The following is a 43,760-nucleotide window of genomic DNA, read 5'->3' on the forward strand; positions in this document are numbered from 1 at the left end:
GCGTCGATACAACCACTCCAGCGGCTGCAGAAGTTTCAGGGCCGGATGACCCCGATACCAGGCGGCAAGCAGGCGATCGGACATGGCCATCAGGGTGCGGGCGGCGCCGCCTCGATTGTGGTCATGCGCAAGTGACTGAAGCCAAGCTTGCCGGCGGCGTCCATGGCGGTGATCACCGCCTGATGCTGGGTTTTGCCGTCGGCGCTGATGGACAGCGGCCGGCTGGTATCGCCGCCTGACTCTTTCTGCAACGCTTCCATCAGGGTCGCCAGGTCGCTTTTCGGCAAGACCTGGTTATTCACCGAAAACACGCCTTCGGCACTGATGGCGATGTCCAGCTGCCGGGTCTGGTCTTCAGCCGGCGAGCCGCTGACCGCTTCCGGCAGGTCGACGCGCAATTGGGTTTCACGGGTAAAGGTCGTGGTCACCACGAAAAACAGCAGCAGGACAAACACCACGTCGATCAACGACACGAGGTTGATGTCCACCGTTTCCCGTGGTTTGCGGCGGAATTTCACGCTTTGCTCCCGGCCAGATCCACATCACGGTCGCCCTGCACCACCTCGACCAGTTTGATGGCTTCCTGCTCCATGCCCACGACGAGCTCATCGATACGCCGTTGCAGGAAACGATGGAAGAACACCGATGGGATACCTACGATCAGCCCCGACGCCGTAGTGATCAATGCCTTGGAAATACCGCCGGCCAACACACCCGGATTGGTCGCCATGCCCGTGCCCATGAACGAACTGAAGATATCGATCATGCCCAGCACAGTGCCCAGCAGGCCCAGCAGCGGCGCCATGGCGGCAATGGTACCGAGGGCGTTGATGTAGCGTTCCAGCTCGTGGACAACCCGGGCGGCGGCTTCTTCAATGCACTCTTTCATGATCTCGCGGCCATGCTTGGAGTTCGCCAGACCTGCCGCCAGGATCTCGCCCAACGGCGAATTGGCGCGCAGTTCCTTGAGTTTTTCCTTATTGAGCTGCTTGTCCTTGATCCAGACCCAGACCTGCCCGAGCAAGTGCTCCGGGGTGACGCGACTGGCACGCAGGGTCCAAAGGCGCTCAGCGACAATCGCCATTGCCGCGATGGAACTCAGGATGATCGGTATCATCATCCAACCGCCGGATTTAACCAATTCCCACACAGTGACAGTCCCCTCGAAAAAGTGCGCCACTCTAACATAGGGGGTCGGCGCACCGAAGACCGTGATGTCGCATTCGGTCGGGCGTTCATGACACCCGGTTATTTTGCCAGGGGTGGTGGATCGCGCCAGAAGCGCCGTTCCAGACGCATTGAGCGCGGCGCCTCGAAACGCCCGAGCTGGAGATGAACGGCACCTTGATCCGCACTGTCGTAGATCGCCATGCCGTACTTTTGATAGCGTGCCAGGACGGTCGGGTGTGGATGGCCGAACGAATTGCCCTGGCCACGTGAGATCAGCACCGCTTTGGGCCGCAACCGGTCGAGCAGCGCCATGGAGGACGAACTGCGGCTGCCATGGTGCGGCGATTGCAGCCAGTCGGTGGGTATGGCCAACGGACTCTCGAGCAACGCTCGCTCGGCGGCCATGTCGATGTCTCCGGTCAGCAGCATTCGCTCACCGCTGGCTTCAATCTGCAGCACGCAGGATTTGGGATTACTTTCACGGGCGTGCGCCCATTGCCACAGTTCAAAGTTCACGCCGTCCCAGGTCCATCGCCGACCGCTCTCGCAGCCCGCCGCTTGCCATTCATTCGGCAATTCTGCGGGTTCACCACCGAGTACGTGCTTCACCGGTAGCCCCTGGGCGACCGCCCGCGCACCGCCGGCATGATCGGCATGGGCGTGACTTATCAGCATCAGGTCAATACCGTCCACGCCCAGCTTGCGTAACGTTGGCAAGACCACGCGCTCGCCAAGATCGTTATCACCGAATCGGGGACCCGCGTCATACAGCAGCGTGTGGTGGCGAGTGCGCACCAGGATCGCCAGACCTTGGCCGACGTCCAGTTGCCAGATGTCGGCAACGCCTTCCGGTATTTCTGAACGCGGCGGAAAAATCAGCAACAGCAGCAGCGGCCAGCCCAGCGGGCGTAACGGTACGCCTCGCGGCAGCAACAAGAGAAAGGCTCCCAAGGCACCCAGCCCCCAGACCCACAGCGGGATCGCCGTGGGCACCCATGCCGGAACCTGACCAGCCATCCACGCCAGGCCCGTGAACAACCCATCGATCAAGCCGCCGGCGAGCCATAACAGGCCCTCACCCACATACGGCACCGGCAATAACAGCGTCCCGAGCAAAGCAGGTGGCAACACCAGCAGGCTGATCCAAGGCACGGCCAGCAAGTTGACCAGCGGTCCACTGAGACTGATCGGCAACCCCAGCACCAGTAAAAGCGGGCCCAGGCCGATGGCGATCAACCATTGCGCGCGCGTCCAGGTTTGCCACCATCGCCACGGCCCCAAACGACCGCTGAAAGTGAGAATCAACACCGCGACCGCCGCAAAGGACAACCAGAATCCCGGTTGCAAACTTGCCAGCGGATCCAGCAATAACACGCCATTGAGCGCAAGCAACAGCGGCCACCAGGCACCGAGATGACGAAAACGCAGGCGCCATAACAACACCAGACCGATCATCAGACAGGCACGCCGCACCGGCACCTCGAACCCGGCCAACAACCCATATCCGAGGGCTGCAGCGAATGCCAGACCACAGGCCCAGGGCAACCACGGCAGGCGGTTCGGACACAGGCCATAGCGGGCGAGTCCGGCAATCAACAGATACACCACCCCCGCCAGCAGACCGATGTGCTGCCCGGAAATCACCAATAGATGCACGGTGCCGGTGTCTTGCAACACCTGCCAGTCCTGACGGCTGAGTCCGCTACCATCCCCCAGCACCAACGCCGTCAGAACGCCCGTCCGGCCCTGGGCATCCACGGCCTGCAACCGCTGCCGGATGCCGTCGCGCCAAGCCCAACGTGCCTCGCTCAATAGCTCCCCGTCCTTGACCGTCCCGGTCGCACCGATTCGTTGCGCCAACAGCCAGGCGTCGTAATCAAAGGCATGTGGATTCAGCAGCCCTGCGGGACGTTTCAACTTGACCGCCACTCGCCAGCGCTCGCCGCTCTTCACTGGCGGTCCGCCATACCAGGCCAGGCGCATGAGTGGCGGCACGGTGCCGTGGCGCGACCGCGCGTCGGCCAATTCGAAACGCACCACTGCCTCGGTATGCTGCGGCAACCCCACCACCCGCCCTTCGACCCAGCGCGTTTCGCCATCGAGGCGTGAGGGCAATCGATCATCCAGCGCCCATTGGGCCTGCAGGCAGGCCCAACTCAAACCGAACAGGAAAAACGCCACTGGATAAGTCCTGAACGGCAGCAGCATCAAACCGATAACCGGCAACAACGTGCATAACCAGACCGGCGGCAATGCCGGTAAAAAACGCAAGGTCAGCAGACCCAACGCCAGCGCCATCATCCCTGTGCGCATAAGCTCGTCCTAGAGAGTCCAGCCCCTAGGCATAGTCGGCCCATCGCACCGCCGTCGTTATTAATTGTCACAAACTCTGAATGGGCACCTCATAGAATCCAGACATACTTGCCGCCTTAACCGACCGAGAAGCCTTATGCCCCGGCGCTTATTCAAACGCTACATGCCAGACCCGACCAGCATCAGGGAACACAAATCCTTACGCTTTCTCGGCACCCTGCTGCATGACCCGAACCTCTGGCACCTCAATCGCCACTCCGTGGCCCGGGCGATGGCGGTTGGCCTGTTCGCGGCATTCCTGCCGATCCCGTTGCAGATGCTGGTGGCCGCCATACTCGCGATCATGGTGCGCGGCAATATGCCGATTGCCGTCAGCCTGGTCTGGCTGACCAACCCGATCACCATGCCTGCCGTGTTCTACTGCACTTACCAGGCCGGCGCCTGGTTGATGGACGTTCCTGCCCGCCAGCTGCCGGATGCGTTGACCTGGGAATGGATCAGCGGCGAGTTATCGACCTTGTGGCAGCCGTTTTTGCTGGGTTCGGTGGTGACGGGACTGACCCTCGGGGCGCTCGCCTATTGCGTGGTGATGATGTATTGGCGCTGGTGGGTGGCGCGGCAATGGAAACGGCGCAAGAAAAGTCGAATGTGAGAAAGCAAAACGGCCTCCCGAGTGGAGGCCGTTTTTTATGGCATCTGGATCGACAGCTTATTGGCTTGGCGCCACTCAGGTACGCATCCCGCGGCCGCTGACCAGCAATCGCGCGCAACCGATATACAGCACGACGGTCGCCACCAGCATGAAGGTAATCGCAATGCTGATGCGGATATCCGACACGCCGAGGATGCCGTAGCGGAACGCATTGACCATGTGCAGCACCGGGTTGGCCAGGGACACGGTCTGCCAGAACGGCGGCAGCAACGAGATCGAGTAGAACACCCCGCCCAGGTACGTCAGTGGTGTCAGCACGAAGGTCGGAATGATCGAAATGTCATCGAAGTTGCGCGCAAACACGGCGTTGATGAAGCCCAGCAGCGAAAAGATCGTCGCCGTCAGCACCACCACCAGAATGGTCACCCCCAGGTGATGTACCTGCAAATCAGTGAAGAACAGCGACAGCAGCGTCACGATGACGCCAACCATCAGCCCGCGCAGTACACCGCCCAGGGTAAAGCCAATCAGAATGGTGTGGGGCGAGACCGGCGACACCATCAATTCTTCAATGGAACGCTGGAACTTGCTGCCAAAAAAACTCGACACCACGTTGCCGTAGGAGTTGGTGATCACCGACATCATGATCAGCCCCGGCACGATGTACTCCATGTAGGTGAAACCACCCATGTCGCCGATCTGCCGGCCGATCAGGTTACCGAAGATCACGAAGTACAGAACCATGGTGATCGCCGGCGGCAGCAGGGTCTGCGGCCAGATCCGGGTAAAACGCCGGACCTCACGGTAGACGATGGTGTTCAGGGCAACGAGGTTGGGCTGCAGCTCGGAACTCATACCGCCACCTTCGACAGATTTTTCTCCACCAGGGACACGAACAACTCCTCGAGGCGATTGGTTTTGTTACGCAGGCTCAGCACTTCGATGTTTTGCTGTGCGAGTTGAGTGAACAACGCAGTGATGCCCATGCTCTTGTCGACCTGGACCTCCAGGGTGTGGTCGTCGAGCAACCGTGACGGATAGCCGATCAGCTGCGGTGGCACGCTCAGACTGTTCTTCAAATCCAGCAGAAAGGTTTCGACGTGCAATTGGCCGAGCAACTGCTTCATGCTGGTGTTTTCGACGATGGTGCCGTGGTCGATGATGCCAATGTTGCGGCACAACTGCTCAGCCTCTTCCAGATAGTGCGTGGTGAGGATGATGGTGATGCCTTTTTTGTTCAGCTCGGTGAGAAAGGTCCACATCGAGCGACGCAGTTCGATGTCCACGCCGGCGGTCGGTTCGTCGAGGATCAACAGGCGTGGCTCGTGGACCAGCGCCCGGGCAATCATCAGTCGGCGCTTCATGCCGCCGGACAGTGAACGCGACGGCACATCGCGCTTGTCCCACAGACCGAGCTGGGTCAGATACTGCTCGGCGCGTTCCTTGGCAATTTTCGCCGGAATGCCGTAGTAACCGGCCTGGGTCACGACGATGTCGAAGGTCTTTTCAAACTGGTTGAAGTTGAACTCCTGGGGCACGACGCCGATGGAGCGCTTGAGCCCCGCCGGGTCCTTGTCCAGGTCGTGACCGAAAATATTCACCGTGCCGCTGGTCTTGTTCACCAGGGTCGAGAGAATGCCGATGGTCGTGGATTTGCCGGCGCCATTGGGGCCGAGCAAGGCGAAAAAGTCACCTTCGGCGACATCCAGATCGATACCACTCAAGGCCTGGAAACCGTTGCCGTAGGTTTTGGTTAGCTGCCGGATGGACAGAGCGGAACTCATATCGGATTTACGCACCAAGAAGGGAAGAGAGGAATAAATAGGGGCGGGCGGCGGACAACTCAACCACGACGCACCGGCACAATGGTGCTTGTCGCCGCCACACAAGTACAGTCAAGTGTGTCGATAGTGAGTATTAAGTCAACGCGGTCATCACCGCCCGTTGATAAGCCGGACGCTGTTTCAGCCGTGCGTACCAAGCCTCCAGATGCGGCATGGGCGCACGCTCGATCGGCATTTCGAACCAGGCATAAATGAAACTGCCCAAGGGAATGTCGCCCATGCCGATCTCATCGCCGGACAGGTAAGGCCGGGGTGCCAGTGCCTGATCGGCCATCGTCAGCAGTGCTTCGCACTCCTTGATTGCCGCCTTGATGGCGGACCAGTCCTGCTGGTCTGCCGGGGTGCGCAAGACGCCCCAGAACACCGTGCGGAACGGACCGGCAAAACTGGAAGTGGTCCAGTCCATCCACTTGTCGGCCGTTGCGCGGGCTTGCAGGTCGGCCGGATACCAGGCGCTGCCCGCGGCGTGACGGGCCATCAGGTAACGGACGATGGCATTGGATTCCCACAACACGAAGCCATCATCTTCAATCACCGGGACCCGCCCATTGGGGTTCATCGCGCGGTACTCCGGGGTGTCGACGACACCAAAGGCACCGCCGGCATCGATGGCTTCATAGGCCAGGCCCAGCTCTTCGGCGGCCCACAATGGCTTTCTGACATTCGATGAATTTTTCCGTCCCCAGATCTTCAGCATGACCGCCTCTCAATGGATGAATGCGCAGGCAGCATACGCCGGTTCAGGCACGACTCAAATCGCTCTGCATGTCCCCCAGCAGCGCTGGCAGCTGCTCGCCGAACAAGTGCGGATAACACTTTTCAAGGTGCGCGAAGAAAAACGTTTCGGGCACGTCGGCGAACTGGCCGTGATCAATCAGATACTCCATCAATTTCTCGCCATCGCGATTGAATGGATGGAAAACACTGTCGTTGATTCCGTCGAATTCCAGCGGCGCGACCTTGAACAGCTCACACAGCCCCTGATTGAAGGCCGGGGTGGCTTTGACCCAGCGACCGTTAAGGTAAAGCTCGGTGTAGCCATGCATGGCAAACACGTCGCTCTTGAGCAATTCGAGCAGACGCGGCGTCGATAAATGATTGCGTACGTCCGCCAGACCGATGCGCGCAGGAATCGCGCAGTGCCGCGCACACCCGGCCAACAGCGTGGCTTTGGGCACGCAATAACTCTCACCGGTAGCCAGTGCATGACTGCCGCGCAAGGTCTGTGGATCACGACTGAACGTGTAAGGGTTGTAGCGAACGGCTTCACGGACGGCGTAATAGAGGTTGATCGCCTGCTCGAGTGGGTCGCGACTGTTGCCACGATGTTTTTCGGCGAACTCCACCACCGAGGGATGGTCACTATCGATGAAGCGGCCGGGACTCAGATACTCGTGCATGAGGGCAATCTCCAGGGGAAGCCCCGAGTCTAGCGAGCGATCAAGCACAAAGATAACGACGTTTCGGCCAAACATGGACGCTATGTCGCACGTTCAATGAACGATTTTTCACGACCTGTCGTTCATCAGGCCTACAAAATCATCCATGGTTTCCCCACGTTTTCAATCACAACGCTGTGCCCCCCCTGTTTTGCGGATGCCGTCTAAGCTCTGAGGGTTGGCTCGCCCTGGTTTCACGGAGGATTAAATATGCTGCTGTTGTGGATACTGGTTCTGATTGTCGGGATAGCTTATCTGGCCCACCGTCGCATTTCGCCGCTGCCTGCACTGGGCATCGTGGCCGTCTACCTGGTGGCAATGGGCGCTTTGAGCCGTGCACCAGGCTGGCTGCTGCTGATTTTCTGGGGGTTGCTCGCGGTCGTGGCGGCCCCCTTGTTGCTACCCGAGCTGCGTCGCAAATCCTTCAGTGCGCCGCTGTTCAAATGGTTCCAGAAAACCCTGCCGCCCATGTCTCAAACCGAGCGTGAAGCCATCGAGGCCGGTACGGTGTGGTGGGACGGCGAATTGTTCAGCGGCCGCCCGGACTGGAACAAACTGCTGGCCTATCCCAAAGCGCAGTTGAGCGAAGAAGAACAGGCCTTTATTGACGGCCCGACCAATGAACTGTGTGCCATGGTCAGTGATTGGGAGCTCGGTCAGACCCTGGATCTGCCGGCCGAAGCCTGGGCCTTCATCAAGGAAAACGGCTTCTTCGCCCTGATCATTCCCAAGGAATTTGGCGGCAAGGGATTCTCGGCCCATGCCCACTCCCAAGTGGCGATGAAACTGGCCTCCCACAGCGGCGACCTCGCTTCCACCGTGATGGTCCCCAACTCCCTCGGTCCGGCCGAACTGTTGCTGCATTACGGCACCGACGAACAACGCAATCATTACTTGCCACGCCTGGCGCGCGGCGAAGAAATCCCCTGTTTTGCCCTGACCGGTCCCCTGGCCGGCTCCGACGCGGGCGGTATGCCCGATACCGGGGTGATCTGCAAAGGCGAATGGGAAGGCAAGGAAACCCTCGGCCTGCGCCTGAATTGGGAAAAGCGCTATATCACACTGGGCCCGGTGGCCACCCTGCTCGGCCTGGCGTTCAAGGCCTACGACCCGGACCATTTACTGGGTGACAAGGAAGACCTGGGCATCAGCCTGGCGCTGATACCGACGGATACCGCCGGCGTGGAAATCGGTCGCCGTCACCTGCCGCTTGGCGCCGCGTTCATGAATGGCCCGAACTCCGGCAAGGATGTATTCGTGCCGCTGGAATACCTCATCGGTGGCCAGGAAATGCTCGGCAAGGGCTGGATGATGCTGATGAATTGCCTGTCGGTCGGGCGCTCGATCTCCCTGCCAGCGGTCGGTACCGGTATGGCCAAGTTCACCAGCCTTGTGACCGGCCAATACGCGCGGATTCGCGAGCAGTTCAACGTTCCGATTGCCGCCTTCGAAGGCATTCAGGAAGCCATGGGACGCATCGCTGGCAATGCCTGGATGATGGACGCGGCGCGAATGCTGACGACCAATGCAGTGGATTTGGGCGAAAAACCGTCCGTGCTGTCGGCCATTCTCAAATATCACCTCACCGAACGCGGTCGCGAGTGCATCACCCACGCCATGGATGTTCATGGCGGCAAGGCAATCATCATGGGGCCAAGGAATTATCTCGGTCGGATCTGGAATGGCGCGCCGATTGGCATCACCGTGGAAGGGGCGAACATTCTCTCGCGCAACCTGATGATCTTCGGCCAGGGCGCGATTCGCTGCCATCCGTTCGTCCTCAAGGAAATGGCGCTCGCCAGCCGCGAAGACAAGGATCAGGCACTGATCGAATTCGACGGCCTGCTGCTCAAGCATATCGGTTTTGCCGTGAGCAACGCTGCCAGCACCCTGGTGCTGAACCTCGGTTTCGGGCATCTGGAACACATGCCCGGCGACAAGCTCAGCCAGGGTTATTTCCGCGCGCTCAACCGACAGGCCGCTGCGTTCGCGCTGCTGGCCGACCTCAGCATGATGTTGCTGGGCGGTGAACTGAAACGCCGCGAACGCCTCTCGGCACGACTGGGTGACGTGCTCAGCAACCTGTACCTGGCCAGTGCCGCGCTCAAGCGTTACAGCGACCTCGACTCACCGGAGCACATGACGCCGCTGTTGACCTGGGCCATGGAGGAAAGCCTGGGCCAGGCCGAACGGGCCATGGATCAATTGCTGAATAACTTCCCGAACAAGGTGCTGGGCTGCCTGCTGCGGGTAATCGTGTTCCCGTTCGGCCGCCGCCACAAAGGACCATCGGACAAACTCGGTGCCGAAGTGGCAGCGGTGATCGGCCGTGCCAAAGGCGATCCGACCCTGGAAGAGTTGCTCCTGGGTTGCTACCGCCCGCAATCGGCCGACGACCCGGTCGGCGTATTGCAGCACGCCAGCGATCTGTTGAGCGCGGCGCAACCTCTTCAAAAGAAACTGCACACGGCGCTCAAGAGCGGCCAGGTCAAACCGGTCGCCGGGGAACACATCATCGATACGGCACTCGAGGCTGGCGTGTTGCAACCCATGGAGGCTCATACCCTGCGTGAAGCCGAAGCGGCGCGACGCAAGGTGATTGATGTCGATGATTTCGACAAGGACGAGCTGGCGCTGGCCGCAGGGAAGGTCCGCTGATCCAGCAACCCCTCTCTACCAAGTGAAAAAAGGGCGCAGGGGCTTTATACTCCCGCGCCCGTTTTGCTCTTGAGGACTTATCTCGTGTCCAACATCGTTGCCGATCATCTCGTTTTGCTCGACCACTTGCGCAGCATCCTGGTCGCCGTAGGTGAGGCCGACCAGGTTCCCGAAGAAAGCCATGCCTTGTTCCTGGAGCGCTTCGACGAATTGCGTGCGTTGCTGCCGGTCGACCCGATCGAAAGCCAATACCTGGGCCAGGACATTCTGTGTCAGGTGATCACCCGCTACCCGCAAATCGCCCACCTGGTCCCGCGCGACTTGCTGTGGTACTTCGCCGGCGATTGCCTGCATTACATGCCCGACGATGAAATCGACCTGTACCAGGCCCTGGAAGAACGTCGTTTCGAAGCCGAGCAGAACGACGAACCTTTCGACTGGAACCAGGAAAAACAGCTGCTGGCATTGTCGAATGAAGGCAGCAAGCACTGATCCGCGATCAGCCATACAAAGGCCCGCCTGTTCAACCATGCGGGCCTTTTTAATGCGTTAAAACAAGCCCTCACTCTCAGGCAATTCATACTCCGAAACCGCCGTAGTCAGCTTGCCCGGCTTACCGGGTTTGCCCAACGTCGGCTCTTTCTCCATGCACTCCACCAGGTAATCGATCAACACCCGTAGCTTGGGAGGCAGGTAGCGAGTGGGCGAATGCAGCAACCAGGCGCCGCCGTGGTAGGACGCCAGGAAGGTCCAGTCCGGCAGCACCTGCACCATCAACCCCTTCTCCAAGGCACGGCGCGCCGTAAAGTACGGCAGGCTGCCAATACCGATGTGCTGCAAAACGGCGCCAAAACGGACACCCGTGTGGTTGGCGGCGTATCGCCCGCGCACACCCACGGTGACTGATTTGCTGCCTTTCTTGAACTTCCAGCGCGCATCGCTCGGGGTTTCACCCAGGTAGATGCAGCTGTGGTTGAGCAAATCATGGGGATGAGTCGGCGTTCCGTGTTCAGCCAGATACTGCGGCGTCGCACAAAGCAAATGGTCAATCGTCAGTAACTGCCGCCCCACCAGGCCCGCAGGGGGCCGATCAGTGATGCGAATCGCCAGGTCGACGTGATCGTCGATCAAATCCACCTGACGATCCTCAAGCAACAACTCAACATCCACTTTGGGATAGCGGCGCAGAAACTCCGGTATATGCGGGTGAATCACGATACGGCCCACCGCTTTCGGCACACTGAGACGCACCACGCCCTCAGGCTCATCCGTAAACTGACCACTGATTTCCATCACCGAACGAGCGGCATTGACCATCTCCCGGCAACGCTTGAACACCTCTTCGCCACCGTCACTCAAACGCAATTTGCGCGTGGTGCGTTGTAGCAAGCGAGTGGCCAGCGCCTTCTCCAGGCGCGAAATGCTACGGCTCACCGCCGAAGGTGAAGTGCCCAATTGCCGGGCTGCCTCGGAGAAGCTGCCGGTCTCGACGACCTTGACGAAAATCGCCATTTCACCGAGCAACGGCAGCGGAAGATTTATGCTCAAAACGCAACAGTCCTTTGATATTTGAACGGATTATCACGTAATTCGAGGCTTCATATAATAAAAAGTGGAAACATTTATACGAGCATTGAATATGACGCTTCGCCTTTTTTTCCATAGGGATGACCTCAAGGCCAATGTGGAAGTCCTGGAATGCACGCCCCACGAGAACGAATTCGCCGTGGTGCTGCGCGCAACGCTGTTTCACCCTCAGGGTGGCGGGCAGCCCTGCGACACCGGATGGATAGGCGAAAGCCAGGTACTGCGCGTGGTTCAGGATCCCGACCGGATCATTCACTTTGTCGACCAACCGATTACACCTGGCATGGCTCCGATCCAGGTGGACGAGCAACGTCGTCAGTTCAATACGCGTATGCATACCGCCGGCCACCTGATCGGCCACTTTGTTCAGGCCATGGGCTGGATGCCGACCAAGGCCCATCATTGGCCAGGCGAAGGACGTGTGCAGTTCAAACCCGCAGAGTCGGCAAAAGACGTTGATGCCCCCATGGTTCAGCACGGCATCGAACAATGGATCGCCCGCGATCTGCAGCGTCTGACATCGCTACGCGAAGGCGCCCGGGAGATCGGTTTCGGTGAACTGCCCGCCTATGGCTGCGGCGGCACCCACGTACGCAGCCTGAAGGATCTGGGCACAGTCACAATCGCATCCCTTTCACAGAAGAAAGGGATTCTGTCGGTTCACTACCACGTGGACTGACGCCGGGGCGCCTGTATTCGCAGGCCTCGTTGATTCTCTGATAGATGGACCTAAGACATGATGCTTGACGTCGAGCGTCTCGATGAGGCGTGCATAAAAAAACTGGCCAACGAAGAAGTCCTCGCCATCCGCGTCAAAGGCTGGATACCCCGGCCGCTGGCCATCCAGATCGGTGAAAAGATTCTCGCACCAGGCTTTGAAGGCTATATCAACGCACCGAGCATCGGACGCATCGGCATGGCGTTCTATGAAGCGGAAAACCGGCCGCGGTTGATCGAGGATTACTTTGAGCGGGCAACCCGCAACATCGCAGAGTTACGCAACCGTTGCGCGCCCTATGCCTGCCCGGTCGACACGCTGCGTTGCATGCTCGATGAATCATGGCCGGCCGGCGCACACCTGGAAAGCCTCTACGGCCGCAAGATGTACGTTGGCCTGTCGCGGGTGGTGAAACCAGACGTGTGCTTTCTGGCCCACCACGACATTTTCGCCAAGGACGCCCCCGACAGCTTTCAGGCCAGAAGCCTGGCAGCGCAGTTCGCCTGCAACATTTACCTGAGCATGCCCACCGCGGGTGGCGCGCTGCAGATATGGAACCACGATGTTTCCCCGGAACGGTTCGACGAAATGCGCGGCGACAGCTATGGCATCGACCCAGCTCTTCTAGGCACGCCAACCCTGGAAATTCGCCCCGAGCCCGGGGATTTCATCATGTTCAACTCTCGACGCATGCATTCAGTAACACCGGGCGTGGCGGATCCGCGTTTGAGCCTTTCATTCTTTGTCGGCTACCGCGGCAATGCTTCCCCCCTGACCTTTTGGAGTTGAAATGTATTCGAACTACCTGAGCGAGTTTCTGGCGCTGGCGATGATCCACTTTCTGGCGGTGGTCGCTCCCGGCCCTGACTTCGCCGTGACGATTCGCCAGAGTGTGCGTTTCGGCCGGATGATCGGGATTTGCACGGCATTGGGGATCGGCGCGGGAATTTCAGTACACGTGCTGTACACCTTGTTGGGCGTCGGAGCACTGATGCACACCACTCCCTGGCTGTTGACGGTGGCCAAGGTCGTGGGCGGCGCCTACATTCTGTACCTCGGTGTCAGCCTGTTGCGCAGCAAACCGAAAACCGTGGCGGAGGGCAATAACGACGCCAACGAACCGTTCGTCGAGCAAACGATGCTGAAAGCCTTCACCACCGGTTTTCTGACCAACGCCTCAAACCCCAAAGCCACTCTGTTTTTCCTGGCGATTTTTACCACCCTCATCAGCGCCACGACCCCACTGAAGATTCAGGCGCTGTACGGAGTCTGGATGTGTTTCGTAAACGCATTGTGGTTTGTCATCGTTGCACTGTTCTTTTCCAGTGCGCGGGTGCGATTGTTGTTCATGCGCATGGGACACTGGTTTGAACGCACCATGGGGGTGGTCCTGATCCTGTTTGCCGGCAGGCTGATTCTGTCGATGTAAATCCCGACCACGCAAAAGGCCCGCTCAGTCAGACTGGCGGGCCTTTTTTCTATATCGCAGATAAATCATGCACAAACGAAAACGCCGCTCAATGAGCGGCGTTTTCGTTAAATATGGAGCGGGAAACGAGACTCGAACTCGCGACCCCGACCTTGGCAAGGTCGTGCTCTACCAACTGAGCTATTCCCGCAAATGGCGTCCCCTAGGGGACTCGAACCCCTGTTACCGCCGTGAAAGGGCGGTGTCCTAGGCCACTAGACGAAGGGGACACGCTACCCGGAACACATGGTGTGTGTTTCGGTGCCCAGATCCGCATCCGAAGACTTGGTTCTGGTTTCACTCAGCCCTGCCCGAAAGCAACGCTGTTTAAAAATGGAGCGGGAAACGAGACTCGAACTCGCGACCCCGACCTTGGCAAGGTCGTGCTCTACCAACTGAGCTATTCCCGCATTGGCGTCCCCTAGGGGACTCGAACCCCTGTTACCGCCGTGAAAGGGCGGTGTCCTAGGCCACTAGACGAAGGGGACACGCTACAACATTCACTCCCTGCTTCGTTTCGCTGTGTGCTTTACGCTGCAAGTGGCGCGCATTCTATGGATGGATTGGAAGGTCGTCAACCCCCTGATATAAATTTATTTAAATCAATGACTTCGCCCTGCTTTTCGGCACCAATCCGGATTTTCCGCCGCCCGGTGTTTGGCGCCTATATTCTGACACTCGCCAAGACGTTATAGTCCATGGCATGAATGATGGCAATTTGCTCAGGAGGTGCCAGTATTCATATAAGCAGGGTCTGACCGATACAGGTTGAGCCACGCCGATCCAACTCGTCGAGCGGCCCTAGGCGCTTAAATGCCAAGCCACTAAACTCGGACGCGAACCCTATAAAGAGGTCTTACCGGTGACACCACTCATGATCACCCTGTTCGTCGTAGCAGGGATCGCACTATTGATCGCCATTGGCTACATCAACCATGTGGTGGAAAACAACAAGGTGGAAAGGGCCCGTACCAAGATTGAACTCAATGATCGCCTGCGTCGTTGCGGCGAGATTACCGAGACCTTCCCTGGCCAGTTTATGACTCCGGCGCTCAAGCTGCTGTTGACTCGCCTGGAAATGAACGTCTGCCAGCGTCTGCTGAGTCTGGAAAAAACCAGTTCCAATCTCAAGGTGCGGATTGCCGAACTGGAAGTACTGATGGCCTTGGGCGAAGGGATACCAGTCAACAACCCGCCGGCACCGATCCTGACCGAAGCCAAGGCCAAGGACGTGCGTTTCCTGCTCGAAGCCCTGCACGGCCAGATCACCCGCGCGGCGCAGGATGGCTTCCTGCCGCCCACTGAGGCCAAGCGCTGGATCCGCGAGGTGCGCCATATTCTGGTGTTGCTGCACATTGAATTCTTCAACAACCTCGGCCAGCACTCCCTGCAACAGAACCAGCCTGGCCAGGCGCGCCTGGCATTCGAACGCGGCGTGCAATACCTGCGCAAACAGCAGGAGCCACAGGTCTATGCCGAACAATTGGAATACCTGGAAAAACTCCTGGCCCGCGCCAACGACCAGGTCATGGACCGCATCGCGCCGGTAGAAGGCGAAGTGAACCAATTGACCGAAGGCCTCAAAGACGTCGAGGCAGATGCGGACTGGAAGAAAAAAGTGATTTACGACTGATCACCAAGCAAACGCAAAAAAGCCACCGTGAAAGGTGGCTTTTTTTTGGTTCATGTTCCGGGGAGCAGGGATGACGCATTACCTGCAGGAGCCCCTCAGAGCCTGAAATGCCCCACCATCCCCTTAAGCTCAACCCCCAACTGCGCCAGCTCGATACTGGACGCCGCATTCCCCTGCATCGCCAACGAAGACTGATCCGCACTGGCACGAATACTCGTGACACTGCGGTTGATCTCCTCGGCCACGGAACTCTGCTCCTCGGCAGCGGCGGCGATCTGCTGGTTCATCTGCTGAATCAAGGACACCGCCGAGGCAATGCTGCCGAGCGCACTCTCGGTCTGCAGCGCATCGCTCACCGCCAGCTTCACCAGCTCGCCACTGCTCTGAATCTGTTGCACCGATGCCTGTGCTGCCGTACGCAAAGCGCTGACCAGCCGTTCTATCTCTTCGGTCGATTGTTGGGTGCGCTTGGCCAGAGCCCGCACTTCATCAGCCACCACCGCAAACCCCCTGCCCTGCTCCCCGGCCCGCGCCGCCTCGATGGCAGCGTTGAGCGCCAGCAGGTTGGTCTGCTCAGCCACACTCTTGATGACACTGAGCACAGTGCCGATGTTCTGGATTTCCGCACTCAGGCTTTCGATGCTGGAACTGGCCGAGGTGGCCGAGTCCGCCAATTGCTCGATCCGCGCCATGCTCTGGCGCACCACCTGTTGCCCACTTTCAACCTTGCCGTCGGCCGTTTGCGCGGCTTGCGCAGCCTCTTCCGCGTTGCGTGCAACGTCGTGCACGGTAGCGGTCATCTGATTCATGGCCGTGGCGACCTGCTCGGTTTCTTCCTTTTGGCTGCTGACTTCGAGGTTGGTCTGCTCAGTCACGGCGGACAGCGATTGCGCTGACGTTGCCAGTTGCTCGATCCCGGCCTGCAAGCCGCTGACGATATGGCTCAGCCCTGCCCCCATCTGCTGCATGGCCTGCATCAATTGACCAATCTCGTCGCGGCGAGTCACCTCGACCGTGGCGCTCAAATCCCCCGAGGCGATCTGCTGCGCCACACGGATCACACTGCGCAGCGGGCCCACGATCAAGCGGGTAATCACCCAGGCCGCCACCAGCCCGACCAGCAACGCCAGTGCCGAGGAACCGATGATCAACAGCGAGTTCTTTTTCAGTTCGGCCTGCATCGACTGATCTTCGGCCGCATAGGCCTGGTCCACTCGCGCCACCACTTGGTCAGCCCGTTGATGCAGCTGCTGGTAGACGGTCTTTTCCTGCTCCAGCAGTCCGGTGTACTCAGCGAGCTTGTCACTGAAACTGGCGATGTGACCGGTCACTTCATTGAGCACGGTACGGTAGCCTTCATCCTTGACCGTGGTTTTAAGCTGCTCGGCCTGGGTCAGTGCTTGACTGGCCTGTTCGATCTTGCCCTGCCCCGCGCTGTCGTCACCCTTGCGGCTCTGGTCCAGACGCACACGGGCTTCATTCATGGCTTGCAGCATCAAGCGCGACACCTGGCTGACTTGACTGGCTTGTTCGATGAACTGCGCGCCGTCCTTGCCTTCGGAGTCCTTCAAGGTATAGGCGCCGTCATCGGCGAGACCGGACTGCAGCACATCAAGATTGTTGGCCACGCTGGACACCGACCAACTGGCCATTTCCAGCGCCAGGTCCTTGGCCTGACTGAGCGAAACGAACTCGTCGAAAGCCTTGCGGTAAGCCCCCAGGGACTGCTCGACGTCCGTCATGACCGGCACATTGGCCGCCGACTGCGCCTTGAGCTGGGTAGCCAGGGCGATCAGCCCATCGACCCCTTCGTGCAAGGCATCGGCGGTTTTCGGATTACCGCGCAAGGCGTATTCCTGCTCCAGCAGTCGCACCTTCAACAAACCGCTGTTGAGCAATGACATCTGCTTGAGCCCGTCGAAACGATGACTGATGGTTTGCAGGGACCAGACGCCGATACCCGCAACCAGGGCGGTCAACAACAGCACCAGCACAAACCCGATACCCAGTTTTTTTGCCATCCCGAGGTTGGCAAAACGTCCTTGCACGGCCGAAATCATTGCACTTAGTCCCCTGCCAGAATCAATAGACGCAGATTCGCAACGGGCCTGTAGCAACACAAGTCTCTGGCGTCGGAATAATGGCAAAAAGCTACGCCCACGTCGTTTTCAGAACGCTTGAGGTCGATCCGGAGCGGTGGACTGAAAAAAAGCCCTGGCTTGCGGATCACAGGCAAAGGCCACATTGATGCGTTGCCAGTCATTGGCCGCACCGCTTGGGCTGAAGGCCGTCTTCGATGACAGCAAGACACCAAAGCGCTGCGCCTGGGTCCGCACATGAGCGTAGTCGGACATCCGTGATCGCGCCCAGATGAACAGGCCACCGACGGGCTTGCCGAACACCTCCCAGTCAGCGTCTTCGAGCAACTGTAACGCCGCCAGCCTGTGACCGTTCAAGCGCTGGCGCTGGCGTTGCACCAACTTACGGTATGCGCCGTTGGCCAACAGACAGGCCAGCACCGATTCACCAAACAGCGACGTTCCCATGCTGCTGATCATCTTGACCTGCGCCAGTCGCGCAATCGCCTCGACACCCGCCACCACAAAGCCGACCCGCAGAGAACTGCTGAGGGTCTTGGAGTAACTGCCAACATAGAGCACACCGTCATCCAGCGCAGCCAGCCTAACACCGGGGCCACAGTGCAGGTCCGCATAGACATCATCCTCGATGACCAGCACGCCATGCTTGTTCGCCAACCGCAGCACTTGCAGCGCCACTTTTGGCGCCAGGCTGCTGCCCGTCGGGTTGTGGCAGAAACTATTGATGAACACTCCACGCGGCTGATGCTTGAGCAACAGCGTCTCCAGCGCTGTGACGTCCGGACCACAGGGGGTTCGCGGCACTTCGAGCAAGTTCACCCCGTGCAGCCTGAGCAGATCGAACAGCAAGGGATAACCGGGACTTTCCACCACTGCACAATCGCCCGGCTTGAAGAAGGTTCGCACGATCAGGTCCAAGCCCTGACTCGCACCCGTGGTGGTCAGGATTCGACTGTCGTCCACCTTGATATCCAGTTTGTTCAGGCGCTTGAGGATCTGTTGGCGCAGGAAGGGCAAGCCCAGCGGCGTGCTGTAGTTGAACAACCCGGCCATGTCGGTACGACTGACCTCGCGGATTGCGTAACTCAGGTCGTCCGTCTCGCGCCAGCTTTCGGGCAGTCCACCGCAACCCAGTTTCAACTCGCCCAACAACGAGCCTTGATTGATTTGTGTCCCTTCTAACCACGATGTGCCCTGTTGCCCCTGACCGGCCGAGTGCGCAGCGGCGACGAAAAAAACGCTGCCATGACGCGACACCAGTACACCTTGCGCCACCAGACGTTCGCAGGCCTCAACGACACTTGATTGACTGAGCAGATTGATTCGCGCGATTTGCCGCACCGAAGGCAAACGTACGCCCGGCGGCACACCGTTACAACGAAGCCAGCAGGTCAGTGCATCGACAATTTGCTGCACAATCGGCACCAAAGCCTGTCGATCGATTCTCAACTCCATGAGCAAGCAAACTCCTGTTCGTTTTGCAGGAGCAGTTAATCACAGGAGCGCGCGATGGAATGTGCGACAACGCCGCCAAAATCCTCGGTTCTAACGATTTGAAACATATCGCCCGGCCTTTGGCGGAACCTGAGGCCAATGAAAAACCGGTGGGCAAACTCGCTCGCAATCAGGGTGCGCCAGGCAACACAAATGTCGACTGACACTTCCTGGTCGCGAGCAGGCTCGCTTCCACCGGTTTGGAGTGGTGTGTTGAAAAAAATCCGGCCTTAAAAAGCCGTGACACCGCCATCCACGGCCAACGAGTGCCCGGTGGTGAACGCCGCGCCGTCGCTGCACAGGTACAACACCGCACTGGCGATTTCCTCGACCTTGCCAATGCGACCGACCGGGTGCATGGCATTGGCGAACTCGCCTTTCTTTGGATCGGCCTCATAAGCGCGGCGGAACATGTCGGTGTCGATCACCGCCGGGCACACCGCGTTGACCCGGATCTTTTTCTTTGCGTACTCGATGGCCGCCGATTTGGTCAGACCGATTACCGCGTGCTTCGAAGCCGCGTAGATGCTCATCTTCGGCGCCGCTCCGAGGCCAGCCACCGACGCCGTGTTGACGATCGCACCGCCACCCTGGGCCAGCAGCAACGGCAACTGGTATTTCATGCACAGCCAGACGCCTTTGACATTGACGCCCATGATCGCGTCGAACTCGTCGATCGTGCCTTCAGCCAGTTTGCCCTTCTCGATCTCGATACCGGCATTGTTGAAGGCATAGTCGAGACGGCTGTAGGTATTCACTACCTCATCCATCAGGTTTTTCACATCGCTTTCCACGGTGACGTTGCAGCGCACGAACGTCGCTTCGCCGCCCGCCGTACGAATCAGCGCCACCGTGCCCTCGCCCCCCGCCGTGTCCATATCGGCCACCACCACCTTCAAGCCTTCGGCGGCGAATGCCTGGGCGGTCGCGCGGCCGATACCATTGGCCGCGCCCGTGACGACGGCGACCTTGCCGGAAAAGGTCATGCTCATTGTTATGTCCTCGAAGAGAGATGTGCGGGAGATCGTGTTTGCCCAGTCTAGCCATAGCGGTCCCGGGCACGGCAGCACTATCAAGAGGCCAGTTGCCAGCCCATGAGTGGCAGTGATGGAACTGCCGTACCAACTATCACTGCACTGGATCGGCCTGCATTCGCCGCATCAGCCGAACTTGCGGCAATGCACTTGAGGGGCTATCAACAAGGCTTCATTCATCTTGAGTGCCTGTCATGACTACCCAGACCAATCGCCAGTTCCTGCTCGCCAAACGCCCCGTAGGCCCGGCAACCCGCGAGACGTTCACCTATCAGGAAGTACCGGTCGGCGAGCCGGCTGCGGGTCAGATCCTGGTCAAAAACGAATACCTGTCCCTCGACCCGGCCATGCGTGGCTGGATGAACGAAGGCAAGTCCTACATCCCGCCGGTGGGCCTGGGTGAAGTCATGCGCGCCTTGGGTGTAGGCAAGGTCGTTGCCTCGAACAATCCCGGGTTTGCGGTCGGGGACTACGTCAACGGTGCCCTGGGTGTGCAGGATTACTTCCTCGGCGAACCGCGCGGTTTCTACAAGGTCGATCCGAAACTGGCACCGCTGCCGCGCTACTTGTCCGCCCTGGGCATGACCGGCATGACCGCTTACTTCGCCCTGCTCGACGTCGGCGCCCCGAAGGCCGGTGACACCGTGGTGTTGTCAGGCGCGGCCGGCGCGGTGGGCAGCATTGCCGGGCAAATCGCCAAGATCAAAGGTTGTCGGGTGGTCGGCATCGCCGGCGGTGCGGATAAATGCCAGTTCCTGATCGATGAACTGGGATTCGACGGCGCCATCGACTACAAGAATGAAGACGTCATCGCCGGGCTCAAACGCGAATGCCCGAAAGGCGTCGACGTGTATTTCGATAACGTCGGCGGCGACATTCTCGACGCGGTGCTGAGCCGCTTGAACCTCAAGGCGCGCGTGGTGATCTGCGGTGCCATCAGCCAGTACAACAACAAGGAAGCGGTCAAAGGCCCGGCGAACTACCTGTCGCTGCTGGTCAATCGCGCGCGCATGGAAGGCTTTGTGGTGATGGACTACGCCGCACAGTTCGCCGCCGCCGGACAGGAAATGGCCGGCTGGATGGCCAAGGGGCAGCTCAAGAGCAAGGAAGACATCGTCGAAGGACTGGAAACGTTCCCGGAGACGCTGATGAAGTTGTTCAGCGGGGAGAATTTCGGGAAATTGGTGTTGAAGGTTTAACCCAGCGCTTGAAATGACCTCAAAACAACGGTGGGAGCGAGCAGGCTCGCTCCCACCGCTTCAGCGATATTTAGGCGAGTTCGGCCACCACCGAAGCCAACGCCTTCGCCGGATCAGCCGCCTGGCTGATCGGACGGCCGATCACCAGGTAGTCGGAACCGGCGTCCAGTGCCTGGCGCGGGGTCAGGATGCGGCGCTGATCGTCCTGGGAACTGCCCGCCGGACGAATGCCCGGTGTCACCAGCTTCAACGACGGATGTGCCGACTTCAGGGCCTGGGCTTCCAGCGCCGAGCACACCAGACCGTCCATCCCGGCTTTTTCCGCCAGCGCGGCCAGGCGCAGGACCTGCTCCTGCGGCTCGATATCCAGGCCGATACCCGCCAGGTCCTCACGCTCCATGCTGGTCAACACGGTCACGCCGATCAACAGCGGTTGCGGGCCAGTGCGCTTGTCCAGCACTTCACGGCAGGCCGCCATCATGCGCAGGCCACCGGAGCAATGCACGTTGACCATCCACACGCCCATCTCCGCAGCGGCCTTGACGGCCATGGCGGTGGTGTTGGGAATATCATGGAATTTGAGGTCCAGGAACACGTCGAAACCCTTGTCGCGCAGGGTGCCGACGATTTCCGATGCGCAGCTGGTGAACAGTTCTTTACCGACTTTGACCCGGCACAGTTTCGGGTCCAACTGATCGGCCAGCTTCAGTGCGGCGTCACGGGTAGGGAAATCCAGGGCGACGATGATAGGAGTCTGGCAGGCGGACATGAGTGGGCTCTCAGGCAAGTCGAAATCGTCGCGCATTGTAGCGGAAGCAGCGCCACTGCGGGACCCGATGATCGGTAAATCGTCGAGAACGCTCACGCAATCCTAGCCGCTGGCCAGATTGTGTCGAGCCCGGTACATACACGACACGTCCACAACACCCTTGCCCGCTACCCTCGGCAGCCGCAACACGTCCTTACAGCACTTCCCGCCCCCGGGCCGGACGCCTATGCTGGAGCCACAACCTCGCCGCCTATCTTTGTGGTTGGCAGCCTACCTGGCAGATAATCGCACGCATGCACAGCACCCAAGCCCCCTTGAACGACGATCAAAAAGCGCCCGGCGACGACAAACGCTGGAGCATTCGCGCCCTGATCGTCGACGATGACGTCCCGATCCGCGAACTGATGATCGACTACCTGGCCCGGTTCAACATCCATGCCAGCGGCGTCACCGATGGCGCCGCCATGCGCCTGGCGATGCAAGCGGAACATTTTGATGTGGTGGTGCTCGACCTGATGCTGCCCGGCGAAGACGGTCTGTCGCTGTGCCGCTGGCTACGTGCCGAGTCAGACATCCCGATTCTGATGCTCACCGCCCGCTGCGAACCCACCGACCGGATCATCGGCCTGGAACTGGGTGCCGACGACTACATGGCCAAACCGTTCGAACCCCGGGAACTGGTGGCGCGCATCCAGACCATCCTGCGCCGGGTACGTGACGACCGCACCGAACAACGGGCCAATATCCGTTTCGACAACTGGCGCTTGAACAGCGTGCTGCGCCAGTTGATCGCGGCCGATGGCTTGGTCGTTCCGCTGTCCAACGCCGAGTTCCGCCTGTTGTGGGTGTTCATCGAACGCCCGCGCCGGGTCCTGAGCCGTGAACAGCTGCTGGACGCCGCTCGCGGCCGTTCGATCGAAGCCTTCGATCGCAGCATTGACCTGCTGGTGTCGCGACTGCGGCAAAAACTGGGCGACGATCCCAAAGCGCCGCAACTGATCAAGACCGTGCGCGGCGAGGGTTATCTGTTCGACGCCAGAGACATCGGCTGATGCGCGGGCGCTTCGATACGCTGTTCGGCCGCCTGTTCGGCGTGCTGTTGGTGGCGATCATCCTGGCGCACCTGCTGGCTTTTGCCTGGTTTCACTACTACAGTCCGCCGCCGCCCCCACCTCCGCCGGCCTTTTCCGAAGATTTCGGCGGACAACGTCCGGCACCAGACCCGCGTTTCGAAAAACGGCCACCGCGGCCGTGGTTCGGCGGGCCGTTGGTGCCGCTGACCTTTCAGTTGATCTCGCTGATCGTTGCCGCCTGGTATGGCGCCAAATTGTTGAGCCGCCCCATCCAGCGCCTCAGTGACGCGGCCGAACGCTTGAGCGAGAACCTCGACAGCCCGCCACTGGAAGAGTCCGGCCCCCTGGAAGCGCGCCAGGCGGCACAGACCTTCAACAAGATGCAGCGGCGCATCATTGAGCAAATGAAACAGCGCTCGCGCATGCTCGGCGCGGTATCCCACGACCTGCGCACCCCGCTGTCACGGCTCAAGCTGCGACTGGAACAGATCGACGACGATAAGTTGCAAGGCCAGATGCGTCAGGACCTGGACGACATGATCAGCATGCTCGACGCCACCCTCACCTACCTGCATGAACAACGCACCAGCGAAGCACCGCAATGGATGGACGTGCAGGCGCTTATTGAATCCATGAGCGAAAACGCCCAGGACCAGGGCGCCGACGTCCAGGCCAGCGGTCATTGCGCGCCGCTGCAGGTGCAGCCGATGGCCTTGCGCTCATGCCTCAACAACCTGATGGACAACGCCCTGCGTTACGCCGGGCAAGCGCTGATCAGCCTCGAGGACCACCGTGAACAGTTGATCGTCCGGGTCATCGACCATGGGCCGGGAATCGCGGCGGAGAAACGCGAAGCGGTGTTCGAACCGTTCTTTCGCCTGGAAGGTTCGCGCAATCGCAATTCCGGCGGCGTGGGCCTGGGCATGACCATCGCCCGCGAGGCCGCGGAACGGATGGGAGGGCAGCTTAGCCTGGAGGAGACCCCGGGCGGCGGCCTGACCGCGGTCATTCGCCTGCCGCGTACTTGAAGATTCGAGCTGCTCCCACTGGGTTCAGTGATCCACCTTCAGAGTTCAGTGTTGGCCTGATGCTTGTGCATGTGTACTGACCGCTACAAACCCCACATACCCACGACAACTTGCCCCTTGAGTCTGCATAAACCGGTACACCCACCGGTTTTCCATTTCAGGGAGTGAGTCCAATGATTGGTAGCGTCAGCAATTACACGAGATATACCGGTACCAGCAGTACCACCACCAGCAACGCCCGTTCGCAACAGTTCCAGAAAGAACTGCTCGCCAAACTCGACACCAACACTGATGGCTCGGTGGGTCAGGATGAGCTCAAGAGTGCGCTGTCGCAGAAAAGCAATGACGGCCTGCTGGTCAGCCTGAGCAAGAATTTTTCCAATCTGGACAGCGACAACAGTGGCAGTCTGAGCAGCGAAGAGATGGCCGCCATGGCCCCTCCACCACCACCGGATAAGTCGACGGATCAGGCGCCGAACACAGAACTGGCCGATGCCGTGATCAGTGCCCTGGATGCCGACGGCAACGGCACCATTAGTAGCGACGAACTGAGCAACGGCCTGACCAGCGCGGGCAGCAGCGCCGACAGCAGCCAGATTTTCTCGGCCCTGGACAAGAATCAGGACGGCACCGTCAGCAAGGACGAATTGGCTGCCAGCCTGACTCCACAGCCGCCACAGCAAGCGTCCAGTGATGAACTGTTCAGCAGCCTCGACGCCGACAGCGATGGCAGCGTCAGCGGCAGCGAACTCACCAGTGCATTACAGGCCGGTCATTCATCGACCAGCAGTGACACCAGCGCCGCCTTGCTCAAGGCGTTGGACAGCGACAGCAGTGGCGGCGTCAGCCGCGATGAGCTCAAGGCCGCCCTGCAAGCCGGCCGCGAGCAAACCAGCGACAGCACCACGGCTCAATCGACCACCAGCGAGGCGCTGAACAAAATGATTGCCAACCTGAGCAAGCAGTATTCGCTCGACAAGGTGGCGAGCGTGGGCAAATACCTGAACGTCGCGACCTGAAGTTCTATCCGAAACAAAAGTGGGAGCTATCGCCGCCAGGCTAGCTCCCACAGGTTTTCGGCTGGGCCGCTAACTCAGCGCTTGCGCAGAATCACGCTACCGATCGAGTAACCGGCGCCGAACGAGCTGAGCACCGCCAGTGAACCGGCGGGCAGATCGTCCTGGTTCTTGTGGAATGCAATCACGGAACCTGCGGAGCTGGTGTTGGCGTACGTGTCGAGAATCACCGGCGCTTCCTGTTCGGTCGCATCACGACCGAGCAATTTCTTGACGATCAAGTGGTTCATGCTCAGGTTGGCCTGGTGCAGCCAGAAGCGCTTCACGTCGCTGACGTTCAGCTTGTTCTCTTCCAGGTGAGCCGCAACCAGTTCGGCCACCATCGGGCAAACGTCGCGGAATACCTTGCGGCCTTCCTGGACGAACAGTTTGTCCCTGGCACCGATACCCTCTTCCGCAGCGCGGTTGAGGAAGCCGAAGTTATTGCGGATGTTGTTGGAGAACTTGGTCAGCAGCTTGGTGCTGACAATGTCGAACTGGTAGGGAGACGTGGCCAGATCGGCACGTTCGATGATCACGGCGGTCGCGGCATCGCCGAAAATGAAGTGACTGTCGCGGTCGCGGAAATTGAGGTGGCCGGTGCAGACTTCAGGGTTGACCATCAGGATCGCCCGGGCCTGGCCCACCTGGATGCTGTTGGCGGCGGTCTGGATGCCGAACGTGGCGGAAGAACAGGCCACATTCATGTCGAAACCGAAGCCCTGGATGCCCAGCGCTTCCTGAACTTCGATGGCAATCGCGGGATAAGCGCGCTGCAGGTTGGAGCAGGCGACGATCACGCCGTCGATGTCCGCCGCTGTTTTACCCGCGCGTTGCAACGCTTGTTCAGCGGCGCCGATGGCCATCTGGCACAGCACCGACCATTCGTCGTTCGACCGCTCCGGCAGGCGTGGTGCCATGCGCTGCGGATCAAGGATGCCCTCCTTGTCCATGACATAGCGGCTCTTGATGCCTGAGGCTTTTTCGATAAACGCGGCACTGGACTCGGTCAATGCTTCGACTTCACCACGCGCGATGGCGTCAGCGTTGTCGGCATTGAATTGCGCCACATAGGTATTGAAAGACTGCACCAGCTCTTCGTTGGAGATGCTGTTAGCCGGTGTGTACAGGCCGGTGCCGCTGATGACGACGTTATGCATGGTCGTGTCTCTATCTGTTCAGGCAGAAAGTATTGGCACCGTCGTACCAACACACAAAGGGATTGTTCCAGTCACAGGAAGCAAACCTGGCATCGCTTTATTCCGTACCGCCTGAACCTTAAAGGCTCAAAACAGCGGGGCCGGCGTTTATAGGCGCGAAGTTTGCCATAAACCTTGGGTTTTGGCCCCTTTTTGCTGGATCAGGAACCACTGACACAACACTTGACCCGTGGGAGCGGGCTTGCCCGCGAAGACGGCGGCACAGGCAACATCATCGCCACTGACAAGCCGCTCCCACAGGTATTCGACTCTATGGCTCGACCTGGCTCCACTGCTTGCTCAAGCGTTTGTCGGAAATCGGCACCTTGGTTCCCAATTGCTGGGCAAACAGCGAAACCCGGTATTCCTCCAGCCACCAGCGATACAGCTCCAGTTGCGGATCGCGCTTGCCTTCCTGGGCGTGCTTGTTGGCGCGGGTCTGGTATTGCGTCCACAGGCCGGACAATTCGCCGCTCCAGACCCGATCCCGCTGCACCTGAGCGCCGATTTTCTCGAAACGTTGCTCGACCGCTTTCAGATATCGCGGCAACTCCTTGAGCCATTGCATCGGCGTTTCCCGGACAAACCCCGGATACACCAGATGGCTGAGCTGCTGCTTGATGTCGTTGAGGGCTACGGCTTGCGCCAGGTCGATCTTGCCCTTGAAGCGCTTTTGCAGACCATGCCAGAGCTTGAGGATTTCCAGGGTCAGCCTGGCCAGACGCTCGGCATGCTCGGTCCAGGCCCCACGCTTGCGCTCGGCCAATGATGCGAGCGCAGCGCCATCCCGGGGTAACGGGTCTTCACCTTCGAGGACGCAGCTGTCGAGACTGGCCAGCAGGATGTCTTCCACCAGGCTGTCGACACGCCCCATGTCGCGGTACATCAACCCCAGTTCGGTCAGCCCCGGCAACTTGCCGCGAAGGAACTTCGCCGGTTCCGCCAGTTGCTGCATCAACAAACGCTGCAAGGCCCGGCGATGCTGGAACTCGGCTTCGGCCGGCGTCGAGAAGCGCCCTTCCTTGACCGTGCCCGCCTCTTCCACCAATGCCGGATACACCGTCATCGACAGCCCGGCGATCTTCTGCTGGGTTTTCTCCGCGACTGCGGCAAACACCTTCGGCTCGACCGGTTGTTGGCTTTTCGCCGATTGCGGGACGGCCAACGCGGCCTGGCTGGCTTCGGCGAAACGCGCGGTGAGCTCGGCCAGATCACGGCCTTCACCGAGGAACTTGCCCTGGGCGTCGACGATTTCCAGGTTCATGCGCAAATGGCTTTCGACCTGCTGCGCCGCCTCGGCCCAGGCTTCATCACTGACCCGGGCACCGGTCATGCGCAGCAGCTCGCGGCCCAACGCCTGGGGCAAGGAGCCCTCGGCGAAGGTCATGCGCTGCAAGGCTGCCTTGATGAAGTCCGGCACCGGCACGAAATTCTTGCGCAACGCCTTGGGCAGGTTACGCACCAGGGCAATGCATTTGGCTTCGATCACACCCGGCACCAGCCACTCCAGGCGCTCCGGTGGCAGCATCGGCAACAGCGGCGCCGGCACACGCAGGGTCACGCCGTCGCGCGGATGGTTCGGCTCGAAGTGATAACTCAGCGCCAGTTCCAGATCACCGATGTGCAGGGTGTCCGGGTAGTGCTGGGCAGTGACTTCACTGGCTTCGCGGGCCAGCACGTCCTCTTCGCGCATGATCAGCAACTGCGGGTTTTTCTGGCTGTTGATGCGGTACCAGCTGTCGAAGGTGGCGGTCTGATGGATCTCCGCCGGCAGTCGCGCGTCATAGAACGCGAACAGGGTTTCTTCATCGGCGAGGATATCGCGACGGCGGGCCTTGGCTTCCAGTTCGTCGAGCTGTTCCAGCAGTTCCTTGTTCGCGCTCAGGCACTTGGCCTTGGACTGAATCTCGCCGCGCACCAGCGCTTCACGGATAAACAGCTCGCGGGACACCACCGGGTCGACCGGGCCGTAATGCACCGGCCGGCGACCGACCACGATCAGCCCGAACAGGGTGATCTGTTCGAACGCCACGACCTGGCCGCGCTTTTTCTCCCAATGGGGTTCGAAGTGGTTTTTCTTGATCAGGTGCCCGGCCAGCGGCTCGATCCAGTCGGCATCGATCTTGGCCACCATGCGCGCGTAGAGCTTGGTGGTTTCCACCAGCTCAGCGGCCATCAGCCATTGCGGGCGCTTCTTGCCGATACCCGACGACGGATGAATCCAGAAACGCCGCTGACGGGCGCCCAGGTAGTCACCGTCTTCGGTTTTCTGGCCGATCTGGCTGAGCAGGCCGACCAGCACGGCCTTGTGCAGTTTCGGATAGTCCGCCGGCTCTTTGTTGAGGCTCAACTGCATGTCGCGGCAGATCAGACTCAACTGGCGATGGGAATCCCGCCATTCGCGCAGACGCAGGTAATTCAGGAAATTCTTGCGACACCAGTTACGCAGCGGGCTGGCGGTCAGTGCCTGGCGCTGCTCTTCGAAACCACGCCACAGATTGACCAGCCCGGCGAAGTCCGAGTCCGCGTCTTTCCATTGCGTGTGGGCCTGATCCGCCGCTTGCTGGCGCTCCGGTGGACGTTCGCGCGGGTCCTGGATCGACATGGCGCTGGCGACGATCAGCACTTCCTGCAAACTGCCGAGCTTGGCCGCTTCAAGCAACATGCGGCCCATGCGCGGGTCCACCGGCAGCCGCGCCAGTTGCCGTCCAAGCGGGGTCAGCTGGCTGTTGCGGTCCACCGCCGAGAGTTCTTGCAGCAGGTTGTAGCCGTCGCTGATGGCCTTGCCATCCGGCGGTTCGATAAACGGAAACGCGGTGACCTCGCCGAGGCGCAGGTGCAGCATCTGCAAAATGACCGCCGCGAGGTTGGTCCGCAGGATCTCCGGATCGGTAAATTCCGGACGCCCGAGAAAATCTTCTTCGCTGTACAGGCGCACGCAGATACCCGGCTCGACCCGTCCGCAACGGCCCTTGCGCTGGTTGGCGCTGGCCTGGGAAATGGCTTCTATGGGCAGGCGCTGGACCTTGGCGCGATAGCTGTAGCGGCTGATGCGCGCGGTGCCGCTGTCGATCACGTAGCGAATGCCAGGCACCGTCAGCGAGGTTTCCGCAACGTTGGTGGCCAGGACCACGCGACGGCCAGGGTGCGACTGGAAAATCCGCTGCTGCTCGGCCGGTGACAGGCGTGCGTACAGCGGCAGAATCTCGGTGTGCTTGAGCTGGGCCTTGCGCAGCATGTCGGCGGCATCGCGAATTTCGCGCTCACCGGGCAAAAACACCAGCACGTCGCCAGGACTGCGGCGTTCACTGCGTTCGAAGGCGGCGATTTCATCGAGGGTGGCGAGGATCGCCTGATCCACGGTCAAGTCATCCTCGACGCGGTTGCCCTCTTCGTCTTGCTCCAGGGTCAGCGGGCGGTACCAGGTGTCCACCGGGAAGGTACGGCCAGACACCTCGACAATCGGCGCATCGTCGAAGTGTTTGGAGAAGCGCTCCAGGTCGATGGTCGCCGAAGTGATGATGACTTTCAGATCCGGGCGACGCGGCAGCAGGGTTTTCAGGTAACCGAGCAGGAAGTCGATGTTGAGACTGCGTTCGTGGGCTTCGTCGACGATGATCGTGTCGTAGCGTTCCAGATAACGGTCGTTCTGGGTTTCCGCCAGCAGGATGCCGTCGGTCATCAGTTTGATCAGGGTATTGGAATCGCTCTGATCCTCGAACCGCACCTGATAACCGACCAGCGCCCCCAATGGCGTGCCCAATTCCTCGGCGACGCGGCTGGCCACACTGCGCGCTGCGATTCGGCGCGGTTGGGTATGGCCGATCAAGCCATGCTGGCCACGACCGATTTCCAGGCAGATCTTCGGCAGCTGGGTGGTTTTACCCGAGCCGGTTTCGCCGGCAATGATCAGCACCTGATGCTTGAGCAATGCCTCCTTGATTTCGTCACGCTTGGCGGCGATCGGCAGGCTGTCGTCGTAACGAATCACCGGCAGGCTGGCCTTGCGCGCCAGCACCTGATCACAGGACGCCTGCATGCGGGTCACCCACTGGGCCAGCCTGGCCTCGTCGGGTTTCTTGCGCAGCTCAAGCAACTGCCGCCGCAGCCGGTGGCGGTCGGCGAGCATGGCGTGATCGAGGTTTTTCAGCAATTTGTCGATGGAGGGCGATTCGTCGGTCATCAGGTACGCAATTCAGTCGTCTAGTGGCGCAGGGCGGGGATTGTCGCAGATTTTACGACCGCTGCGCGGCCGATCGCGAGCAAGCTCGCTCCCACTGTAGATCGCAGCGAGCACACAAATGGCGGCACCACGATCAAATGTGCGAGCTTGCTCGCGATAGCGTTGGACCCGACAACGCGCTTACAGATCAGTCATTCGTTATCCAGGCCTTTGCGCCGATACGGAAACACATCGATCACTTTGCCGGCGCGAATCGCCTCTTGCAGGCTTTTCCAGTAATCGGCGTTGTACAACTCACCATGCAGTTGATTGAACAGCTTGCGCTGCCCTGAATCGGCAAACAAAAACGGCGGGAACTCTTCAGGGAATACGTCCAGCGGCCCGATCGAATACCACGGCTCGGAAGCCATTTCATCCTCAGGGGTACGCGGTGCCGGGATATGGCGGAAGTTGGCCTCGGTGAGGAAACAGATCTCGTCGTAGTCGTAAAACACCACGCGACCGTGACGGGTGACACCGAAGTTTTTCAGCAGCATGTCGCCGGGAAAGATGTTGGCCGCCGCCAGTTGCTTGATCGCCAGGCCGTAGTCGTCCAGCGCCTCGCGTACTTGCGCCTCGTTAGCGTTTTCCAGATACAGATTCAGCGGGGTCATGCGCCGTTCGGTCCAGCAGTGACGGATCAGCACCGTGTCACCTTCCACCGACACCGTGGACGGCGCGACCTCCAGCAGTTCTTCCAGGCACGCCGGCTCGAACTTGCTCAGGGGGAAACGGAAGTCGGCGAACTCCTGGGTATCGGCCATGCGCCCGACGCGGTCGACGCTTTTCACCAGCCGGTACTTCTCGATCACCGTGGCACGGTCGACGTTTTTCGACGGCGAGAAACGGTCCTTGATGATCTTGAACACCGTGTTGAAGCCCGGCAGGGTGAACACGCTCATGACCATGCCGCGCACGCCCGGGGCCATGATGAACTGGTCGTCGGTATTGGCCAGGTGGTTGATCAGCGCCCGATAGAACTCGGACTTGCCGTGCTTGTAAAAACCGATCGAGGTGTACAGCTCGGCAATGTGCTTGCCCGGCAGGATGCGTTTGAGGAAGCCGATGAACTCTGCCGGCACGGGAACATCGACCATGAAGTACGAACGGGTGAACGAGAAGATGATCGACACGTCCGCCTCGTCGGTGATCAGCGCATCGATCTGGATACCATGGCCCTCGCGATGCAGCAGCGGAATCGCCAGTGGCCATTGTTCATCGGCGGTGTAGATGCGTCCCACCAGGTACGCGCCTTTGTTGCGGTACAGCACCGAGGAAAACAGTTCGACGCTCAGTTCCGGGTCCTTGCACACCCAGTCCGGCAGGTTCTCGCGCAACTGCGCTTCAAGGCGGCGCAGGTCGCCGGGCAAATCGGCGTATTCCTCGCTGAAGCGATAGTCGGCAAAGATGCTTGCCAGCATGCCCGACAACTGGCCATGGGGTTTATAGGTACGGGTTTGCGCGGCGCGGGCCCGGCGCAGGCTCGGCCGGGTGGTGTGGATGAACATGCAGCCGTCGCTGATCAGGTCATGGCTGAACAGCCCGCAGAAAATCGAGTTGTACCAGGTCTCGGACAGCTCATCGTCGAAACGCAGGTCGATCAGGCTGATGTAGGCGCTTTTCACCAGCGGCCAGGAGCTCACGTCCAGCGTGTCGGTATCAAACGCCGTGCGCAGGCGCTCTACGGTTTCGCTGACTTTGTCTTCGTACAGATTGATCCGCGCCGCCGAGGCCGACTGCGTCTCCTGCCACTGAGCCTGCTCGAAACGGGCCCGGGCGCCATCGGTGATCTGGCGAAAATGCTCGCGGTAATCGTCAAAGCCATCGAGGATCATTCGGGCGATGTCGGCGGCTGGCCATTGCTGCGGCATGGTGAGACCTCTGCGGGAATTCGGGAAGCCAGAGCTTAGCCACTGAAGCGGGTACAGGAGAAGCGTAATTTCGGCCGACACTTGGACAATTGGTTGGGTCAGCAATGTTTTTTCGTTTTTTTTAACTCGACCGTTTAGTCAGGAAAAAATCGCCTCACACCTCAATGGCCTAATGAATCGACTCATCCGCAACCCTCGCACCGAGCGGCTTGTCGATCCAATCAAGCCATCAGCTCATCCACCCCAACCTCTGCTCTTCATCGCCCTCCTCTCTGCGCTAGGCCTGAAACGGCACGAAGGTCGGCCTTACCAAAATAGTGGCACTTTGATATATACGCCACCTTCACCCGCCTAAAAACAAGATCTTCGGTCAACGAGGACTACCTCTCCTAATACACCAAAGGAATAATTTCATGCCGTTAAGGAATCTTCGCATTGGTTTGCGTGCAAGTTTGAGTTTCGCCGTTCTGGCCAGCCTTCTGGTACTGGTCGGACTGTTCGGCATCGGTCAGATGGCGACCCTTCGTGAAAGCGCGAGGGTTCTTGAAGAAGTGTGGATGCCGAGCAGCGAGAGCATCCACGACAGCGCGGCCAACATTGCAACCATCCGCCTGGAATCGTTGCGGATGAGGACCAGCAACCTCAGCCAGGTCAAGGAAACAAGCAGGGGGATCATCAGCGCTCAACGCCAGGAATTGCTCCAGCGCCTCAACGATTACGCAGCCCTGCTGTCCAGCGATCAGGAACGGAGCATGCTCGACAGCCTGAAGACAACTGTCGCCAAGTACCTGTCACTCGTCGACCAGATTATTGTCCACATCGACGCCGGCCATGACAGCCAGGCATACGATCACCTCAACGTCGAAATGAACGCGCTGGGTAGCCTTTTGGATAAAACCCTGGAGTCGATGATCAGTCTCAATCAGCAAGGTGCCGATGCCGCGGCCACAGCCGCCACGTCGTTGTACCAGCGCGCACAATGGATCGTCAGCACGATCATCGTCATCGCATTGATTGCCACCCTGTTGCTGGCCTGGGCATTGACCCGCAGCATCACCACGCCGATCAATCAGGCATTGAACGTCGCGCGCCGGATAGCCTCGGGCGACCTCACTGGCAAGATCGCCAGCGACGGCAAGGACGAAGCTGCGCAGTTGCTTGATGCCCTGGCCGACATGCAGGGCAACCTGCGCTCGACCATCCACGGCATCGGTGAATCGGCCCGACAACTGGCTTCTGCGGCCGAGGAAATGAGTTCGGTAATGGAGCAAAGTACCCGCAGCCTGCAACAGCAGAATGACCAGATCGAAATGGCTGCCACCGCCGTCACCCAGATGAGCACGGCGGTGGATGAAGTCGCTGCCAATGCCGTGTCCAGCGCTGAAGCCTCGCAAGCGTCGAACGAGGACAGCAAGCACGGGCACGTTCAGGTCAGCGAAACCATCACCTCGATTCAGGGCCTTGTCAGCGAAGTGATCAGCGCATCGGAACAGGCCCAGGGCCTGGCCGATCAGGCGCAGGACATCAGCAAGGTACTGGAAGTGATCCGCGGCATCGCCGGGCAGACCAACCTGCTGGCACTCAACGCCGCCATCGAAGCGGCGCGGGCCGGTGAAGCCGGACGCGGGTTCGCCGTGGTGGCCGACGAGGTGCGTTCGCTGGCGCAACGCACGCAGAACTCCACCGAAGAAATCGAGCTGATGATCACCAACATCCAGCAAGGCACCGGGACCACGGTCGGTGCTTTGCAAAGCAGCGCCGAACATGCGAACCAGACCTTGCGTCGGGCCAACAGCGCCGGCAATGCGCTGGAGAAAATCACTGCGTCGATTTCGCAGATCAACGAGCGCAACCTGGTGATTGCCAGCGCGGCCGAACAGCAGGCGCTGGTGGCCCGGGAAGTCGATCATAACCTGGTGAACATCCGCGATCTTTCGACCCAGACCGCCGCTGGCGCCACCCAGACCTCGGCCGCCAGTCATGAATTGTCGCGACTGGCCGTCGACCTTAACGGCCTGGTGACACGCTTTGTAATTTGATGCCGGTTTTTCGGTTGCCACCGGCAAGGCGCTCGGCAACACTCTCGTCCCGATCAAGAAGGAGTGTGCCGTGAGCCCTGCCGATATCGTTCGTTTACTGTCGCTGGCGGCCATCTGGGGTGCGAGCTTTCTGTTCATGCGCATCATTGCCCCGGTGATTGGCAGCCTTCCTACCGCTTTTTTCCGCGTATCGATAGCCGCCGCCGGACTGCTGGTGATTCTCGGCCTGATGCGCATCAGCTGGGACTTCAAAGGCAAGCTCAAGACCGTGATGCTGCTCGGCGTGATCAACTCCGGGATTCCGGCGACGCTCTATTCGGTGGCGGCACAGGTGCTACCGGCCGGCTATTCGTCGATTTTCAATGCCACCACACCGTTGATGGGCGTGTTGATCGGCGGTCTGTTCTTCAGTGAAAAACTCACCGCTGCCAAGCTCGGCGGGGTTTTTCTCGGACTGCTTGGCGTGGGCGTGCTGACCCGCGCCGGCCCGGTGGCGTTCGACCTGCAATTGCTGATGGGCGCCCTCGCCTGCCTGCTCGCCACCACTTGCTACGGCTTTGCGGGGTTTCTGGCCCGCCGCTGGCTCGATCACGCCGGTGGTCTCGACAGCCGTTTGTCGGCACTGGGCAGCATGCTCGGCGCGACGTTGTTCCTGCTGCCCCTGTTCGGCTACAGCGTGATCAGCCAGCCGCCGGCGAGCTGGGGCGGCTGGAGTGTCTGGCTGTCCTTGCTGGGGTTGGGGCTGGGCTGCACGGCGCTTGCCTACATCATTTACTTCCGTCTGCTGAGCTCGATTGGCCCGGTGAAATCGATGACCACGACCTTCCTGATCCCGCTGTTCGGCGTGTTGTGGGGTGCGCTGTTTCTCGATGAACCGCTGTCGATGGCGCACATCTATGGCGGGGTGTTGATTGCGGCGGCGTTGTGGTTGGTGTTGAAACCGACGGTGGTGAAGGCAGCCCAGGTGACCGCCCGATAAACCGCTGGCGTTTTCAAGGACGTCTTCGCTGGCGAGCCAGCGGATTGCCCGCCAGTGACGGGATGGGCTGTTTTTGATCGGCTCACCGCGACCCTGGATATTCGCCATCACGCCAACTCCCGCTCGGCCATCTCGGCTTCGCGTTCGGCGATGGCGGCTTCCAGTTCCGGGGAGCGTTTGGCCCACTGCTCGGGAGGCAGGGGTTTTGACCATTCGATGATCTCGGGGTAGAGCAGGTCTGGCGGCGGGTACAGTTTTTTCCTTTGCAGGTAGGTGGCGAGTGGAGCATTGAAGATAAATACGCCGAATACTCCTTCCCACAGCACTGTTAAAAACCAGCCGCGTTCTTTGGCTTTATCGTTCAGGTAATCGATGTAGTAACGCAGGTTGGCGCCGGAGTTAAGCGCTGCAGCCTCCGGTGCGGCTTCCGGACCAACCTCCATGTAGCTACGCATACACTCCCACAACGCCATCGCTGTGGTCCCGCCGCCGCAGTTGAAGCCCAGTGAAAAATGCTTGTTGTCCTCCCTGGCCTGCGGGTCAGGGTTTTCGAAGCCAATGATCAACAAACCCATGGTGGCTCGACCAGCCTGACTGACCGACGACTGCTGGGTGGCGGCGGCGGTCACGGTTTCCCACGGGACGATCCAGTATTCGCCATCGTCGCGCGGGACGCAGACTTCTCGACGTTGGCGGTTAAAACGCACGGGGAGAGGGACTTCGCGGAAGAGGCCTTGGATCAACAAAAAAATCGGGATGACCATGATGCAGGCCCCCAACACCAGCGCATCTGGATCCTCGAAGAAATAGGCCAACCCCAGGAACAGCATCACCATCGGCCACATCACCATCACCGCAGAGCCGATGCTGTAGCTACCAACATCCAGAAATACGTCATTTTTGCGCCAGATAACGTTGAGCACATCGGAGGGTTTTTGACCCGTAGGGATAGGCAATGGCGCCAGATAGTCATTGCGCGAAAGCAGCCGTTTTTTCGTGGTACCTGCCGGGGGCGTGCTCATCGTTTGCCCTTGGGTTGCAGGTACATCGCACCGGGATGGTCCTCGCCGAGCGGGTAATTCGGCACCCGATCCAGTTCAGGCGTCGGGTCCGCCCACAGTGCGGTCACGCCCGTTGAGTCATTCAGGGTGAAGGCCAGCCCCCGCCCGCCGCCGATGAAGTGTTGGGCACCGAGCATCGCGATCAATGGCGTGCGATAACGCACACGCAGGCCTCGGGTATGCGCCATCACGCCAACTCCCGCTCCGCCTGCGCGGCCAGTTCGGCTTCGCGTTCGGCGATGGCGGCTTCCAGTTCAGGGGAGCGTTTGGCCCATTGCTCGGGTGGCAGGGGTTTTGACCATTCGATGGTCTCGGGGTAGAGCAGGTCTGGCGGCGGGTACAGCTTTTTCCTTTGCAGGTAGGTGGCGAGTGGAGCATTGAAGATAAATATGCCAAACACTCCTTCCCACAGCACTGTTAAAAACCAGCCGCGTTCTTTGGCTTTATCGTTCAGGTAATCGATGTAGTAACGCAGGTTGGCGCCGGAGTTAAGCGCTGCAGCCTCCGGTGCGGCTTCCGGACCAACCTCCATGTAGCTACGCATACACTCCCACAACGCCATCGCTGTGGTCCCGCCGCCGCAGTTGAAGCCCAGTGAAAAATGCTTGTTGTCCTCCCTGGCCTGCGGGTCCGGGTTTTCGAAACCAATGATCAATAAACCCATCGTGGCTCGACCGGCCTGACTGACCGACGACTGCTCGGTGGCAGCGGCGGTCACGGTTTCCCATGGGACGATCCAGTATTCGCCATCGTCGCGCGGGACGCAGACTTCTCGGCGTTGGCGGTTGAAGCGCACGGGTAGAGGGACTTCGCGGAAGAGGCCTTGGATCAACAAAAAAATCGGGATGACCATGATGCAGGCCCCCAACACCAGCGCATCTGGATCCTCGAAGAAATAGGCCAACCCCAGGAACAGCATCACCATCGGCCACATCACCATCACCGCAGAGCCGATGCTGTAGCTGCCAATGTCCAAAAACACCTCGTTCTTGCGCCAGACGATGTTGAGCACGTCCTGCGGTTTTTCTCCGGTAGGTAGGGGGAGCGGCGCCAGATAGTCATTGCGCGAAAACAGCCGTTTCTTCGTGGTGCCTGCCGGGGGGGAGCTCATCGTTTGCCCTTGGGTTGCAGGTACATCGCACCGGGATGGCCCTCGCCGAGCGGGTAGTTCGGCACCCGATCCAGTTCAGGCGTCGGGTCCGCCCACAGTGCGGTCACGCCCGTTGAGTCATTCAGGGTAAAGGCCAGCCCTCGCTCGCCGCCGATGAAGTGTTGGGCACCGAGCATCGCGGTCAATGGCGTGCGATAACGCACACGCAGGCCTCGGGTATGCGCCATCACGCCAACTCCCGCTCCGCCTGCGCGGCCAGTTCGGCTTCGCGTTCGGCGATGGCGGCTTCCAGTTCCGGGGAGCGTTTGGCCCATTGCTCGGGAGGCAAGGGTTTTGACCATTCGATGATGTCGGGATAGGGCAGGTCGGGCGGATAAGAAAGTTTCAAGTTCTGAAGTTTCTCCGCCAAGTAAGTGCCCAAAATCGTGATGCAGAAAACGCCCCAAAAAACGCCTAGCAGATTGCCCTTGCGCAAGTCGGTGATGATCGAACCAATTTGTGTTTCTTCGTAGGGAGCGATGCCGACACGACTTTCAGGAACCGCCTGCGGCCCGATCTCCATATAACTGCGAACGCACTCCCACAACGCCATCGCCGTGGTGCCGCCGCCGCAGTTGAAGCCCAGTGAAAAATGCTTGTTGTCCTCCCTGGCCTGCGGGTCCGGGTTTTCGAAACCAATGATCAATAAACCCATCGTGGCTCGACCGGCCTGACTGACCGACGAATGCTGGGTGGCGGCGGCGGTCACGGTTTCCCACGGGACGATCCAGTATTCGCCATCGTCGCGTGGGACGCAGACTTCTCGGCGTTGGCGGTTGAAGCGCACGGGGAGAGGGACTTCGCGGAAGAGGCCTTGGATTATAAAAATGGCTGGGATACCAGTGATCACCCCTCCCCCGATAAGAGTAAAGGTGCTCAGTTCAGGTGAAATATTTCTGAGTCCATAAGCCAGAGATAAAAACAACATCACCCCCGGCCACAACACCATCACCGCAGAGCCAATGCTGTAGCTACCAACATCCAGAAATACGTCATTTTTGCGCCAGATGACATTGAGCACATCGGAAGGTTTTCTACCTGTGGGGATGGGCAATGGCGCCAGGTAGTCATTGCGCGAAAACAGCCGTTTTTTCGTGCTGCCTGCCGGGGGCGTGCTCATCGTTTGTCCTTGGGTTGCAGGTAAATCGCACCGGGATGGCCCTCGCCGAGCGGGTAGTTCGGCACCCGATCCAGTTCAGGCGTCGGGTCCGCCCATAGGGCTGTCACGCACGTTGAGTGATTCAGGGTAAAGGCCAGCCCTCGCTCGCCGCCGATGAAGTGTTGGGCGCCGAGCATGGCGGTCAATGGCGTGCGATAGCGCACACGCAGGCCTCGGGTATGCGCCATCACGCCAACTCCCGCTCCGCCTGCGCGGCCAGTTCGGCTTCGCGTTCGGCGATGGCGGCTTCCAGTTCCGGGGAGCGTTTGGCCCATTGCTCGGGAGGCAAGGGTTTTGACCATTCGGTGATGTCGGGATAGGGCAAGTCGGGGGGAGGATTCAGTTTCCAGCGTTCAAGCACGTCGATCAGCAGCGTGTTGAAAATGAAGATCCCGCAGAAACCTTCCCACAAGAGGGTTAAAGGCCAGCCTCGCAATTTTGCGGCTTTTACAAGATCGTCCAGATAGGTCGCCCATATCCCTTTAGACCAGTCGAAACGTGCCGTCTGATCCTCGACAGCCTCCGGCCCGATCTCCATGTAACTGCGCATGCACTCCCACAACGCCATCGCCGTGGTCCCGCCGCCGCAGTTGAAACCCAGTGAAAAATGCTTGTTGTCTTCCCGAGCCTGCGGGTCAGGGTTTTCGAAACCAATGATCAACAAACCCATGTTCGCTCGACCAGCCTGACTGACCGACGACTGCTGGGTGGCGGCGGCGGTCACGGTTTCCCATGGGACGATCCAGTATTCGCCATCGTCGCGCGGGACGCAGACTTCTCGGCGCTGGCGGTTGAAGCGTACGGGGAGCGGGACTTCGCGGAAGAGGCCGTGGATCAAGATCAGTACCGGAATGCCCAAAACAATCGCCCCCAGGATCAAAACATCCTGGCTGAAATCAGAGTCGAGATTTCTCGTGAAGAAAGACATGGCTAAAAACAGCATCACCGAAGGCCACATCACCATCACCGCAGAGCCGATGTTGTAGCTACCAACATCCAAAAAAACGTCGTTTTTGCGCCAGATGACATTGAGCACATCGGAAGGTTTTCTACCTGTGGGAATGGGCAACGGCGCCAGATAGTCATTGCGCGAAAGCAGCCGTTTTTTCGTGGTGCCTGCCGGTGGCGTACTCATCGTTTGTCCTTGGGTTGCAGGTACATCGCGCCGGGATGGTCCTCGCCGAGCGGGTAATTCGGCACCCGATCCAGTTCAGGCGTCGGGTCCGCCCACAGTGCGGTCACGCCCGTTGAGTCATTCAGGGTGAAGGCCAGCCCCCGCTCGCCGCCGATGAAGTGTTGGGCGCCGAGCATGGCGGTCAATGGCGTGCGATAACGCACACGCAGGCCTCGGGTATGCGCCATCACGCCAACTCCCGCTCCGCCTGCGCGGCCAGTTCCGCCTCGCGTTCGGCGATGGCGGCTTCCAGTTCCGGGGAGCGTTTGGCCCATTGCTCGGGAGGCAGGGGTTTTGACCATTCGGTGATGTCGGGATAGGGCAGGTCGGGCGGATAAGAAAGTTTCAAGTTCTGAAGTTTCTCCGCCAAGTAAGTGCCCAAAATCGTGATGCAGAAAACGCCCCAAAAAACGCCTAACAGATTGCCCTTGCGCAAGTCGGTTATGATCGAACCAATTTGTGTTTCTTCATAAGGAGCGATGCCGACACGACTTACAGGAACCGCTTGCGGACCGACCTCCATATAACTGCGAACGCACTCCCACAACGCCATCGCCGTGGTGCCGCCGCCGCAGTTGAAGCCCAGTGAAAAATGCTTGTTGTCCTCCCTAGCCTGCGGGTCCGGGTTTTCGAAGCCAATGATCAACAAACCCATGGTGGCGCGACCGGCCTGACTGACCGACGATTGCTGGGTGGCGGCGGCGGTCACGGTTTCCCACGGGACAATCCAGTATTCGCCATCGTCGCGCGGGACGCAGACTTCTCGGCGTTGGCGGTTGAAGCGCACGGGGAGAGGGACTTCGCGGAAGAGGCCTTGGATCAAGATCAGCACAGGAATACCCAAAATAACCGCCCCCAGGATCAAAATACCTTGGCTTAAATCAGGGTCGAGATTTCGAGTGAAGAAAGATATGGCTAAAAACACCATCAGCGTGGGCCACATCACCATCACCGCTGAACCGATGCTGTAATTGCCAATATCAATAAACACCCCGTTCTTGCGCCAGATGATGTTGAGTACGTCCTGCGGTTTTTCTCCGGTGGGTATAGGCAACGGCGCCAGGTAGTCATTGCGCGAAAGCAGCCGTTTTTTCGTGGTGCCTGCCGGTGGCGTGCTCATCGTTTGCCCTTGGGTTGCAGGTACATCGCGCCGGGGTGGTCCTCGCCGAGCGGGTAGTTCGGCACCCGATCCAGTTCAGGCGTCGGGTCCGCCCACAGTGCGGTCACGCCCGTTGAGTCATTCAGGGTAAAGGCCAGCCCCCGCTCGCCGCCGATGAAGTGTTGGGCGCCGAGCATGGCGGTCAATGGCGTGCGATAACGCACACGCAGGGAAACCGTGGCAGGTTGGGAGCTCAAGACATTGCTCAGTGTGTTGAACGGGCCGCTGAGGCGCAGGCCCTGTCCTTCCTTGTACGGTATCCACTGGCAGGCGCTGCTGGCCAGCCAGTGCGGTGTCAGGTCGCGCCAGGGACGCAGTGGCTTGAAATGATCGCGCCGGCCGGTTTTGATCTGTTCACGGTAGTTCAGGCTGTCCACCGGGTCACCGACCATGCTCAGTTCCAGGTAGACACTGTCGGGTTCGGCACCTGGCAAGTCGAGGGTCAGGTGATTGATGGAACTGTAATACTCGAGACGGGAAGGGCCATTACCATGGTTGGACTTCAAGTTGCTTTCCATGCTGACCCGAGGCGCATACAGGATGAAGTAGAGCCGGTCGAGCTCATCCTGCTGGGCCTTGGGCGGGATTGGCTGCAGATCGTTGGCCCGCGCCTTTGACCAGCAGCAGTTGTTCAGGAAGTTTTGCAGCGGGGTTTTCTGCAGGATACTGGTGATCAGGTGCAATACGCCCAGTATGAGAATCAGCCAGTTCAGCGGTCCCATGAACAGCGTGTAACGCAAGATGGCGACATCGACTGCAATTGACCCTGCCAGGGCACGAGCGGTGTAACCAACCCCTAACAGCGCCTGGGTGCCGAAGGTCGCTATTTGTCCACCGACCACGGTTTGGCGCATCTCCAGCCACGGATCGACTCGGTTTTGGGCGCTCTCTATTTGTATTTGTAAGGATTTGAACTCTGTGAATGCCGCAACGGCTGACAATCCACCAATCACCCCACCAAACAGAGTCAGAGTCGGGGCCATTGTCTGTCCCTTCCCAATTTCTTTAACCCTCATCCCCTTCCGCACCTGATTATCAACCACCGCCACCAACGCCGCCCCCGCATACAACGTCGCCGAAACCGTGTCACGAACCCGCCGGCTATCCATCCCCTCCAACACCCCGACCTGACTCAAATAGTTATTCGCATTGACCACGTTCAACAACAACGCCGCCAACGGCACCACCCCACCACTGTTGGCCACCACCGGCGATTGGATGATCCGCCCCACCTGCCCGGCGCCAATGGCCTTGCCGGTTGCCCTGGCCCATTGGCCCAGCGCTTCGGCCTGTTGGCCCAACAGCTTCGCCACTGGCCGGCCCGCCTCGGTGACAAACTGCACGCGCGTGTCGTTGCCCAGGCGCGCGGCGACAAAGATGCCCATCCAGGAACGGCCGAGGCCGTTGTCACCCTTGAGCAGCAACAGCGCCGCCGCCAACCGGTTGACCAGCACGCTCCATTGGCTGCCGACGTCCCGCGCCATGTTGGCGATGTCGCGCAGGGTCGGTTCGCTCAACGGCGCCAGCGCCTGATGGGTCGCGCTGAGGTTGTCGGAGGCCAGGGCGGCCGTCAGCTCGCTCAGGCGCGAAGCACTGTTAACGGCCGCATCGATGGAGGGTGTCCAGGCGTTGAACAGTTGCTTCAGGGCGCCGCCGTCAGGGGCGCGGATGTAGTCGGCGTATTGTTCGGCCCCCTGGGCGCGGATGCACTGGGCGGTCAGGCAGCCGGTGGCCAGTTCGGTCAGCCAGCGGCGCGTCTCCAGGTCGTCGTAATCCACGAACCAGGTGCCGCTGTGTGAGCGCTTGAGGTACAGGCCCCGGTCGGCAAACAGCGCGGTGTGACGTTGCTCCAGATGTTGGTAGTGCCCTGCGGCGGTCTGGGTGAACCAGATGTTCATCGCCTCGAGGTCGATGTATTTGCCGACCTTGGCACTGAAGAGATGGTTATTGAGGTTGGCGTGCTTTTCGGCGCGGTATTCGCGGACGACGAATTCTGCTTCGGTGTACAGGTCCTCCGGAATAAAGGCCCGCACCGGGGCGACGATGGCGGCGATACGTGCGTCGCGCTCGGCGGCCTGGGCCTGGGTGGGCTGCCCGCCGTATCGACGGGCCTGGGTTTCCGCCTTGAGCTCTTCGTCCAGCCGATGCTGGGTGTCGAGCATGACCTGGCCCTGGGCCGGCGTGAGGTTGATCTCATGCGCCTTGTAGCGGTAGCTGATGGACCCGGCCAGTTCGGCGCCGTCCTCGCTGATCAGGCTGCGCACGAACCCGCCGATGCTCAGGCGCAGATTGTTCTCGCCCAGCCATTTTTCGTGATTCGCCTCCAGCCATTCCTGTTCGTGATTGATGTCACGCAGCACACCCAGGTCGTCGTCGAGACAGGCGAAAACGGCGAACAGCCCCTCGGTTTGTGCATTGGCGCCGTCCAGCCAGTCCAGAGTGCCCTGCCCCTCCCACGGCTCGGCGCTCCACTGGCCCGGCGGCTGGTCGCTGACGTCGGGGTGCAGGGCCAGG

39 protein-coding genes, 4 tRNA genes and 1 pseudogene (1 of these 44 running past the window's edge) are annotated in these 43,760 nt (G+C 59.9%); 13 read left to right on the plus strand and 31 right to left on the minus strand.

What is annotated here, in order from left to right:
• The 4 genes from lpxK to AC1Q6D_RS15815 form a co-directional block, all read right to left on the minus strand.
• Positions 1–90 carry the 5' end (the start) of a tetraacyldisaccharide 4'-kinase gene (gene lpxK / locus AC1Q6D_RS15800; protein WP_103406455.1) on the minus strand. It extends 921 nt beyond the left edge of the window, so the window shows 90 of its 1,011 coding nt (coding positions 1–90); the start codon lies at positions 88–90; its stop codon lies beyond the left edge, outside the window.
• The gene (locus AC1Q6D_RS15805) at positions 90–518 is read right to left on the minus strand and encodes an ExbD/TolR family protein (protein WP_047526947.1); all 429 of its coding nucleotides are present in this window, start codon (positions 516–518) and stop codon (positions 90–92) included. Before AC1Q6D_RS15805 ends, lpxK begins: the two co-directional genes overlap by 1 nt.
• Positions 515–1,150 (minus strand): MotA/TolQ/ExbB proton channel family protein, encoded by a 636-nt coding sequence (locus tag AC1Q6D_RS15810; protein ID WP_047526945.1) that lies wholly within the window; start codon positions 1,148–1,150, stop codon positions 515–517. The genes AC1Q6D_RS15805 and AC1Q6D_RS15810 overlap by 4 nt, the downstream gene beginning before the upstream one ends.
• 98 nt (positions 1,151–1,248) lie before the next feature.
• Complete coding sequence (locus AC1Q6D_RS15815; RefSeq protein WP_103406456.1) at positions 1,249–3,483, minus strand: DNA internalization-related competence protein ComEC/Rec2; 2,235 nt, start codon at positions 3,481–3,483, stop codon at positions 1,249–1,251.
• A gap of 136 nt (positions 3,484–3,619) precedes the next feature.
• On the opposite strand from AC1Q6D_RS15815, the gene AC1Q6D_RS15820 reads away from it, so the two are divergent.
• Complete coding sequence (locus tag AC1Q6D_RS15820) at positions 3,620–4,135, plus strand: DUF2062 domain-containing protein (protein WP_103406457.1); 516 nt, start codon at positions 3,620–3,622, stop codon at positions 4,133–4,135.
• 75 nt (positions 4,136–4,210) lie between these two features.
• On the opposite strand, the gene AC1Q6D_RS15825 is transcribed toward AC1Q6D_RS15820, so the two are convergent.
• The 4 genes from AC1Q6D_RS15825 to AC1Q6D_RS15840 all read right to left on the minus strand — a co-directional run bounded on the left by AC1Q6D_RS15825 (position 4,211) and on the right by AC1Q6D_RS15840 (position 7,379).
• A complete protein-coding gene (locus AC1Q6D_RS15825) occupies positions 4,211–4,990 on the minus strand; it encodes an ABC transporter permease (protein WP_103406458.1) in 780 nt (259 codons plus the stop codon).
• Positions 4,987–5,919 (minus strand): ABC transporter ATP-binding protein, encoded by a 933-nt coding sequence (locus AC1Q6D_RS15830; protein ID WP_103406459.1) that lies wholly within the window; start codon positions 5,917–5,919, stop codon positions 4,987–4,989. The genes AC1Q6D_RS15825 and AC1Q6D_RS15830 overlap by 4 nt, the downstream gene beginning before the upstream one ends.
• A gap of 133 nt (positions 5,920–6,052) precedes the next feature.
• Positions 6,053–6,676, minus strand: a complete 624-nt coding sequence (locus AC1Q6D_RS15835) for a glutathione S-transferase family protein (RefSeq protein WP_103406460.1) — start codon at positions 6,674–6,676, stop codon at positions 6,053–6,055.
• Positions 6,677–6,719: 43 nt separating this feature from the next.
• The gene (locus AC1Q6D_RS15840) at positions 6,720–7,379 is read right to left on the minus strand and encodes a transglutaminase-like domain-containing protein (protein ID WP_103406461.1); all 660 of its coding nucleotides are present in this window, start codon (positions 7,377–7,379) and stop codon (positions 6,720–6,722) included.
• 249 nt (positions 7,380–7,628) lie between these two features.
• On the opposite strand from AC1Q6D_RS15840, the gene AC1Q6D_RS15845 reads away from it, so the two are divergent.
• Entirely contained in the window at positions 7,629–10,076 is a 2,448-nt protein-coding gene (locus AC1Q6D_RS15845; protein WP_103406462.1) for an acyl-CoA dehydrogenase, read from the plus strand.
• Between the two features lie 84 nt (positions 10,077–10,160).
• Positions 10,161–10,568: a PA2817 family protein gene (locus tag AC1Q6D_RS15850; protein WP_103406463.1), complete on the plus strand. Its 408-nt coding sequence runs from the start codon at positions 10,161–10,163 to the stop codon at positions 10,566–10,568.
• 57 nt (positions 10,569–10,625) lie between these two features.
• Here the strand turns inward: AC1Q6D_RS15850 and AC1Q6D_RS15855 are convergent, their stop codons facing one another.
• Positions 10,626–11,624, minus strand: coding sequence for a LysR family transcriptional regulator (locus AC1Q6D_RS15855; protein WP_103406464.1), 999 nt, complete (start codon positions 11,622–11,624; stop codon positions 10,626–10,628).
• 91 nt (positions 11,625–11,715) lie between these two features.
• Here AC1Q6D_RS15855 and AC1Q6D_RS15860 point away from each other — a divergent pair, with 91 nt between their 5' ends.
• Genes AC1Q6D_RS15860 through AC1Q6D_RS15870 form a run of 3 tightly spaced genes read left to right on the plus strand, consistent with a single transcriptional unit; the run spans position 11,716 to position 13,810 of the window.
• A complete protein-coding gene (locus AC1Q6D_RS15860) occupies positions 11,716–12,342 on the plus strand; it encodes an alanyl-tRNA editing protein (RefSeq protein ID WP_103406465.1) in 627 nt (208 codons plus the stop codon).
• Positions 12,343–12,399: 57 nt separating this feature from the next.
• Positions 12,400–13,170 carry a 2OG-Fe(II) oxygenase gene (locus AC1Q6D_RS15865; RefSeq protein WP_103406466.1) on the plus strand — a complete coding sequence of 257 codons (771 nt, stop codon included), beginning with the start codon at positions 12,400–12,402 and terminating at the stop codon, positions 13,168–13,170.
• Position 13,171: 1 nt separating this feature from the next.
• The gene (locus AC1Q6D_RS15870; RefSeq protein WP_090467743.1) at positions 13,172–13,810 is read left to right on the plus strand and encodes a LysE family translocator; all 639 of its coding nucleotides are present in this window, start codon (positions 13,172–13,174) and stop codon (positions 13,808–13,810) included.
• A gap of 114 nt (positions 13,811–13,924) precedes the next feature.
• Here the strand turns inward: AC1Q6D_RS15870 and AC1Q6D_RS15875 are convergent.
• The 4 genes from AC1Q6D_RS15875 to AC1Q6D_RS15890 all read right to left on the minus strand — a co-directional run bounded on the left by AC1Q6D_RS15875 (position 13,925) and on the right by AC1Q6D_RS15890 (position 14,337).
• Positions 13,925–14,000, minus strand: a tRNA-Gly gene (locus AC1Q6D_RS15875).
• Positions 14,001–14,003: 3 nt separating this feature from the next.
• Positions 14,004–14,079 (minus strand) — tRNA-Glu (locus AC1Q6D_RS15880).
• 104 nt (positions 14,080–14,183) lie between these two features.
• A tRNA-Gly gene (locus AC1Q6D_RS15885) sits at positions 14,184–14,259 on the minus strand.
• A 2-nt stretch (positions 14,260–14,261) separates the two neighbouring features.
• A tRNA-Glu gene (locus tag AC1Q6D_RS15890) sits at positions 14,262–14,337 on the minus strand.
• A gap of 386 nt (positions 14,338–14,723) precedes the next feature.
• Here AC1Q6D_RS15890 and AC1Q6D_RS15895 point away from each other — a divergent pair.
• On the plus strand, positions 14,724–15,482 hold the full coding sequence (locus tag AC1Q6D_RS15895) for a hypothetical protein (RefSeq protein WP_178083176.1): 759 nt from the start codon (positions 14,724–14,726) through the stop codon (positions 15,480–15,482).
• Positions 15,483–15,577: 95 nt separating this feature from the next.
• Here the strand turns inward: AC1Q6D_RS15895 and AC1Q6D_RS15900 are convergent, their stop codons facing one another.
• The 4 genes and pseudogenes from AC1Q6D_RS15900 to AC1Q6D_RS15915 form a co-directional block, all read right to left on the minus strand.
• Positions 15,578–16,459 (minus strand): methyl-accepting chemotaxis protein, encoded by an 882-nt coding sequence (locus tag AC1Q6D_RS15900; protein WP_371919946.1) that lies wholly within the window; start codon positions 16,457–16,459, stop codon positions 15,578–15,580.
• Positions 16,439–17,542, minus strand: a pseudogene (locus tag AC1Q6D_RS15905) (HAMP domain-containing protein); the annotation flags it as partial. The pseudogene AC1Q6D_RS15905 and the gene AC1Q6D_RS15900, both read right to left, overlap by 21 nt.
• A 108-nt stretch (positions 17,543–17,650) precedes the next feature.
• A complete protein-coding gene (locus AC1Q6D_RS15910) occupies positions 17,651–19,036 on the minus strand; it encodes an aminotransferase-like domain-containing protein (RefSeq protein ID WP_103406870.1) in 1,386 nt (461 codons plus the stop codon).
• A 269-nt stretch (positions 19,037–19,305) separates the two neighbouring features.
• Positions 19,306–20,067 (minus strand): SDR family oxidoreductase, encoded by a 762-nt coding sequence (locus tag AC1Q6D_RS15915; protein WP_103406871.1) that lies wholly within the window; start codon positions 20,065–20,067, stop codon positions 19,306–19,308.
• Positions 20,068–20,303: 236 nt separating this feature from the next.
• Here AC1Q6D_RS15915 and AC1Q6D_RS15920 point away from each other — a divergent pair, with 236 nt between their 5' ends.
• Positions 20,304–21,308 carry an NADP-dependent oxidoreductase gene (locus AC1Q6D_RS15920; RefSeq protein ID WP_103406872.1) on the plus strand — a complete coding sequence of 335 codons (1,005 nt, stop codon included), beginning with the start codon at positions 20,304–20,306 and terminating at the stop codon, positions 21,306–21,308.
• A gap of 70 nt (positions 21,309–21,378) precedes the next feature.
• On the opposite strand, the gene pyrF is transcribed toward AC1Q6D_RS15920, so the two are convergent.
• Positions 21,379–22,077, minus strand: coding sequence for an orotidine-5'-phosphate decarboxylase (pyrF, locus tag AC1Q6D_RS15925; RefSeq protein WP_178083177.1), 699 nt, complete (start codon positions 22,075–22,077; stop codon positions 21,379–21,381).
• A gap of 293 nt (positions 22,078–22,370) precedes the next feature.
• Here pyrF and AC1Q6D_RS15930 point away from each other — a divergent pair, with 293 nt between their 5' ends.
• From AC1Q6D_RS15930 to xopAW, 3 genes are all read left to right on the plus strand, one after another.
• Positions 22,371–23,129: a response regulator gene (locus AC1Q6D_RS15930; RefSeq protein ID WP_047526906.1), complete on the plus strand. Its 759-nt coding sequence runs from the start codon at positions 22,371–22,373 to the stop codon at positions 23,127–23,129.
• Positions 23,129–24,178 carry a sensor histidine kinase gene (locus AC1Q6D_RS15935; protein ID WP_492618477.1) on the plus strand — a complete coding sequence of 350 codons (1,050 nt, stop codon included), beginning with the start codon at positions 23,129–23,131 and terminating at the stop codon, positions 24,176–24,178. The genes AC1Q6D_RS15930 and AC1Q6D_RS15935 overlap by 1 nt, the downstream gene beginning before the upstream one ends.
• Before the next feature lie 173 nt (positions 24,179–24,351).
• Entirely contained in the window at positions 24,352–25,197 is an 846-nt protein-coding gene (gene xopAW, locus AC1Q6D_RS15940; protein WP_103406828.1) for a XopAW family type III secretion system calcium-binding effector, read from the plus strand.
• Positions 25,198–25,271: 74 nt separating this feature from the next.
• On the opposite strand, the gene AC1Q6D_RS15945 is transcribed toward xopAW, so the two are convergent.
• The 3 genes from AC1Q6D_RS15945 to aceK form a co-directional block, all read right to left on the minus strand.
• The gene (locus AC1Q6D_RS15945; protein WP_103406827.1) at positions 25,272–26,393 is read right to left on the minus strand and encodes a beta-ketoacyl-ACP synthase III; all 1,122 of its coding nucleotides are present in this window, start codon (positions 26,391–26,393) and stop codon (positions 25,272–25,274) included.
• Positions 26,394–26,703: 310 nt separating this feature from the next.
• A complete protein-coding gene (hrpA, locus tag AC1Q6D_RS15950) occupies positions 26,704–30,615 on the minus strand; it encodes an ATP-dependent RNA helicase HrpA (RefSeq protein WP_103406826.1) in 3,912 nt (1,303 codons plus the stop codon).
• Between the two features lie 191 nt (positions 30,616–30,806).
• Positions 30,807–32,525, minus strand: a complete 1,719-nt coding sequence (gene aceK, locus AC1Q6D_RS15955) for a bifunctional isocitrate dehydrogenase kinase/phosphatase (protein ID WP_090467738.1) — start codon at positions 32,523–32,525, stop codon at positions 30,807–30,809.
• A 413-nt stretch (positions 32,526–32,938) separates the two neighbouring features.
• On the opposite strand from aceK, the gene AC1Q6D_RS15960 reads away from it, so the two are divergent.
• Both AC1Q6D_RS15960 and AC1Q6D_RS15965 read left to right on the plus strand, forming a co-directional pair.
• Entirely contained in the window at positions 32,939–34,564 is a 1,626-nt protein-coding gene (locus AC1Q6D_RS15960) for a methyl-accepting chemotaxis protein (protein WP_103406825.1), read from the plus strand.
• A 70-nt stretch (positions 34,565–34,634) separates the two neighbouring features.
• Positions 34,635–35,543 carry a DMT family transporter gene (locus AC1Q6D_RS15965; RefSeq protein WP_090467736.1) on the plus strand — a complete coding sequence of 303 codons (909 nt, stop codon included), beginning with the start codon at positions 34,635–34,637 and terminating at the stop codon, positions 35,541–35,543.
• 107 nt (positions 35,544–35,650) lie between these two features.
• Here AC1Q6D_RS15965 and AC1Q6D_RS15970 read toward each other — a convergent pair whose 3' ends face one another.
• From AC1Q6D_RS15970 to AC1Q6D_RS16015, 10 genes are all read right to left on the minus strand, one after another.
• On the minus strand, positions 35,651–36,565 hold the full coding sequence (locus AC1Q6D_RS15970) for a DUF6708 domain-containing protein (RefSeq protein WP_103406824.1): 915 nt from the start codon (positions 36,563–36,565) through the stop codon (positions 35,651–35,653).
• Positions 36,562–36,792, minus strand: coding sequence for a hypothetical protein (locus AC1Q6D_RS15975; RefSeq protein ID WP_103406823.1), 231 nt, complete (start codon positions 36,790–36,792; stop codon positions 36,562–36,564). Before AC1Q6D_RS15975 ends, AC1Q6D_RS15970 begins: the two co-directional genes overlap by 4 nt.
• Positions 36,792–37,715 carry a DUF6708 domain-containing protein gene (locus AC1Q6D_RS15980; protein WP_103406822.1) on the minus strand — a complete coding sequence of 308 codons (924 nt, stop codon included), beginning with the start codon at positions 37,713–37,715 and terminating at the stop codon, positions 36,792–36,794. The genes AC1Q6D_RS15975 and AC1Q6D_RS15980 overlap by 1 nt, the downstream gene beginning before the upstream one ends.
• The gene (locus AC1Q6D_RS15985) at positions 37,712–37,942 is read right to left on the minus strand and encodes a hypothetical protein (RefSeq protein WP_103406821.1); all 231 of its coding nucleotides are present in this window, start codon (positions 37,940–37,942) and stop codon (positions 37,712–37,714) included. The genes AC1Q6D_RS15980 and AC1Q6D_RS15985 overlap by 4 nt, the downstream gene beginning before the upstream one ends.
• Positions 37,942–38,874, minus strand: coding sequence for a hypothetical protein (locus AC1Q6D_RS15990; protein ID WP_103406820.1), 933 nt, complete (start codon positions 38,872–38,874; stop codon positions 37,942–37,944). Before AC1Q6D_RS15990 ends, AC1Q6D_RS15985 begins: the two co-directional genes overlap by 1 nt.
• A complete protein-coding gene (locus AC1Q6D_RS15995) occupies positions 38,871–39,101 on the minus strand; it encodes a hypothetical protein (protein ID WP_103406819.1) in 231 nt (76 codons plus the stop codon). Before AC1Q6D_RS15995 ends, AC1Q6D_RS15990 begins: the two co-directional genes overlap by 4 nt.
• Complete coding sequence (locus tag AC1Q6D_RS16000; RefSeq protein ID WP_492574012.1) at positions 39,101–40,048, minus strand: hypothetical protein; 948 nt, start codon at positions 40,046–40,048, stop codon at positions 39,101–39,103. Before AC1Q6D_RS16000 ends, AC1Q6D_RS15995 begins: the two co-directional genes overlap by 1 nt.
• Positions 40,045–40,275: a hypothetical protein gene (locus AC1Q6D_RS16005; RefSeq protein WP_207291642.1), complete on the minus strand. Its 231-nt coding sequence runs from the start codon at positions 40,273–40,275 to the stop codon at positions 40,045–40,047. The genes AC1Q6D_RS16000 and AC1Q6D_RS16005 overlap by 4 nt, the downstream gene beginning before the upstream one ends.
• Positions 40,275–41,207, minus strand: coding sequence for a hypothetical protein (locus tag AC1Q6D_RS16010; protein ID WP_492574011.1), 933 nt, complete (start codon positions 41,205–41,207; stop codon positions 40,275–40,277). The genes AC1Q6D_RS16005 and AC1Q6D_RS16010 overlap by 1 nt, the downstream gene beginning before the upstream one ends.
• Positions 41,204–43,760 (minus strand): toxin VasX (locus AC1Q6D_RS16015; RefSeq protein ID WP_492618478.1); only part of this gene is annotated, 2,557 nt, incomplete at its 5' end. The genes AC1Q6D_RS16015 and AC1Q6D_RS16010, both read right to left, overlap by 4 nt.

It is taken from the genome of Pseudomonas sp. MT92 (genome assembly GCF_058792515.1).

Excerpts from the sequence above, each read along its gene's own strand:
- AC1Q6D_RS15865 (WP_103406466.1), top strand. The coding sequence starts at position 12,400 with ATGATGCTTGACGTCGAGCGTCTCGATGAGGCGTGCATAAAAAAACTG.
- AC1Q6D_RS15830 (WP_103406459.1), bottom strand. The coding sequence starts at position 5,919 with ATGAGTTCCGCTCTGTCCATCCGGCAGCTAACCAAAACCTACGGCAAC.
- AC1Q6D_RS15915 (WP_103406871.1), bottom strand. The coding sequence starts at position 20,067 with ATGAGCATGACCTTTTCCGGCAAGGTCGCCGTCGTCACGGGCGCGGCC.
- AC1Q6D_RS15860 (WP_103406465.1), top strand. The coding sequence starts at position 11,716 with ATGACGCTTCGCCTTTTTTTCCATAGGGATGACCTCAAGGCCAATGTG.
- AC1Q6D_RS15960 (WP_103406825.1), top strand. The coding sequence starts at position 32,939 with ATGCCGTTAAGGAATCTTCGCATTGGTTTGCGTGCAAGTTTGAGTTTC.
- AC1Q6D_RS15835 (WP_103406460.1), bottom strand. The coding sequence starts at position 6,676 with ATGCTGAAGATCTGGGGACGGAAAAATTCATCGAATGTCAGAAAGCCA.
- hrpA (WP_103406826.1), bottom strand. The coding sequence starts at position 30,615 with ATGACCGACGAATCGCCCTCCATCGACAAATTGCTGAAAAACCTCGAT.
- AC1Q6D_RS15980 (WP_103406822.1), bottom strand. The coding sequence starts at position 37,715 with ATGAGCTCCCCCCCGGCAGGCACCACGAAGAAACGGCTGTTTTCGCGC.
- AC1Q6D_RS15930 (WP_047526906.1), top strand. The coding sequence starts at position 22,371 with ATGCACAGCACCCAAGCCCCCTTGAACGACGATCAAAAAGCGCCCGGC.
- AC1Q6D_RS15895 (WP_178083176.1), top strand. The coding sequence starts at position 14,724 with ATGATCACCCTGTTCGTCGTAGCAGGGATCGCACTATTGATCGCCATT.
- aceK (WP_090467738.1), bottom strand. The coding sequence starts at position 32,525 with ATGCCGCAGCAATGGCCAGCCGCCGACATCGCCCGAATGATCCTCGAT.
- AC1Q6D_RS15985 (WP_103406821.1), bottom strand. The coding sequence starts at position 37,942 with ATGGCGCATACCCGAGGCCTGCGTGTGCGTTATCGCACGCCATTGACC.
- pyrF (WP_178083177.1), bottom strand. The coding sequence starts at position 22,077 with ATGTCCGCCTGCCAGACTCCTATCATCGTCGCCCTGGATTTCCCTACC.
- AC1Q6D_RS15935 (WP_492618477.1), top strand. The coding sequence starts at position 23,129 with ATGCGCGGGCGCTTCGATACGCTGTTCGGCCGCCTGTTCGGCGTGCTG.
- xopAW (WP_103406828.1), top strand. The coding sequence starts at position 24,352 with ATGATTGGTAGCGTCAGCAATTACACGAGATATACCGGTACCAGCAGT.
- AC1Q6D_RS15870 (WP_090467743.1), top strand. The coding sequence starts at position 13,172 with ATGTATTCGAACTACCTGAGCGAGTTTCTGGCGCTGGCGATGATCCAC.
- AC1Q6D_RS15825 (WP_103406458.1), bottom strand. The coding sequence starts at position 4,990 with ATGAGTTCCGAGCTGCAGCCCAACCTCGTTGCCCTGAACACCATCGTC.
- AC1Q6D_RS15820 (WP_103406457.1), top strand. The coding sequence starts at position 3,620 with ATGCCCCGGCGCTTATTCAAACGCTACATGCCAGACCCGACCAGCATC.
- AC1Q6D_RS15995 (WP_103406819.1), bottom strand. The coding sequence starts at position 39,101 with ATGGCGCATACCCGAGGCCTGCGTGTGCGCTATCGCACGCCATTGACC.
- AC1Q6D_RS16010 (WP_492574011.1), bottom strand. The coding sequence starts at position 41,207 with ATGAGCACGCCACCGGCAGGCACCACGAAAAAACGGCTGCTTTCGCGC.
- AC1Q6D_RS15840 (WP_103406461.1), bottom strand. The coding sequence starts at position 7,379 with ATGCACGAGTATCTGAGTCCCGGCCGCTTCATCGATAGTGACCATCCC.
- AC1Q6D_RS15970 (WP_103406824.1), bottom strand. The coding sequence starts at position 36,565 with ATGAGCACGCCCCCGGCAGGTACCACGAAAAAACGGCTGCTTTCGCGC.
- AC1Q6D_RS15910 (WP_103406870.1), bottom strand. The coding sequence starts at position 19,036 with ATGGAGTTGAGAATCGATCGACAGGCTTTGGTGCCGATTGTGCAGCAA.
- AC1Q6D_RS15920 (WP_103406872.1), top strand. The coding sequence starts at position 20,304 with ATGACTACCCAGACCAATCGCCAGTTCCTGCTCGCCAAACGCCCCGTA.
- AC1Q6D_RS16005 (WP_207291642.1), bottom strand. The coding sequence starts at position 40,275 with ATGGCGCATACCCGAGGCCTGCGTGTGCGTTATCGCACGCCATTGACC.
- AC1Q6D_RS15900 (WP_371919946.1), bottom strand. The coding sequence starts at position 16,459 with ATGCAGGCCATGCAGCAGATGGGGGCAGGGCTGAGCCATATCGTCAGC.
- AC1Q6D_RS15845 (WP_103406462.1), top strand. The coding sequence starts at position 7,629 with ATGCTGCTGTTGTGGATACTGGTTCTGATTGTCGGGATAGCTTATCTG.
- AC1Q6D_RS15975 (WP_103406823.1), bottom strand. The coding sequence starts at position 36,792 with ATGGCGCATACCCGAGGCCTGCGTGTGCGTTATCGCACGCCATTGATC.
- AC1Q6D_RS15945 (WP_103406827.1), bottom strand. The coding sequence starts at position 26,393 with ATGCATAACGTCGTCATCAGCGGCACCGGCCTGTACACACCGGCTAAC.
- AC1Q6D_RS15815 (WP_103406456.1), bottom strand. The coding sequence starts at position 3,483 with ATGCGCACAGGGATGATGGCGCTGGCGTTGGGTCTGCTGACCTTGCGT.
- AC1Q6D_RS15990 (WP_103406820.1), bottom strand. The coding sequence starts at position 38,874 with ATGAGCACGCCCCCGGCAGGCAGCACGAAAAAACGGCTGTTTTCGCGC.
- AC1Q6D_RS16000 (WP_492574012.1), bottom strand. The coding sequence starts at position 40,048 with ATGAGTACGCCACCGGCAGGCACCACGAAAAAACGGCTGCTTTCGCGC.